Source organism: Rhodoligotrophos defluvii (assembly GCF_005281615.1).
Classification (GTDB): Bacteria; Pseudomonadota; Alphaproteobacteria; order Rhizobiales; family Im1; genus Rhodoligotrophos; species Rhodoligotrophos defluvii.
Genome location: NZ_SZZM01000005.1, coordinates 168848 through 225204, shown reverse-complemented (window position 1 = coordinate 225204; position 56357 = coordinate 168848). Strand labels below are relative to the sequence as shown.

Annotated in this window: 55 protein-coding genes and 2 tRNA genes (2 of these 57 running past the window's edge); 13 read left to right on the top strand and 44 right to left on the bottom strand. The window is 65.4% G+C overall.

Translation table 11 applies throughout. From position 1 onward, the window contains the following. The 10 genes from E4P09_RS20185 to E4P09_RS20140 form a co-directional block, all read right to left on the bottom strand. Window positions 1-4, bottom strand: partial view of a hypothetical protein gene (locus E4P09_RS20185; protein WP_137391434.1) — the start only. 230 nt of this gene lie to the left of the window's left edge; only the first 4 of its 234 coding nucleotides appear in the window; its start codon is at window positions 2-4; the stop codon falls past the left edge of the window. 260 nt (window positions 5-264) lie between these two features. Continuing rightward, window positions 265-789 (bottom strand): hypothetical protein, encoded by a 525-nt coding sequence (locus tag E4P09_RS20180; RefSeq protein ID WP_137391433.1) that lies wholly within the window; start codon window positions 787-789, stop codon window positions 265-267. Then, complete coding sequence (locus E4P09_RS20175) at window positions 786-1442, bottom strand: hypothetical protein (protein WP_137391432.1); 657 nt, start codon at window positions 1440-1442, stop codon at window positions 786-788. Before E4P09_RS20175 ends, E4P09_RS20180 begins: the two co-directional genes overlap by 4 nt. Window positions 1443-1521: 79 nt before the next feature. Next, entirely contained in the window at window positions 1522-2745 is a 1224-nt protein-coding gene (locus E4P09_RS20170) for an AAA family ATPase (protein ID WP_137391431.1), read from the bottom strand. A gap of 6 nt (window positions 2746-2751) precedes the next feature. After that, on the bottom strand, window positions 2752-3321 hold the full coding sequence (locus tag E4P09_RS20165; protein WP_137391430.1) for a hypothetical protein: 570 nt from the start codon (window positions 3319-3321) through the stop codon (window positions 2752-2754). Window positions 3322-3410: 89 nt separating this feature from the next. After that, entirely contained in the window at window positions 3411-3638 is a 228-nt protein-coding gene (locus E4P09_RS20160) for a hypothetical protein (protein WP_137391429.1), read from the bottom strand. Window positions 3639-3708: 70 nt separating this feature from the next. Beyond that, window positions 3709-4443 carry a hypothetical protein gene (locus tag E4P09_RS20155; protein WP_137391428.1) on the bottom strand — a complete coding sequence of 245 codons (735 nt, stop codon included), beginning with the start codon at window positions 4441-4443 and terminating at the stop codon, window positions 3709-3711. Next, complete coding sequence (locus E4P09_RS20150) at window positions 4440-5723, bottom strand: tyrosine-type recombinase/integrase (protein ID WP_137391427.1); 1284 nt, start codon at window positions 5721-5723, stop codon at window positions 4440-4442. Before E4P09_RS20150 ends, E4P09_RS20155 begins: the two co-directional genes overlap by 4 nt. Before the next feature lie 252 nt (window positions 5724-5975). Further along, the gene (locus tag E4P09_RS20145) at window positions 5976-7196 is read right to left on the bottom strand and encodes a CaiB/BaiF CoA transferase family protein (RefSeq protein ID WP_137391426.1); all 1221 of its coding nucleotides are present in this window, start codon (window positions 7194-7196) and stop codon (window positions 5976-5978) included. Between the two features lie 28 nt (window positions 7197-7224). After that, complete coding sequence (locus tag E4P09_RS20140; protein ID WP_137391425.1) at window positions 7225-8004, bottom strand: enoyl-CoA hydratase/isomerase family protein; 780 nt, start codon at window positions 8002-8004, stop codon at window positions 7225-7227. Between the two features lie 118 nt (window positions 8005-8122). Here E4P09_RS20140 and E4P09_RS20135 point away from each other — a divergent pair, with 118 nt between their 5' ends. After that, entirely contained in the window at window positions 8123-8335 is a 213-nt protein-coding gene (locus E4P09_RS20135) for a hypothetical protein (RefSeq protein WP_137391424.1), read from the top strand. A gap of 27 nt (window positions 8336-8362) precedes the next feature. On the opposite strand, the gene tgt is transcribed toward E4P09_RS20135, so the two are convergent. The 7 genes from tgt to E4P09_RS20100 all read right to left on the bottom strand — a co-directional run bounded on the left by tgt (window position 8363) and on the right by E4P09_RS20100 (window position 15569). Then, window positions 8363-9496, bottom strand: a complete 1134-nt coding sequence (gene tgt / locus E4P09_RS20130) for a tRNA guanosine(34) transglycosylase Tgt (protein WP_137391423.1) — start codon at window positions 9494-9496, stop codon at window positions 8363-8365. Further along, complete coding sequence (queA, locus tag E4P09_RS20125; protein WP_137391422.1) at window positions 9493-10599, bottom strand: tRNA preQ1(34) S-adenosylmethionine ribosyltransferase-isomerase QueA; 1107 nt, start codon at window positions 10597-10599, stop codon at window positions 9493-9495. The genes tgt and queA overlap by 4 nt, the downstream gene beginning before the upstream one ends. 18 nt (window positions 10600-10617) lie before the next feature. Beyond that, window positions 10618-11175: a peptidylprolyl isomerase gene (locus E4P09_RS20120; protein ID WP_170984525.1), complete on the bottom strand. Its 558-nt coding sequence runs from the start codon at window positions 11173-11175 to the stop codon at window positions 10618-10620. Window positions 11176-11225: 50 nt separating this feature from the next. Then, window positions 11226-11720 (bottom strand): pantetheine-phosphate adenylyltransferase, encoded by a 495-nt coding sequence (gene coaD, locus E4P09_RS20115; RefSeq protein ID WP_137391421.1) that lies wholly within the window; start codon window positions 11718-11720, stop codon window positions 11226-11228. A 15-nt stretch (window positions 11721-11735) separates the two neighbouring features. Continuing rightward, window positions 11736-12350 carry a LysE family translocator gene (locus tag E4P09_RS20110; protein WP_137391420.1) on the bottom strand — a complete coding sequence of 205 codons (615 nt, stop codon included), beginning with the start codon at window positions 12348-12350 and terminating at the stop codon, window positions 11736-11738. Between the two features lie 121 nt (window positions 12351-12471). Further along, complete coding sequence (gene gyrA, locus E4P09_RS20105; protein WP_205042212.1) at window positions 12472-15270, bottom strand: DNA gyrase subunit A; 2799 nt, start codon at window positions 15268-15270, stop codon at window positions 12472-12474. A gap of 212 nt (window positions 15271-15482) precedes the next feature. Further along, window positions 15483-15569: transfer RNA gene (locus tag E4P09_RS20100), tRNA-Leu, on the bottom strand. 101 nt (window positions 15570-15670) lie between these two features. Here E4P09_RS20100 and lipB point away from each other — a divergent pair. After that, complete coding sequence (gene lipB, locus E4P09_RS20095; protein ID WP_137391419.1) at window positions 15671-16375, top strand: lipoyl(octanoyl) transferase LipB; 705 nt, start codon at window positions 15671-15673, stop codon at window positions 16373-16375. 7 nt (window positions 16376-16382) lie between these two features. Here the strand turns inward: lipB and E4P09_RS20090 are convergent, their stop codons facing one another. From E4P09_RS20090 to yajC, 5 genes are read right to left on the bottom strand one after another with little or no spacing between them, the layout of a single operon-like run. Further along, complete coding sequence (locus E4P09_RS20090; RefSeq protein WP_137391418.1) at window positions 16383-17240, bottom strand: phytoene/squalene synthase family protein; 858 nt, start codon at window positions 17238-17240, stop codon at window positions 16383-16385. Then, entirely contained in the window at window positions 17237-17641 is a 405-nt protein-coding gene (locus E4P09_RS20085; protein WP_137391417.1) for an Mth938-like domain-containing protein, read from the bottom strand. The genes E4P09_RS20090 and E4P09_RS20085 overlap by 4 nt, the downstream gene beginning before the upstream one ends. 27 nt (window positions 17642-17668) lie before the next feature. Next, window positions 17669-18673 (bottom strand): protein translocase subunit SecF, encoded by a 1005-nt coding sequence (gene secF, locus E4P09_RS20080; RefSeq protein WP_137391416.1) that lies wholly within the window; start codon window positions 18671-18673, stop codon window positions 17669-17671. A 22-nt stretch (window positions 18674-18695) separates the two neighbouring features. Next, window positions 18696-20303 (bottom strand): protein translocase subunit SecD, encoded by a 1608-nt coding sequence (gene secD / locus E4P09_RS20075; protein ID WP_137391415.1) that lies wholly within the window; start codon window positions 20301-20303, stop codon window positions 18696-18698. Window positions 20304-20357: 54 nt separating this feature from the next. Then, window positions 20358-20699, bottom strand: coding sequence for a preprotein translocase subunit YajC (gene yajC / locus E4P09_RS20070; protein ID WP_137391414.1), 342 nt, complete (start codon window positions 20697-20699; stop codon window positions 20358-20360). A 219-nt stretch (window positions 20700-20918) separates the two neighbouring features. Between yajC and E4P09_RS20065 the strand changes: the two genes are divergently transcribed. The 3 genes from E4P09_RS20065 to E4P09_RS20040 all read left to right on the top strand — a co-directional run bounded on the left by E4P09_RS20065 (window position 20919) and on the right by E4P09_RS20040 (window position 26605). Then, window positions 20919-21794, top strand: coding sequence for an ATP-binding protein (locus E4P09_RS20065; protein ID WP_137391413.1), 876 nt, complete (start codon window positions 20919-20921; stop codon window positions 21792-21794). A 182-nt stretch (window positions 21795-21976) separates the two neighbouring features. Then, window positions 21977-25741, top strand: a complete 3765-nt coding sequence (locus E4P09_RS20045; RefSeq protein WP_170984524.1) for an autotransporter outer membrane beta-barrel domain-containing protein — start codon at window positions 21977-21979, stop codon at window positions 25739-25741. A gap of 87 nt (window positions 25742-25828) precedes the next feature. Then, on the top strand, window positions 25829-26605 hold the full coding sequence (locus E4P09_RS20040) for an SDR family oxidoreductase (protein ID WP_137391410.1): 777 nt from the start codon (window positions 25829-25831) through the stop codon (window positions 26603-26605). 39 nt (window positions 26606-26644) lie between these two features. On the opposite strand, the gene E4P09_RS20035 is transcribed toward E4P09_RS20040, so the two are convergent. Continuing rightward, window positions 26645-26731, bottom strand: a tRNA-Leu gene (locus E4P09_RS20035). Window positions 26732-26772: 41 nt separating this feature from the next. Beyond that, window positions 26773-27534, bottom strand: a complete 762-nt coding sequence (locus tag E4P09_RS20030) for a competence/damage-inducible protein A (RefSeq protein ID WP_137391409.1) — start codon at window positions 27532-27534, stop codon at window positions 26773-26775. A gap of 118 nt (window positions 27535-27652) precedes the next feature. On the opposite strand from E4P09_RS20030, the gene sfsA reads away from it, so the two are divergent. Genes sfsA through radC form a run of 3 tightly spaced genes read left to right on the top strand, consistent with a single transcriptional unit; the run spans window position 27653 to window position 30055 of the window. Then, window positions 27653-28447, top strand: a complete 795-nt coding sequence (gene sfsA / locus E4P09_RS20025) for a DNA/RNA nuclease SfsA (RefSeq protein WP_137391408.1) — start codon at window positions 27653-27655, stop codon at window positions 28445-28447. A 34-nt stretch (window positions 28448-28481) separates the two neighbouring features. Further along, complete coding sequence (gene map / locus E4P09_RS20020) at window positions 28482-29315, top strand: type I methionyl aminopeptidase (RefSeq protein WP_137391407.1); 834 nt, start codon at window positions 28482-28484, stop codon at window positions 29313-29315. 44 nt (window positions 29316-29359) lie between these two features. After that, complete coding sequence (gene radC / locus E4P09_RS20015; RefSeq protein WP_137391406.1) at window positions 29360-30055, top strand: RadC family protein; 696 nt, start codon at window positions 29360-29362, stop codon at window positions 30053-30055. Here the strand turns inward: radC and E4P09_RS20010 are convergent. The 9 genes from E4P09_RS20010 to E4P09_RS19970 form a co-directional block, all read right to left on the bottom strand. Next, window positions 30052-31725, bottom strand: coding sequence for an NTP transferase domain-containing protein (locus tag E4P09_RS20010; protein ID WP_137391405.1), 1674 nt, complete (start codon window positions 31723-31725; stop codon window positions 30052-30054). The genes radC and E4P09_RS20010 overlap by 4 nt on opposite strands. Next, a complete protein-coding gene (locus E4P09_RS20005; RefSeq protein WP_137391404.1) occupies window positions 31722-32426 on the bottom strand; it encodes an XdhC family protein in 705 nt (234 codons plus the stop codon). The genes E4P09_RS20010 and E4P09_RS20005 overlap by 4 nt, the downstream gene beginning before the upstream one ends. Next, window positions 32426-32749, bottom strand: a complete 324-nt coding sequence (locus tag E4P09_RS20000; RefSeq protein ID WP_137391403.1) for an XdhC family protein — start codon at window positions 32747-32749, stop codon at window positions 32426-32428. The genes E4P09_RS20005 and E4P09_RS20000 overlap by 1 nt, the downstream gene beginning before the upstream one ends. Before the next feature lie 39 nt (window positions 32750-32788). Then, on the bottom strand, window positions 32789-34042 hold the full coding sequence (locus E4P09_RS19995; protein WP_239025284.1) for a vWA domain-containing protein: 1254 nt from the start codon (window positions 34040-34042) through the stop codon (window positions 32789-32791). After that, window positions 34039-34959 (bottom strand): AAA family ATPase, encoded by a 921-nt coding sequence (locus tag E4P09_RS19990; protein WP_137391607.1) that lies wholly within the window; start codon window positions 34957-34959, stop codon window positions 34039-34041. The genes E4P09_RS19995 and E4P09_RS19990 overlap by 4 nt, the downstream gene beginning before the upstream one ends. Before the next feature lie 61 nt (window positions 34960-35020). Further along, on the bottom strand, window positions 35021-35815 hold the full coding sequence (locus E4P09_RS19985) for an FAD binding domain-containing protein (RefSeq protein WP_137391402.1): 795 nt from the start codon (window positions 35813-35815) through the stop codon (window positions 35021-35023). Between the two features lie 14 nt (window positions 35816-35829). Then, window positions 35830-38199, bottom strand: coding sequence for a xanthine dehydrogenase family protein molybdopterin-binding subunit (locus E4P09_RS19980; RefSeq protein WP_137391401.1), 2370 nt, complete (start codon window positions 38197-38199; stop codon window positions 35830-35832). Window positions 38200-38222: 23 nt separating this feature from the next. Continuing rightward, window positions 38223-38702 (bottom strand): (2Fe-2S)-binding protein, encoded by a 480-nt coding sequence (locus E4P09_RS19975; RefSeq protein ID WP_137391400.1) that lies wholly within the window; start codon window positions 38700-38702, stop codon window positions 38223-38225. A 148-nt stretch (window positions 38703-38850) separates the two neighbouring features. Then, complete coding sequence (locus E4P09_RS19970; RefSeq protein ID WP_275406487.1) at window positions 38851-39789, bottom strand: UdgX family uracil-DNA binding protein; 939 nt, start codon at window positions 39787-39789, stop codon at window positions 38851-38853. On the opposite strand from E4P09_RS19970, the gene E4P09_RS19965 reads away from it, so the two are divergent. Further along, on the top strand, window positions 39722-40483 hold the full coding sequence (locus tag E4P09_RS19965) for an SDR family NAD(P)-dependent oxidoreductase (RefSeq protein WP_137391398.1): 762 nt from the start codon (window positions 39722-39724) through the stop codon (window positions 40481-40483). The genes E4P09_RS19970 and E4P09_RS19965 overlap by 68 nt on opposite strands. A gap of 28 nt (window positions 40484-40511) precedes the next feature. On the opposite strand, the gene queF is transcribed toward E4P09_RS19965, so the two are convergent. The 8 genes from queF to E4P09_RS19925 form a co-directional block, all read right to left on the bottom strand. Next, entirely contained in the window at window positions 40512-40973 is a 462-nt protein-coding gene (queF, locus tag E4P09_RS19960) for a preQ(1) synthase (RefSeq protein WP_137391397.1), read from the bottom strand. Beyond that, window positions 40970-41563, bottom strand: coding sequence for a VUT family protein (locus E4P09_RS19955; RefSeq protein WP_137391396.1), 594 nt, complete (start codon window positions 41561-41563; stop codon window positions 40970-40972). Before E4P09_RS19955 ends, queF begins: the two co-directional genes overlap by 4 nt. A 361-nt stretch (window positions 41564-41924) precedes the next feature. Further along, window positions 41925-42773, bottom strand: a complete 849-nt coding sequence (locus tag E4P09_RS19950; RefSeq protein WP_137391395.1) for an acetoacetate decarboxylase family protein — start codon at window positions 42771-42773, stop codon at window positions 41925-41927. After that, window positions 42770-43561 (bottom strand): FadR/GntR family transcriptional regulator, encoded by a 792-nt coding sequence (locus tag E4P09_RS19945; protein ID WP_170984523.1) that lies wholly within the window; start codon window positions 43559-43561, stop codon window positions 42770-42772. The genes E4P09_RS19950 and E4P09_RS19945 overlap by 4 nt, the downstream gene beginning before the upstream one ends. 62 nt (window positions 43562-43623) lie before the next feature. Then, window positions 43624-44580, bottom strand: coding sequence for a C-terminal binding protein (locus E4P09_RS19940; protein ID WP_137391393.1), 957 nt, complete (start codon window positions 44578-44580; stop codon window positions 43624-43626). A 58-nt stretch (window positions 44581-44638) separates the two neighbouring features. Beyond that, window positions 44639-45418 (bottom strand): SDR family NAD(P)-dependent oxidoreductase, encoded by a 780-nt coding sequence (locus E4P09_RS19935; protein WP_137391392.1) that lies wholly within the window; start codon window positions 45416-45418, stop codon window positions 44639-44641. A 5-nt stretch (window positions 45419-45423) separates the two neighbouring features. Next, the gene (locus E4P09_RS19930; protein WP_137391391.1) at window positions 45424-46059 is read right to left on the bottom strand and encodes a mandelate racemase/muconate lactonizing enzyme family protein; all 636 of its coding nucleotides are present in this window, start codon (window positions 46057-46059) and stop codon (window positions 45424-45426) included. A 10-nt stretch (window positions 46060-46069) separates the two neighbouring features. Continuing rightward, on the bottom strand, window positions 46070-46561 hold the full coding sequence (locus E4P09_RS19925; RefSeq protein WP_137391390.1) for an enolase-like domain-containing protein: 492 nt from the start codon (window positions 46559-46561) through the stop codon (window positions 46070-46072). A 164-nt stretch (window positions 46562-46725) separates the two neighbouring features. Between E4P09_RS19925 and E4P09_RS19920 the strand changes: the two genes are divergently transcribed. From E4P09_RS19920 to E4P09_RS19910, 3 genes are all read left to right on the top strand, one after another. After that, complete coding sequence (locus tag E4P09_RS19920; RefSeq protein ID WP_137391389.1) at window positions 46726-47589, top strand: transporter substrate-binding domain-containing protein; 864 nt, start codon at window positions 46726-46728, stop codon at window positions 47587-47589. Between the two features lie 102 nt (window positions 47590-47691). Next, window positions 47692-48411: an amino acid ABC transporter permease gene (locus E4P09_RS19915; RefSeq protein ID WP_137391388.1), complete on the top strand. Its 720-nt coding sequence runs from the start codon at window positions 47692-47694 to the stop codon at window positions 48409-48411. 112 nt (window positions 48412-48523) lie between these two features. Further along, entirely contained in the window at window positions 48524-50737 is a 2214-nt protein-coding gene (locus E4P09_RS19910) for a malate synthase G (protein ID WP_137391387.1), read from the top strand. Here the strand turns inward: E4P09_RS19910 and recJ are convergent. Genes recJ through E4P09_RS19895 form a run of 3 tightly spaced genes read right to left on the bottom strand, consistent with a single transcriptional unit; the run spans window position 50698 to window position 54904 of the window. Next, complete coding sequence (gene recJ / locus E4P09_RS19905) at window positions 50698-52485, bottom strand: single-stranded-DNA-specific exonuclease RecJ (RefSeq protein WP_137391386.1); 1788 nt, start codon at window positions 52483-52485, stop codon at window positions 50698-50700. The genes E4P09_RS19910 and recJ overlap by 40 nt on opposite strands. Window positions 52486-52527: 42 nt before the next feature. Then, window positions 52528-53511 carry a class II fructose-bisphosphatase gene (gene glpX / locus E4P09_RS19900; protein ID WP_239025283.1) on the bottom strand — a complete coding sequence of 328 codons (984 nt, stop codon included), beginning with the start codon at window positions 53509-53511 and terminating at the stop codon, window positions 52528-52530. A gap of 52 nt (window positions 53512-53563) precedes the next feature. After that, the gene (locus tag E4P09_RS19895; protein WP_137391384.1) at window positions 53564-54904 is read right to left on the bottom strand and encodes a homoserine dehydrogenase; all 1341 of its coding nucleotides are present in this window, start codon (window positions 54902-54904) and stop codon (window positions 53564-53566) included. 281 nt (window positions 54905-55185) lie between these two features. Here E4P09_RS19895 and E4P09_RS19890 point away from each other — a divergent pair, with 281 nt between their 5' ends. Continuing rightward, a protein-coding gene (locus E4P09_RS19890; RefSeq protein WP_137391383.1) for a PHA/PHB synthase family protein crosses the window boundary here: on the top strand, window positions 55186-56357 show its 5' portion. 628 nt of this gene lie beyond the right edge of the window; the window shows 1172 of its 1800 coding nt (coding positions 1-1172); it begins with the start codon at window positions 55186-55188; its stop codon lies beyond the right edge, outside the window.

Here is a 56357-nt window from a genome sequence, read left to right as displayed (position 1 = left end):
TCATTGCCCTGCCGCCTCTTCAAGTGCCGCCAAGCGCTCTTCCAAGGGGCCTGCTTCAATCGTGCCACGGATCGCCTGCAGCATGTAGACAAGCCGAGAAGCTTTCGACGTCTCAAGCGATCCGCGCCTCGCCTCTCTGTAGACCCGCCCCATTTCTTGAACTATGTCGCCGGTGGTTTGCAGCCTTCCGACCCGTACCCCCGACCTGGATTTTCGATTTTGGGTCATAAGTTTATCTCTCGATGCTTATGGTCCGGAACAGCCTTAACGGCCCTTCTTCGCCCGCTGAATTCGTTCGAGATGAGCGGCAGATGCGAGTGCCCACGGGCTGCATAGGAGCGCGTCAACAGCGCCTGTCATCGATGCGTGTCTGCCGAGCCGGTCGAAGTAAGCCAATGCGTCTTTGATGACTTCTGGTGCCCTCTGGCCGAATTGCGCATCGAGATCGAAGCGGCATTTCTGAACGGCCAGTTCGAATGAAGCGTCGTCCTGGATTGCAGGCGCGATCCTGGAGATTTCCTGGCGGGCCATAGTGGCGAAGCCTGCCGGAACGCCCTCGGAGTGAAGTGCTTGGCCCACCTCCAGGAGCACCTTGGGATCAGCATCTCGGAGATCGGAAAAATCGTACCCAGAGGGGGTCGACGGCGGCGCGAATGCATCGGCTGCCATTTGGGCGAACTCCTCGGACTGCAACTCAGGCGCCAGAGGTGCCTCGGGACCCGGCTGGGACGGCTCCTGTGCGGGCGCCGGGGCTGGCGCAGCCGGTCCGCCAATCGCTTCATCAGTCATTTGATTTCCCTCCGGATGGCAGTTTTCGCCTGGTGGATGAGATGGGACGCGGTCTCTTCGGCCAACTCGCGCATGGACCGGACCGGAATGCTCATGTCGAACCGCCGATCGGGGACCACATGGTTCGCGCCAAGGATCGCTGTTACGGCTCCTTGCACGCCTGTTTTTGAAGCAGCCGGGCACAGGCTGAAATCGAGATGGATCCGATAGGATTTCGTCTGGGCCAGCCGTGCGAGATGCAGGAGGTGCTGCTCGCTCTCCTGGAGGGCCTTCGCCAGTTGGTTCAGCGCGCGGTCGGCAGCTTCTGCAGCGCGGATGCGCTCGGCCATGATCTGCTCGATCATCTTGATGGTGTCAGCGCCCTCCGCCCGCCGCCCCGCCGCCTGCTCAGCCTCTAGCTCTGCTTCCAGCCGGTTGATCGCCTGATGCAGCCGGTCGATCTCCTCGCACGCATCTCGCCGCCCAGTTTGAGCCTTGCTGAGACGCTTCACCGCGCCGGCATCACCATCGATCTCGGCGTCCGTTGCGGCAGCGATCTCGGCGTCGAGCTGCTCCAACTGAGCTTGCGCTGCTTCGAGCTTCTTTTTGGCCTTCTCCAGCCGGTCGGCGGTTGAGTTTCGAAAAATGTCTGTCAACTGCATGGTCTTCTCCATCGGTCCTGCTGCACCACCACCACCTGCCACCCCCAAAAGGGGTGGTGCAGGTGCTGCAGTGGTGCAGTGCTACGGTGCATCACCACTGCTCCACCTCCTGGTGCTGCGGTGCTGCACTACTGGCAAACACACGCTCTCCAACGACCACGAACGGGCGCGTCTGCCGGTTCTTGTCTGGTCGGTGCACCGTCTTCAGCACTCCATTCGCGGTCCAGGTGTTGAGGAGTGATTTGATCCGGCTCCTGTCAGCAGGATTTTCGGCGTCGAGCCCGAGAACGTCGGCAACCGCGCAGCCCACCCATTCCGGTGACTGATCAGATTTGCGAAACTCGCCACCGGCTATTCGCTCTTGGACGCGTGCGAGGTCTGAGACATCCAGACCGTCGAGCGGGCTTGGCGGTACCCATCGCTCCGTCACACCGACGAGGTCGGATGGTTCGCCGTCCGGGCCGTGGTTGCCGAGATCGATGCTGGCCAACCGGAACCAGGTGCTCCGGTCTGCCGGCGGCGAGAAGTTCGCCTTCCCGTCGGCGACACGGAAATGTCGCCAATGCTCCTGGACACCGAACTTCTCGCTTTCCTCAGCGGTCATACGGGTGAGGACACGGGCGCTTCGCACAGCACCGATGATGGCGGAGCCACCGCGAACGGCGTCTATCGAGGCTTCGACATTGTTCAGCTTTCGAGTGTGATGAACGATCTCGATTGCACAATCCGCAGACCGAGCAATCCGGCTCAGTTCCTTGACCACCATGTCGGTTGCCATGTTGTCGTTCTCCGCCACTCTGTGCAGCGAGACGAACGGATCGAAGATCGCAACATCGATGAAGTTGTCTCGAATTATCTGCTCTAAAATCGTGGATCCTGTCGTGATTATCGGGCCGTCACGGCTTTGTTCGGCGATGACGATCGGTTCATTGCTTTCTGAGACCAGGAACAATCGATCGCCTATATCTTCTTCGCCTATTCCGTAATGCAGGCACGCAGCGGCTATTCGGCGCTCGACTTCCTCAAGCGGATCTTCGAGGTTCGCGACCAGCACCCGCAGCGGTTCGGCTGGGCGTTCTCCCAGGAGGGCGCGGCCGGTCACCATGGCCAAGGCCTCCGCAATTGAAAGGCTGCTTTTTCCGAGGCCCGGGGGAGCCGCCGTCGCAGAGACAGCGGCTCTGATGAGATGTCGGCCATAGAGCCACCGCCGCCGCGGCAGTTCGGCCGGCGGCCGCCACTGATATGGTTCGACGGCAGCGACCGGTCGCGAGGCCGTATGAACGAGAATTTCTTCATCGTCATTCCGAGCCAGCATCGGCCATCACCGCGCTCGCACATGCCGCTCGACCAACGCTTGCAGCGCTTCATCGAGCGAAACGTCATGGATAGCGGCGAACGCGGATACTAAGCCCGAGCCGCCGTGATAGAGGCCGCCACCGCTGATATCCCAGCCGCCAAAGGGCCCGAATGTGAACCGCTTGCCGCATCGGGTGCGGCCGACCAGATAACCGCCGCGAGACGGCCGAACCTCACGTAGCCACGCTCTGAGAAGCTTCTCGCGATGTGGCCAAAGTGCCTCGTCGATTTCGGAGGTCCGATGCCGAGCACGGTTCAGCCGCGCGGCCTCGGTGACCGACCAATTTCGGCAGCGATCGATAGCCTCATACACGGTGCTGAGATTTTCGAGGAGCGCGTCTAGGTGATCAGTCAGGGCTACGCGGTCCCCACTGTGGTGGGCTCCATATGCCGAGTGATTTTGACCGATGGCCCCCCTGATTTCCTCGACAGCCGTCGCCAGCGCGGACGCGGCTGAGCCGGGAATTTCCTCTGGTTCAGTCGGGTGATGAGGAACAAGGGTGTTGCGATTTTCGCAAGCGGTCGCTATAGTCACGGTCGCTATCCTTTGACATTGGAGCGCTGCCAGGCGCTTCGTTGAAACGACAAAAACGCCCCGGCCTGCCAGCCAGGGCGTTTCGCTTTTCAAGTATTTCCGCGCAGCTTGTCCGGGTCGATTTCGTTGGCTAATGCTTTAGAGATAATTTTACTGCGCCGGTAATGCACCTTCGCCCCGAGCTTGCAATAAGGTGGTCCGCGTCGACGCGAGCGCATGGTCTGAAGCGTCTTTTTCGACCAGTGGCCGAACTCTTCCACAACCTCATCCTCGGTGAGGAGGACATCTCCGTCGTCTAAGATAATCATCCGCAGCATGCTCCGCTTCTTTAAGCATGCTGCGATTGTTCGCGATTATTTGATTTCCCCACATGGTAAAAATTCGCCCCTAGCCGCTCGACTTGCGCTTAGCCTCCTGAATTCGCTTGTAAAGGGCATCCATGTCGACGGACGGCACCAGGCCGTGTCGCCGCACGTCTGGGTGCTCGCGAAGGGCTTCGTCTATAGCGCGCAGGAGGCGGATCAGAGGCCCGCTCGGCCCTTGCGCATTTTGAGAAGCGGCAACACGTAGACGTTGCTTCTCCTCGCCTAGATTTACGGCATCGACGAGAAGGCGAATGAAACCTGAGTGATGGCCAAAGCTAGTCGCGCGAGCGGTGTCCCTTTCGGTGCGCTCTCGCGCTTGGCGTACCTTCTGATAAATGTCCATCGCCACGCGGTCAGGCGCGCCATGCCAAATCTTGTCATCCCGGTATGGGAGACCCAAGGCGACATGGGCAGCATACGAGCGGTTATCGAGCCATGAAATAAGCTCTCTCACACCCTGCTCGGTAGGATTGGACAAGACTTCGGCCGCTCTGTTTTCCACGCCCTCCAGCTCCTTAAGAAGGTCCGATCTTTTAGGGAATTTCGTTTTCCAGAGCAGCCCATAGCAAAGACCGGATGCGGCATCCTCAATTGCCAGGCGCTGCTCAGGCGTGAGCACGAACCGCTTATGCGGGCGGCTTATGGCATCCTCGAAGCGCCAATAATCCTCTTCGGTGAAAAGCGGTCGATTGATTTCGTACCTGACCTGCCCCTCCTCCATTCGGAACGGCGGTATCTGCTTTGGCAGCGACATCATCGCACCGCGCCGCTGGCGCCCGATACGAGCTGTCCCACGCGGTTGGCGGCCTCGCGCATCGGATCGTCGAACAGATGGGAATAACGCTTTGTCGTCTGCGCCTGAGTATGTCCGAGCAGCTCGCCGATCAAGAGCAGCGAGGCTCCTGACGATGCGAGCAGCGAAGCAAAACTATGCCGCAGATCGTGGATACGCACGTCGGGCCGCCACTCCGTCACGGGCTCGCCTCTCTTGTTTAGGACCGCCCTGCCCTCCCGCGTCCGCTTCTCTACCCACTGGCCTAGCCCGGCAGCCTTGCAGACTGAGCGCCAAAATTTCTTGAGATGTCCCTGCGCGCCCTCCCGTGAGGAAGACGGAAACAGGAACGTCGGCGCCTCGATGCGGCCGTTCCGGGCCGCTTCCCGAGCCTCCGCGTCGGCTTTGGCCTTCATCTCCTTAAGCAGCTCGAGCGCCAGACCAGACAGCGGCACCCGGTGCTCTCGCTTGGCTTTAGTGTGGGAGCTTGGCTTGGTCCAAATGCCAGTCTGCAAATCGAATTGGCTCCAGGTCGCATTCAAAACTTCAGACCGGCGCGCACCAGTGAGGAGCAGCAACCTGACAGCATTGGCGCTCTGCTGGTTCCGATGCCTCGTCATAGCCGTCATGAGCCTCTGCAGCTCATCTGGCTTGAGGTACCGCTGACGCCTGTCCTCTGGGTACCGTTCCACGCCCCGGCACGGATTATCGCTACGCCACTTCCATTTTTCGGACGCCAAGTTGAACATTTTAGAGAGCAACGACAGGACACGGTTCGCTGCGTATGGCGTGGTCTTGAGTGAGCGGTGCAGCTCGTCGATGTCATCGTGGCTGATCTCTGCGACCTTCCGATTGCCGAGCTTGGGTTTGATAATGCGGCTGATCATCGATTGATCGTTCATCAGCGATGAAGGCCGCTTCCGCGGCTTCGCGTGCTTTTTGATATATTGGTCGCACAGATCGTCCACTGTCGGTGCGGATCGTTGTCCTTCACGGTCCTGCATCGGATCTGCTCCGAGCAGGACCTTTTGCCGAAGCGCTGCGGCGTTCTTGCGCGCCTCAGCCGCCGGCAAATGGGGGTAGTGGCCAAATGTGTAACGTCGTTCTCGGCCGTGAATTGTGTAGTTCACGATGAAGGCGATAGCGCCGGCGGCGGTGATCCGTGCGCCGAAGCCCCTCACCTCGGTGTCCCAGACTATGATATTCCCGGTTGCCGGTGGCTTGAGGCGTTTCAGGGTGTCGTTGGTGATCCGCTCTTTCGGCATTCTGGAGTCCGTGTCAGGCCTGTGTCAGGCTAGAGTAGCGTACAGACTCAAAGGACGTCAAACCAAAGCATTAGAAATCGTATTTTATTGCAGAGGCTTACCGGCTTGATTGAGAAAGCGGCAGCTTTATCAATGGGCCAATTTTCTGATTTGTAATCAGGGGGTCGCGGGTTCGAGCCCTGCTGCCGGCACCAATAATGCCCTTCCACGACGGCGCCCGCTCGGTTGGCCCGCGATGATCCGCTTTCCGGATCAGGACGCGCGCACGGCGCCATTTTCCTCGAAGCGCGCGATATCGGCGGCAGCGAAGCCGTATTCCTCGAGCACCTCCCGGGTGTGCTCGCCCAGGCAAGGCGCCGCCCGCGAAATCTTCACCGGGGTATCGGAAAACTTGACGGGAAAGCCGATGGTCTTGACCTCGCCGCGCTTGGAATGCTGCACCGTCGGGACGAGGTCCCGGGCAATCACCTGCGGATCCCTATGCATGTCGGGCACGCGCAGGATGGGACCTGCCGGCACCCCCGCCGCTTCGAACGCCGCCAGCCATTCGGCCGCGGGCTTCTGCTTGAACAGGGGCTCGAGCACCGCGTCCAAAGCCTCCTTGTTGGCCATGCGGTCCGTGTTCTCGCGGAAGCGCGGATCCTCCGCCAGCTCGGGCGCGCCGAGGATCTTCACCATGCGCAGCCAGTTGGGCTGGCTCGCCGCGCCGACATTGATCCACTCGTCAGCGGCTTGATAGGCCTGGTATGGCGCGCTCAGCGGATGGGCGGAGCCCAGGGCGCCGGGGCAATCGCCGGTGGCGAAGGTGATCGCCGAGTGCCAGTAGGTGAAGATCACCCCGGCTTCCAGCAGCGAGGTGTCCACGAATTGGCCCTTGCCCGTGTTCTGGCGGGCATAGAGGGCCGCCACCACGCCCATCGCCGCCAGGATCCCGGCGGTGATATCGGTGACCGGCGGGCCCACCTTCACCGGTGGCCGCCCGGGACCCTCGCCGGTGATGCTCATGAGCCCGCTGATCCCCTGGGCGATGAGGTCGAACCCGCCGCGATGGGCATAAGGCCCGGTGCGGCCGAAGCCCGACACCGCGCAGTAGATCAGCCGCGGGAATTCCTGGCTCAGGGTCTCCCAGCCCAGCCCCAGGCGGCTCATCGTGTCGTGCCGATAGTTCTCCACCAGCACGTCCGCCCTGGCCAGCAAGCGCCGCAGGATGGCACGGCCGTCCTCGGTCTTGAGGTCGAGCGCGATGCCTCGCTTGTTGCGGTTCATCATCATGAAGGCGTGGCTGTCGGGATTGCCCGCCTCGTTCGGCATGGTGTCGCGCCTTGTATCGTCGCCATGGGGAATGCGCTCCACCTTGATCACATCGGCACCCATGTCGGCGAGCATCCGGCCGCAGGTCGGCCCGGCCATCACATGGGCGAGCTCGATCACGGTCACCCCCTTGAGCGGGCCGGTGGAAATATGCTGTGTCACTCACTGTCTCCGAAATCGTTTCCTGCCGTCACCGGCCTTTGAACGCGGGTTTGCGCTTCTCGTTGAAAGCCGCCGTCCCCTCGCGATAATCCTCGGTCTCGTAGCAGAGATAGGGCTCGTCCCGCTCCTCAGCCGACAGCGGCCGCGGGTCGGCCAGCCGCCGGACGAATGCCTTGTGCCACCGGTTCGACAGCGGCGCTGCATTGACGATGCGGCTGACCGTGCGCTCGATCTCCGCATCCAATTCTTCCGGTGCGACGACCCGGGTGACCAACCCCAGATGATGGGCCTCCTCCGCCCCGAAGATCCGCCCTTCCAGCAGCACCTCAAGCGCCCGGCGGCGGCCGATCAGTTCGCAGAGCGGCTCCAGCTCGTCATAATCGAGCGTGAGGCCCAAGCGGTTGGGCGGGATGCCGAATCGGCTGTCGGAGGAGCAGATGCGGATATCGCACACCGCCGCCAGCTCCAGCCCGCCGCCCACGCACACCCCGCGTATCTTGGCGACCGTGGGATGGCGGCATTCGCGCAGATGGACCATCGCGCCATTGGTGTCGCGCGCATATTGCCGGGCCTGCGCCGACCCGAGCCGGTCGTCATTGAAGCCGCCGATATCGCTGCCTGAGCAGAACGCGCGCTCGCCCGCCCCCTGGATGAGAACGCAGCGCACATCATCGCGCGCCGAAAGATTGCGCAGCGCCTCCCCGAGCTGCTGGTACATCGGCACCGTGAGCGCATTCATTTTCTCGGGCCGGTTCATGGTCACGGTGGCCACGCTCCCAGCGTGCTCGACGAGAATGGCGCTGGTCATGCGAACTCCTGGAAAAATAAGGAAAAACGGCGCACACAGTCATTCGTAGTTCTATAATTATATAACTTCGATTCAGTCGATGACGCAAGCTTCAAGCAGATCTCGATCGGCGTGCGCTATGACCCGCGGCTTCGCCCTGCTGCGGAACGTTTCGCCCGAACCCTTCCGCTATGTCGGCGCCCGTCATCATCACCTGGCCCAGCGGCTGGCCAAGCTCAAGGTGCCGAAACGGGTGCTGATCATCAACGCGCTGCCGCGCAACACCATGGGCAAAGGACAGAAGGCCGAGCTGCGCAAACACTATGGCGATCTGTTCAAGATTGAGACCTGAGCAGGCTCACCGCCGCGAACGTTGCCGCTACAACGCAGGAACATCCCCGCGTTGCCAGCCTTCCATGGTCTTGGCGGCAAAGTCCGAGAAACGCCCCTCGGCGATCGCCGCGCGCATGCCAGCCATCAGACCCTGGTAATAGGCGATATTCGCCCAGGACAAGAGCATCTGGCCCAACAGCTCCTCGGCCTTGAACAGGTGGTGCAGATAGGCCCGGCTATACCGGCTCGCCGCGGGACACGGGCTTTCCTCGTCGAGCGGCCGTGGGTCGTCCGCATGACGGGCATTCTTGAGATTGATCGCCCCGAAGCGGGTGAAGGCCTTGCCATGGCGTCCGGAGCGGGTGGGCATCACGCAGTCGAACATGTCGATCCCGCGCTCAACCGCCTTCAAGAGATCCTCGGGCGTGCCCACGCCCATGAGATAGCGCGGCCGGTCCTGCGGCAGCATCGGCACGGTGTAATCCAGCGTGGCGAGCATCCGCGCCTGCCCTTCGCCCACTGCCAGCCCGCCTATCGCATAGCCATCGAAGCCGATATCCACGAGCCCTCGTGCCGAGATCTCACGCAGGTGCCGGAAGGTGCTGCCCTGCACGATGCCGAACAGCGCCTGGTCGGGTGGTGCGCCAAAAGCCGCCTTCGACCGCTCGGCCCAACGCAGCGACAGCAACATCGCCCGCTCCGCCTCGGCCTCGGTGCATGGCCAAGCCACGCATTCGTCCAGCACCATGCGGATGTCCGAGCCGATCTGCGCCTGGATCTCCATGGCCCGTTCCGGCGTGAGCAGGTGGGTCGAGCCGTCGATATGGGACTGGAAGGTGACGCCCTTCTCCGTAACCTTGCGCAGCTTGGAGAGGGACATGACCTGAAAGCCGCCGGAATCGGTGAGGATCGGCCGCTCCCAGCCCATGAAGCGGTGCAAGCCGCCCAGCCGCTCGAGCCGCCCTGCGCCGGGCCGCAACATCAGGTGATAGGTGTTGCCCAGCACGATATCGCTGCCGGCCGCGCGCACCTGATCCATATAGAGCGCTTTCACCGAGCCCGCCGTGCCCACCGGCATGAAGGCGGGCGTGCGGATTTCCCCACGCGGCGTGTCGATCCGCCCCAGGCGCGCCGCCCCATCCTGCGCCAGCAGGGCGAAGGTGATGTTGCGCGGGATCATAGGACCGGTCTGACCCACAGGCTGCGATCGGGAAACAACAGGCAGGCATCGCCATAGGAATAGAAGCGATAGCCGGCGGCTACGGCATGGGCATAGGCACGCTTCATGCGGTCAAGGCCGCAGAAAGCCGACACCAGCATGAACAGGGTCGAGCGCGGCAGGTGGAAATTGGTCATCAGGACGTCGACCACCCTGAAGCGATAGCCCGGCGTGACGAACAGGTCCGTCGCACCGGAAAACGGCCGGATGGTGCCGTCCACATCGGCCGCGCTCTCCAGCAGGCGCAGCGAGGTGGTGCCGACCGCCACGATCCGGTGGCCGGCGGCACGCGCGCCGTTCAACCGCTCGGCCGTCGCAGCATCGATCTCGCCGCGTTCGCTGTGCATGCGGTGTTCGGCGGTATCCTCGGCCTTCACCGGCAGGAACGTCCCTGCCCCTACCTCCAGCGTCACGAAGGCGCGGCCAATGCCACGCTCATCGAGCTTGGCAAACAGCGTATCAGTAAAGTGCAGCCCCGCCGTCGGCGCGGCCACCGCCCCTTCCCTCCGCGCGAAGACCGTCTGATAATCGAGGTGATCGCGCTCGTCCACCGGCCGCCGCGCGGCGATATAGGGCGGCAGCGGCATCACCCCGAACAGCTTGAGCCGCTCGTCCAGGAACGGGCCGGCCACGTCGAAGGCGAGCGTCACCTCGCCGTTGTCGCCTTTCGCTTCGACGGTCGCATCGAGCGTTTCCGCCTCGCACACCGTCGGATCCGCCCCGAAGCGCAGGCGGTCGCCGGGCTGCAGCTTGCGTCCGGGCTTGGCCAGCGCGATCCAGCTTGCCTCATCCCGCCGCTCGATGAGGGTGGCCTCGACAACGGGCTCGTAACCGCCGCGACCAAGCCGCCGCCCGGTCAACCGCGCCGGAATGACACGGGTGTCGTTGAACACCAGGACGTCCCCCGGCGCGAGGTGCTCGCCGAGCGCGCTCACCTGCGCATCGACAAGCTCGACTCCCGCGTCCGGCCGCACCACCAGCAGGCGGGCCGCATCGCGCGGCACTGCCGGCCGAAGCGCGATGCGCTCTTCCGGCAGATCGAAGTCGAATTCGTCGACGCGCATGTCTCGCGCTCGTGCCGGTTACTGCTTCACGTCGGCAGCAACCTGCATCTTGACGATCACGTCGGGGTTGCTGACCATGCCGCTGCTGCCCGCGCCCTTCTTGATCTTGTCCACGAATTCCATGCCCTCGACCACCTGGCCGAACACCGTGTACTGGCCGTTGAGGAAGCTCGCATCATCGAAGCAGATGAAGAACTGGCTGTTGGCGCTGTTCGGATCCTGGGTGCGCGCCATGCCGACGGTGCCGCGGCGGAACGGCTCCTTGCTGAACTCAGCCTTGAGGTCCGGCTCACTGGAGCCGCCGGTGCCGGTGCCGGTGGGATCGCCGGTCTGTGCCATGAAGCCGTCGATCACCCGGTGGAACTTCACCCCGTCATAGAAGCCGTCGCGGGCAAGCTTCTTGATGCGCGCCACGTGTTGCGGGGCCAGGTCCGGCCGCAGGCGGATCACCACCCGGCCGTCCTTGAGATCGAGATAGATGGTGTTTTCGGGGTCGAGCGGCTGGGCGGAATGGGCAACGCCGGGCACCATGGCGAACAGCACGACGGCGGACAACAGCTTGACAATATCGATCATGTGAACCTTGGACCTTTCCTGTGGTCTCGTTATCGAAGGGAAGCTCAGCGCTACCGCTTCATCGCGGCATCTATGCGGCGCCGGGCGATATCGGGCACGAAGGGCGAGATGTCGCCCCCCATGCGCGCAATCTGCTTGACTAACGAGGAGGCGATCATGCGCGTGCTGGCGCTGGCGGCAAAGAAAATGGTCTCCACGTCGCGGTTCATGCCGGCATTCATCTGTGCCATCTGAACCTCGTAGTCAAAGTCGCTGGAATCACGCAAGCCCCGCACCATCACGGTGGCGCCGTTGGCACTGGCCGCCTCCACCGCCAGGTTGTCGAAGGTGATGACCTTGATCTCGCAATTGAGATCGGCGCCGATCGGCACGCATACCTCCTCCATCAGCTCGACCCTGACATCGGCCGAGAGCAGCGGCGTCTTGCCGTGATGGACGCCCACCGCCAGGATCAGCCTGTCGAAAATGCGTGCCGCGCGGGTGATGATGTCCACATGGCCATTGGTGATGGGATCGAAGCTTCCCGGATAGAACCCGACGAGCATACTCCTGCCTCTTCCTCAGCTTCGCCGCGCCAGGGCGAGCCACACGCCGCCGCACACCATGCACAGGCCCGAGAGCCGGTTGACCAGAGCGATGCGCTGGCGCGACAGCATTTCCCGCAGCCGGCCGGCGAGCAGCGCATACATACCGTCTGAAACGGTGGCGAGCACCATGAAAGTGGCCCCGGCCAGCAGCAGCTGCCAGACATAGTCGCCGCTGGGATCGATGAACTGGGGAAAGAAGGCGCCGAAGAACAGCAAGGCTTTCGGGTTGCTGAGGATCACCACCAGCCCCTGGAAGACAAAGCCGCCGCGCGGGGTCGGCGGCAATTCGCCGCTCGTTTCCCGGCCGGCCGCGCGGATCGTCTTGAAGCCGATCCACACGAGATAGGCCGCGCCGACCAGCCTGATCCACTCGAACCAATGGCCCACCACCTCGATGACCGAGGCAAGCCCCACCACCAGCACCGCCAGCATGAGGGCGAGCCCGATCTGGGTCCCGAGCACGTTGAGCAGCCCGGCGCGGCTGCCATAGCGCAGCGAATTGGCGAGAATGACGGTGACCGTCGGCCCCGGAATGATGATCACGACGATCGTGGCCACCACGAGGGCGGCATAGGCTTCAAGCGACATGGGTCATGCCTCCGCAAGGAGCCGAAATCCAGCCCTGCCGCGGAGAAAAGGTCAAGCGCGCCGCAAAATCGCCCCGCAGGTCGGAGCCGCCATGGCGCTCGCCGGCGGCCCTCTCCGGCCTCTATTCCGTGGATTCGGCCTCGTCCGGGCCCTCGTCGACCTCTGGCTGGCCCTCTTCCTCGGCCAGATGCGCCACCGACACCACCCGCTCGTTCTCGGCCATGCTGAAGATGGTCACCCCTTGCGTGGCGCGGCCCGCCACGCGGATGTCGTGCACGGGGCAGCGGATGAGCTTGCCGGCCCCGGTCACCAGCATGATCTGGTCATTGTCCTCCACCGGGAACGACGCCACCAGGTGCCCGTTGCGCTTGTTCACCGCCATGGCGATGATGCCCTTGCCGCCGCGGCCGGTGACCCGGTACTCGTATGAGGACGTGCGCTTGCCGTAGCCGTTCTCCGAGACAGTGAGCACCGTCTGCTCGAGGGCGGACAGCGCGGCATAGCGCTCGGGACTGAGGGAGACCTCGTCGCCCGCCGCCTCCTCCTCGCCATTCTCGGCGTCACCGTTCGGCTCGGCCGCAAGCTCGCCGGCGAGCTCGCTATCCTCGCCGCGCATGGCCCGGCGCAGCCGAAGATAGGCGCGGGCTTCCGGTGGGGTCGCATCGCTGTGCCGCAGCACCGACATGCCGATCACCGTATCGGGCCCGAGCTCGCTGTCGCTGCCGAGCTTGATGCCGCGCACCCCTGTCGAGGTGCGGCCGGCGAAGACACGCACATCGTCCACCGGGAAGCGGATGCAGCGGCCATTCGCGGTGGTCAGCAGGATGTCGTCATCGGGCGTCGCGATCACCACGCCGACGATGGCATCCCCCTCCTCTTCCAGCTTCATGGCGATCTTGCCGGCCCGGTTGATGTTCACGAAATCGGCCAAGGCGTTGCGGCGGACGGTGCCGAACCGGGTGGCGAAGACCAGGTTCAGCCGTTCGTTCTGCGCCTCGTCGTCGGGCATGAACAGAATGGTCGAGATGCGCTCGCCCGGCTTGAGCGGCAAGAGGTTCACCAACGCCTTGCCGCGCGATTGCGGCGTGCCGATCGGCAGGCGCCACACCTTCATGCGGTAGACCATGCCGGTGGAGGAGAAGAACAGGACCGGCGTATGGGTGTTGGCCACGAAGAGCTGGGACACGAAATCCTCGTCCTTCATGGAAACGCCGAAGCGGCCCTTGCCGCCGCGCCGCTGCGCCCGGTAGGTCGAGAGCGGCACGCGCTTGATGTAGCCGGCATGCGACACGGTGATCACCATGTCCTCCCGCGCGATCAGGTCCTCGTCCTCGACCTCGAAGCCTTCCTCGGTGATCTCGGTGCGCCGCGGCGTCGCGAACTCGGCTTTGGCGGCCTCCAGCTCGTCGCGCACGATCTGCTGCACCCGGGCGCGCGATCGCAGGATATCGAGATAATCGGCGATCTTCTCGCCCAGCTCCTTCAGCTCGTCGCCGATCTCGTCGCGGCCGAGGGCGGTCAGGCGCTGCAGGCGCAGGTCGAGAATGGCCCGGGCCTGCTCGTCCGAAAGCCGCAGCGTGCCGGCCTCGCTCACCACGTGGCGCGGATCGGCAATCAGCCTGACCAGCGGCTCCATGTCCTTCGCCGGCCAGTCCCGCCCCATCAGCTCCGCCCTGGCAGCCGCCGGATCGGGGCTTTCGCGGATCACACGGATGACCTCGTCGATATTGGCGACGGCAATGGCCAGGCCCACCAGGATATGGGCCCGGTCGCGCGCCTTGTTCAGCAGGAACTTGGTGCGCCGCGTGACCACGTCCTCGCGGAAGGTCACGAACGCCTGCAGCATGTCCTTGAGGGTCAGGAGCTCGGGTCGGCCGCCGGATAGCGCCACCATGTTGCAGCCGAAGCTCGTCTGCAGCGGCGAAAAACGATAAAGCTGGTTCAGCACAACGTCCGCCACCGCCTCGCGGCGCAGCTCGATCACCACGCGCAGGCCCTGGCGCGAGGACTCGTCCCTGATGTCGGCGATCCCCTCGATTCGCTTCTCGCGCACCAGCTCGGCGATCTTCTCGACCATCGTCGCCTTGTTCACCTGGTAGGGGATCTCGGTGACGATGAGCGCCTCGCGTTCCTTGCGCACCGTCTCGACTTCGACACGGGCGCGCATGATGATCGAGCCGCGCCCCGTAGCATAGGCCGAGCGGATCCCGGCACGGCCGAGGATGAGCGCCCCGGTCGGGAAATCCGGGCCGGGCATGATCTCGGTGATTTCCTCGATGCTGATTCCCGGATTGGTCATCACCGCGATGCAGGCATCCACCACCTCCCCGAGATTGTGCGGTGGGATGTTGGTGGCCATGCCGACGGCGATGCCGCCGGCCCCGTTCACCAGCAGGTTCGGAAACTTGGCCGGCAGCACCACCGGCTCGTGCTCGGAATTGTCATAGTTGGGCTGGAAGTCGACCGTGTCCTTGTCCAGGTCGTCCAGCAGGTGATGGGCCGGCTTGGCCAGCCTCACCTCGGTGTAGCGCATGGCCGCCGGCGGATCGCCGTCGAGCGAGCCGAAATTGCCCTGCCCGTCGAGCAGCGGCAGGCGCATGGAAAAGTCCTGCGCCAAGCGGACGAGCGCGTCATAGATCGACTGGTCGCCATGCGGGTGGTACTTACCGATGACATCGCCCACCACGCGGGCCGCCTTGCGGTAAGGCTTGTTCCAGTCGTAGCCATTCTCGTGCATCGAGAACAGAACGCGGCGATGGACAGGCTTCAGCCCGTCGCGAACGTCCGGCAGCGCCCGGCTCACGATCACGCTCATCGCGTAATCGAGATAGGAGCGCTTCATTTCCTCGACGATAGAAACCGGATTTACGTCGAAGGGGGTCGGATCAGACCCGGTCGGTCCACGATCGCTTTCAGCCAAACTCGAACGCCTTTTGTGATTTTAACGACGCATCAGCGCGAATGCGCACCGGGAGGGGCGCGCCCAATCGAGGAATCGCTTGCGCGCCCCCGACTCGGTGTCCCTTATGTAGCAACCGCAGGGCGCAGAAGCAATGCGCGCAACAGGACTCGCTGCTGGCGGCCCGATCGCATTTTCGGCAAAGGTTCTGAGGGGCCCGCAAGGGCAAGGAATGGTGCGGTCGGGGAGACTCGAACTCCCACGGGGGTTAACCCGCTAGCCCCTCAAGCTAGTGCGTCTACCAATTCCGCCACGACCGCGTATTGAGGTCCCGAAGGGTCGCGCTCATCTAACAATCCGTTCGGCGCAACGCAAGTGTTTCCGATTGTCTCAACCCACGCCGTCGGTTTAACCAAGGCCCATGCTCGACCCCGTGAGATCCCAATCCGCGCGAAAAAGCCTGTACCGGGCGGCTCCGGCCGTGACCTGGACGGTGGCGGACCATCTTGTTGAATATGAGCATGCGGTTCAGCAAATGGAAGCCCGCGCCGCGGCCATCGCCGCAGGCGAGGCGCCCGAGCAGGTCTGGCTGGTGCAGCACCCTCCCCTTTATACAGCCGGCACCAGCGCGGTTGCGAGCGATCTGCTGACGCCCGATCGCTTCCCCGTCTATCGCACCGGCCGCGGTGGCCAATTCACCTATCACGGCCCCGGCCAGCGGGTGGCCTATGTCATGCTCGACCTCACCCGCCGTGGGCAGGATCTGCGCCTGTTCGTGCATGGCCTCGAAACATGGCTCATCGACACCTTGAGCCATTTCGGCATCGCTGGCGAAACCCGCAACGAGCGCGTGGGCGTATGGGTCCGCCGGCCGGAGCGCTCTCCCACGGCGGAGGACAAGATCGCCGCGATCGGCATTCGCGTCCGGCGCTGGGTCTCGTTCCACGGCATTGCACTCAATGTCGCGCCGGACCTCGACCATTTCTCCGGAATCGTGCCTTGCGGCGTGCGCGGGCACGGCGTGACCAGCCTCACCGATCTCGGCTGCACCGCCTCGATGGCCGCGGTGGACGAGGCCTTGCGCCTAAATTTCGAGCGGCAGTTCGGACCAACCAGGACGGAATGAGGGACGCTCAAAAACGCCCGCGCCGGGCAGCCCGCCACAAGCTCCATTGACGGCGCAGCTGCGAGAGTTCCGTCACCTGCTTCAGCGGATTGCGACCGCGGCGCGTCACCGCGTCCAGCGCTAGCCCGGTGAGAGAGGCCGGTAAGAAGGCTGGGAGCGCCGCTGCGGGGATGGTTCCAGACAACGCCCTCGCCTCCTCGAGGCGCTGGCGGCCGAGGCTCACCATATCGGACAGCGCCGCCCGCATCGGCTCGTCCCATCGTCCGGACAGCACGTGGGCCGGCTTTAGCCCGTGGCGCGCAAGCACGTCCTCGGGCAGGAAGCATTGCCCACGCGCCCGGTGCATCGGCAGCAACCGCAACAGGCCCGACATTCCATAGGCAACACCCGCAAGCCCGGCGGCCTCGGCGCAAACCTGGGCCTGCCGACCAGCGAGGATCAGCGCTGCCATCTGGATGAGCGCCGATGAGGTCTCGCCGAGATAGCCTTCGAGATCGTTCAGGCTCGGCATCGGATCGTCATAAAGATCGAACCGGCGGGCCTCGACGAGATTGGCCAGGGCCATTTCAGGAATGATGCGCTCGCCGATCGCCGGCATCAGTTCGGCCATCACAGGATGCTCCGGCCCCTGGCCGCCATAGGCGCGGCTGACCGCATCCGCCCACCATTGCAGGCGGATCTCGCCGAGCATCGGCTCGCGCACCACCTCGCGAATGCGCGAAACCTCGACATTGAAGGCGTAGAGGGCAAGAAGCAGCCGCCGCTTGTCGTCCGGCGCGAACAGCGCGGCCAAGAACCGGTCCTTGTCGGCCTCGCGCACGAGGTCGAAGCAATAGCCCGCGCCATCAGCGGCTGGCGCGCTCATCGGCGCGCACTGGGATCATCAACCGCGATCAGCGCCGCCGCCACGGCGCGATCCTCGGCCAGCAGCACGTTATATGTGCGCGCCGCAGCCCCGGTCGTCATCAGTTCGAGCCCGATCTGATGGCGCTGGAAGGCCTCGCGCACCGAAGGCCCCGGCCGCCGCATCTCCATGCCGCAGCCCAGCAGCAGGAACTCGATGGTCGCGGCCTCCGCGAACACACGGGCGAAGCTTGCAGGCTCGAGCTGCTCGATGGAGCTGATCGGCCAGCCATAGATGCCGCTGGGCAGGAGCAGGATCGATCCGCGGTGGGACATCTCGGCAAAGCGGAAGCCGCCGTTGCCATAGGCATCGATCGGTGCCCGGCCGGGATAATGAGCCTGATCGTCGGGTCGTTCCGTCATGGCGCGGCGAGCTCCTCGCCGGATCGGTCAGGACCGCTGGGCGCTCGTGCCGCTGGTACCGGCGGCGGTGCCGCGTTTGCCGGCCGCGGCGGCGGTTGCGCCGGTCCTCACATTCACCGAGCCCTTTTCCGCAACGGCGCTCCAGTCGCGCTTGACGCCAACCAGAAGCAGGATGGGCGCGGCCACGAAGATCGAGGAATACGTTCCGATGATGACGCCCCACAGCATGGCGAAGGTGAAGCCACGCAGCACCTCTCCGCCGAAGACATAGAGCGACAGCATCGCCAGGAACGCGGTTACCGACGTCAAGATGGTGCGGGAAAGGGTACTGTTCAACGATAGGTCGATGAGATCGATCAGCTTCATTGACTTGTATTTCCGGAGATATTCCCGGATGCGGTCGAACACCACCACCGTGTCGTTCAGCGAATAGCCGACGATCGTCAGCACGGCGGCGATGATCGTCAGGTTGAACTGAATGCCGAGCAGGCAGAACAGGCCGATGGTCAGCACCACGTCGTGCACGAGCGACAGGATTGCCCCCAAGGCGAACTGCCATTCGAAGCGGAACCAGATGTAGATCAGAATGCCGATCATCGAGATCAGCACCGCGATCGTGCCCATCTGCGCGAGTTCCCCCGACACTTTCGGCCCAACCACCTCGGTGCGGAGATAGGTGACGTCCGGTCCCAGCGCGTTACGGACCTTGGCCAGCGTATCCTGCTGGGCCTGCTCGCCCTCCTGCTTGCCGACGCGGATCATCACCTGGTCGGGCTGGCCGAGGCCTTGCACTTCCACTTCTCCAAGGCCAAGCCCGCCCACAGTGCTGCGCAGCTGCGCAAGATCAGCCGGCTGTGGCGTTTGGATCTCGATGACCGTGCCGCCTTCGAAGTCGATGCCGTAGTTGAGGCCCACGGTCAGGAACAGGAGGACCGACGCGATCATGCACAGGCCGGACAGCGCGTAGCCAAAGCGGGCAAATCGCATGAAGCGGTAATCGGTGTCGTCGCGGATGAAGCGGATCGGCCGCATGAACGGGTGCCTCGCTGAAAACCTAAAGCGGAATCGTCCGCGGGCGTGCGCTGTGGAACCACCAAGCCACCATCATCCGTGTCAGCGTGAACGCGGTGAACATGGAGATCGCGATGCCGAGCGTCATGGTGACAGCGAAGCCGCGCACCGGGCCTGACCCCATGCCGAACAGCACGATAGCGGCAATGAGGCCGGTGACATTGGAATCGATGATGGTGGCCAGTGCTCGATCGAAACCGGCCTGCAGTGAAGCGATCACCGAGCGGCCGTTGCGCTGCTCCTCCCGGATGCGCTCGTAGATCAGCACGTTGGCGTCCACCGCCATGCCGATGGTCAGCACGATGCCCGCAATGCCCGGCAGCGTCAGCGTCGCCTGCAGCACCGACAGAGCCGCAAAGAGCAGGATGAGGTTCACGATCAGCGCGATGTTGGCGAACACGCCGAACAGGCCGTAGCCCACGACCATGAAGGCAAACACCGCCAGCACGGCAACCACCGACGCGATCGTGCCGGCGCGGATCGAGTCGGCCCCGAGGCTCGGCCCCACGCTGCTCTCCTGGACGATTTGCAGCTTGGCCGGCAATGCGCCTGAGCGCAGCACGATGGCGAGGTCATTGGCATCCTCCACGGTGAACCGGCCGCTGATCTGCCCAGTGCCGCCGAGGATCGGCTCATTGATGACCGGCGCGCTGATCACCTCATTGTCGAGCACGATGGCAAAGGGCTTGCCCACATTGCGCTGGGTCAGCTCGCCGAACCGCTGGGCGCCGCGCTGGTTGAAGCGGAAGGAGACGATCGGCTCGCCATTGCGCTGATCAAAACCCGGCTGGGCGTCGGTGAGATCTTCGCCCTCCACGGTCGCGCGGCTCGACGTCTGGACGAAATAGGGAATCCGCGGCTCGTCGCGCGAATAGAGCAGATCGCAGCCGGGCGGAGCGCTGGCCGGCTGGGCCGTTTCCGGCTGCTCGTCGCACAATAGCCGGAACTGCAGCTGGGCGGTGGTCGCCAACAGATCCTTGAGCCGTGCCGGATCCTGCAGTCCAGGCACCTGCACCTCGATCCGGTCCAAACCCTGGCGGGTGATGGACGGCTCCGTCGTCCCGAGCGCGTCCACCCGCCGGCGCACGATTTCGATGGACTGCTGCACCGCGCGCGATATGCGCGCCTCCAGGCCCGCTTCGGTGAAGCTGAGGATGATCCGGTCACCATCGCGCGTCACCTCCGCCGAGGCGACACTCTGGCCGTCCATGAACAGGCCGGTCTGGATGGGCTGGGCAAGCTGGCGGATTCGCTCGAGGGCCCGGTCCACGTCCTGCGGATTGCGGATGCGGACGGTCACCTGGGTGCCGGACCGGCCGAGGCCCGTATACCCGATCCGTTCATCGCGCAGGACCTGCCTGATGTCGCCGACCATCTGGCCGGTGAGGTGGTTGACGAGGTCATTGCGGTCGACCTCCAGCAGCACCTGCGAGCCACCCTGAAGGTCGAGGCCGAGATGGACCGTCTTGGCCGGCAGCCAGGACGGCAGCTCGGCGCGGATCCGCTCGGGCAGGACGTTCGGAAGCGCCAGCAGGATGCCCATCAGCACCACGGCAAGGGTGGCAACGACCTTCCATCTGGCGAAATACATGCTATGCGTCTTTCAACCTGCGATGTCGCCGCGGCAGCGCGTCCAAAGCGACAATCAGCTCGCGGTGGCCTCGTCCTTCACCGGCTCGCCCTTGGCGCGGACCTCGGCCACCATGCTCTTCACCACCCGGACGCGCACGTTCTCCGCGAGCTCGACCTGGATTTCCCGCTCGTCGATCACCTTCGACACTTTGCCGACCAATCCGCCGGAGGTCACGACCGTGTCGCCGCGGCGGATATTGGCGATCATCTCCTGGTGCTGCTTCGCCCGACGCTGCTGCGGCCGGATCAGCAGGAAATAGAAGATCACGAAGATCGCGATGAGCGGCAGCATCGACACCAGGAAGTCGCTTGCGGGCGCTCCGGTGCTCTGCGCAAAGGCCGGTGTGATGAACATCCTCGTGGCGCTCCTTGTCAATGGCCTGGGGCCGGGGCTGCCTGCAGTGGGCCCGTCCGCGACTTGCGGCGGAATATAACGGCCGGTCGCGGCATTGCAATACAAGCCTTGCTGGTTGCGGCACGGTGTCCCCAGCCCGGGCCGCGCACAGGCCGAAAAGATTTCCTCTTAACGCATCATGGGCTAAACAGCCCGACGATTTTTTCCAAGGGCGAGCTCATGACCACGACTTTGACGGACCGCCAATTGCTCCAGGTGTTGGAGCGCATCGCGAAAGCGTTGGAGCGTCTGGCGCCGCCGGCCCGAGAGGAGCCTGATCTCGGGGCCGCTCCGGCCTTCATCTGGCATCCGGCGACGGGCCTTGCGCCGGTGGCGCGGGTGAACAGAGTGGAAATGGGCCTTCTGCGTGGCATCGATCGCCTGCGCGATATCCTGCTTGATAACACCAGCCGCTTTGCCCGGGGCTTGCCCGCCAACAACGCTTTGCTGTGGGGGGCTCGCGGCATGGGCAAGAGTTCGCTGGTCAAGGCGGTGCATGCGGCGGTGGATACCGAGGCCGGCGGGCGGCTGAAGCTGGTCGAGATCCACCGGGAGGACATCGAGAGCCTGCCGGACCTCATGGGGCTCATCCGCCATCACCCGGATTACCGCTTCATCGTCTTCTGCGATGACCTCTCCTTCGATGCGGACGACACCTCTTACAAGTCGCTCAAGGCGGCGCTCGACGGCGGCATCGAAGGCCGGCCGGACAACATGGTGTTCTATGCCACCTCGAACCGCCGCCATCTTCTGCCGCGGGACATGATGGAGAACGAACGGTCGACGGCCATCAACCCGTCCGAAGCGGTGCAGGAGAAGGTGTCTCTGTCCGACCGATTCGGGCTGTGGCTTGGCTTTCACAATTGCTCCCAGGCCGAGTTTCTCGAGATGGTTGCCGGTTATGCCCGTCATTTGAACCTCAATATCAGCCCGGATCAGCTGCGGGCCGAAGCGATCGAGTGGGCTGCGACCCGTGGCGCGCGGTCCGGCCGCGTGGCGTGGCAGTTTATTCAGGATCTTGCTGGCCGGCTCGGGGTCGTGATCACCGCAAGCTGAGCGTGCCTGGAAGCTGCCGATCCTCACTACTGTAAGTAAGTTGTTAACGATTTTACAACCATTAGGAGTATTTTCTTAGACGACATCCTACGCGGGGCATTCCGCACGAGAGTGAAATGTCGTCACGTCGTTCTCGACAGCCAGTCCTTCGCGCCAGTGCTGGCCTTGTCGCCATGGCTTGTATGGCCGGACCGGCGCTGGCTGCGACCTTCACGGTGAGTGATCCGACGACCGGTGACCCGACGAAGCCAAATACCCTTGATTGGGCGATAGCTCAATCGAACGCCAGCGGCGGCGCCGATACCATCAAGTTCGCTCCGAGCCTGGCCGGACAGACGATCACCCTCGCCAAGCAGCTGCCGATCATTACTGGCTCGGTGACCATCGATGGCGAGGGAAACGACATTAAAATCAGCGGCGGCAACGCCCACAATATCTTTTTCGCGCGCGCTGATGGATCCGATAGCCCTGCATCCATCAATGTCAGCATTGCCAATCTCACGCTGGAAGAAGGGGCGGCGCGCGGCGGCAATGGCGGATCCGTGGGCTATGGCGGCGGTGGCGGCATGGGTGCAGGCGGCGCCATCTTTGTCGGCAAGAATGCCCATGTGACCGTGGAAAATGTCGACTTCAGCGACAACTCCGCGACCGGTGGCCAAGGCGGCGGCCACACCAGCGCGTATCCCGGAAGTGGCGGCGGTGGTCTAAACGGTGGCAACGGTGGAAACGGCAGATCGGGCAGCAGCGGCACCGGCGGCGGTGGCGGTGGCGGATATGGCGCCCATGGCGCCCCGGGCCCCAGCGGCACTGGTGGAAGTGGCGGAGGCCCGAATGCCGGAGCAGGCGGTACATCCACCACAAATGCTCAGAATGGTGGCGATTTTTCCGGTGGCGGGGGCGGCGGAAGCAACAGCTCTGGTGGCAATCAGGGCAAAGGTGGCGACGGAGGTTTCGGCGGTGGCGGTGGCGGCGGCGGCACGGGCGGCGGCAATGCATCGACCCTCAAGGGTGGCCACGGTGGATTTGGCGGCGGTGGCGGGGGTGCAGCCAATTACGGCGGAGGGGGCACCTATTCCGTCGGCGGCAGCGGTGGTTTTGGCGGCGGTGGCGGGGGGACGAATGCCTCTACGCCCGGCGGCTTCGGCGGCGGCAATGGCGGCCGATTCGGCGGCGGCGGAGGCGCTGGTTTTGGAGGCGCCGTTTTTGTTGAGAGCGGCGGCACCATTAGCTTCTCCGGCGATGGCGAGATGGCGGGCGGCAGCGCGAGGCATGGCGAAGGCCGAAATGGCGGCACCAACGGTCTAGGCCTTGGTAGCGGGTTTTACCTGCACGGAACGACGGGCCTGACCTTCACCCCCGGCACGGGGCAGACCATCACCATTGCCGATGACATCGCCAGCGATGCCTATGCGCCGGGCCATTCCAGCGATGACGATCCAGCCGGCGACGGCAAGGACACCGGTGTGACCAAGACCGGCGCCGGCAGGCTCGTGCTCGGCGGCAACAACACCTATGTCGGCGGCACCCGCATCCAGCAGGGCACGCTCGGCATTACGCGGGATGCCGCCTTGGGACATGCGACCTCGGCCGTCACCATCAGCAACAATGCCGAGCTTTTGGCCCTTGGCACCTTCACCACAGATCGCACCCTCACCTTGAGCGGCGGCGGTACCCTGTCGGCCGAGGCCGGCCATGTCTTCACCATCGCCGGCCAGGTCACCGGCACAGGCGGGGTCACCAAGGCCGGCGCAGGCACCGTGGTATTCGGCAATGACACCAATAATTACAGCGGCACCACCACCGTCAGCGAGGGCACATTGCGCCTCGGCACCGACAACGCCCTGCCGCAGGGTCCCCTGCATGTCGATGCCGCAGGCACGTTCGACCTGGCCGGCTTCGACCAGACCCTCGCCGCGCTTTCCGGCGATGCGGGCAGCCGCATCCTGCTCGGCAGCGGCGATCTCGTCGTCAACCAGAGCACCAGCACCACCTTTTCGGGCACCGTCTCAGGCGCCGGCACCTTCACCAAGTCCGGCAGCGGCACCCTCACCATCGCCGGTGCCCTCGACAATACCGGCGGCATCTTCATGGACGGCGGCACCCTTGCCGCCGGGGCCGCCAACGTGTTTGGCGATGGCATTCTGACCATCACCTCGGGCACCGTCGCCCTCAATGGCCATGACCAGACCGTCATCGGCCTCCAGGGCACTGGCGGCACCCTCGGTCTGGGCGGCGCCACCTTCACGCTCGCTCAGAATATCAACACCACCTATGCCGGCGCGATCGCCGGCTCGGGCAGCTTCGTCAAGGCAGGCAGCGGCACCTTCACCTATACCGGCACCGGTTCAACCTCCGGCACGATCGACGTCGCGCAGGGCAAGTTTCACCTTGCCGGCAGCCTCGCCAACGCCGCCGGCATGATTGAGAGCGGCGCCGAGCTCTATGGTACCGGCACGATCGGCAGCCTCCACGTCAAGGGCCGCCTAGCCGCCGGCACGCTCTCGCCCGAGCAGATCGAGATCAACAATGACGGGCCGCCCACCGCCGGCACCCTCACCGTCAACGGCAATCTGGTCTTCGATCCCGGGTCCATGCTGTTCGGCGACATGGCGCTGGACGGCAACCTCAACCTGATCAAGGTCAACGGCACCACCACCATCAACGGCGGCACCGTCCATATCCTCGACGACGACTCGGTTTTCGACGAGACCGCCACATATGTGCTCATCGACTCCAGCGGCGGCATCACCGGAACCTTCAATGACCTGGTCACCGATTTCGCCTTTCTGGAACCCCACTTGTCCTACACGGCAACCCAGGTGCGGATCAGCTTCACGCCCGATTTCGAACCTGAGTTCTACACCAGGAATGCTGCGAGTATCGGAACCGTCGTGGCTGACCTGATGCAGTCGAACGCGGCCGACGGCACCCTCGCCCTGCTCATCGAGAAGCTGGCCGAGACCAACCGAGCCGAGGCCGAACATGCGCTTTCGGCCATGAACGCCGAGATCTACAGCGACGTCTCCGCAGTGGCGCGGCGGCTGCTCACCGGAGGCGACCGTCTGGTCACCAACCGCTTCCTGCGTGATCCCGGCCCACGTCTTCAGTTCTGGACCGAGCATCAGTACCGGGCGGTCGACCTGTCCTTCGACGGCAATGCCAGCGGCGGGCTCTCCCAGGAGCACCATCAGCTGTTCGGCGCGGATATGGCCGTCGCCCAAGGGGCCGGTCGCGGCCTGATCGGCCTCTATGGCGGCATTGCCTGGGCCAATCTCGCGCTCGACGACATCGCTCACCGCGCCGCCATCGCAGGGCCCATTGCCGGGCTCTACGGCCAATGGACTCTCGGCAGCCTCAGGCTGTATGGCCGCGGGAGTGTCGCCCTGCCGCGGGTCGACGCCAAGCGCCACTTCGGCGCAGGCGGCATTCATCTGACTGCGACGGGCGACTACCGGATGACGGCGGGTGGCGGCAATCTCGGTGTGAGCTATGATACCGAGACCCGCGGCGTCAAGGTCACGCCTTTCGCCGAATTCGGCCTGCAATATCTGAGCCGGCCGGCCATCACCGAGCAGCGCGCGGACAATGCCGGCCTTCTGCTGGATGGCGCGAAGCTTACCACAGGCGATGCCCGGCTCGGCGCCAAGGTGGCCCTCAAGCCGGTCGCGCTCGACGAGGCCTGGCAGCTCAAGCCGTTTTTGGCTGCAGCCTATATCCGGACCTTCGGCGATGCCGTCGATACCACCCATGCCGCATTCATCGGCGCCCCCGAGCAGCCCTTCACCGCCAAGGGCGTCCAGATCGGCAAGGATGCCGGCGACTTCGCCGCCAGCCTCGAGCTCGTTCGCCTCGACGGGTTCGCCAATATCCGCCTCGGCTACGGCCTGGGTCTTGCCAATCACCAGATCTCGCACACGTTCGGCTTAGCCGGCAGCGTCTTCTGGTAGCCAGCGCTCCTCTCCTGCGCAGGGGATGACGAGAGATCCGCCCTTCGCTATCACTGTCACCATTTGACACCTGTTCAGGAGGGCGGGATGGATCTCGGAATCAGGGGAAAACGGGCGATTGTGTGCGCATCAAGCCGCGGCCTGGGCCGCGGCTGCGCCTTGGGGCTCGCGGAAGCCGGCGTCGACCTGGTCATCAATGGCCGCGATCCGGCTGCCCTGGAGGAGACGGCTTCGTTCCTGCGCGACCGCACCGGCGTGCAGGTGGTGCCTGTGGCGGCAGACGTCGGCACGCCGGAGGGCCAAGCGGCGCTGCTGGCCGCCTGCCCCGACCCGGATATCCTCGTGAACAACAATGGCGGCCCGCCGCTCAGGGATTTCAGGGAGCTCGATCGCGACAAGATGCTGGCCGGCCTCGTTCAGAACATGGTGGCGCCCGTCGAACTCATTCAGAAGGTGATCGGGCCGATGATGGAGCGCGGCTTTGGGCGCATCGTCAATATCACCTCCTCCTCGGTCAAGGCGCCGATCGCCGGTCTCGACCTGTCGAGCGGCGCGCGCGCCGGGCTCTCCGCGTTCCTCGCCGGCGTTGCCCGCAAGGTCGCTCACCGCAACGTGACGATCAATGCCATCATGCCAGGCTCGTTCGATACCGACCGTTTGCGCGTGACGTTCAAGCGCTTCGAGGCCGAGGGACGCTCGGAGGAGGAGATACGCCAGGAACGGGCCCGGGCCATTCCCGCCGGCCGCTTCGGCACGCCGGAGGAGTTCGGCCGGCTCTGCGCCTTCCTCTGCAGCGCGCACGCGGGCTATATCGTCGGCCAGAACATCCTGATCGACGGGGGCGTAGTCAACAGTACGTTCTAGACTAGGCTAGCCTGGCTGTGGATCTCGGCACGCCAGGTCTGGTGCGGACGGGGGGACTCGAACCCCCACCCTCTTGCGAGGAACGGATTTTAAGTCCGGTGCGTCTACCGATTCCGCCACGTCCGCACAGTCTTGCGCGCGATCATTTTCGGGCCTCACGTCGCGCGTTAACCCGCCTTATGGGGTGCTTCGCGTGCTGCTGCAAGAGAGGAAGCCATCGCGTTCACCGCATCCGCCGCCCGCCTGACCTCCATCGCATCGCGGCCGCGCACCACGATGCGCGTGCCGTAGACCCCATCCTCGAAGAAGGGATAGGAGCCGATCTGCACGCTAAGGAATGCCTCCTGGATCCGGCGCAAGGGCGCTGCCACGTCGCCCTCCTTCTCGCGCACCTCGATCATCTCGGAAATGATCGGCACGCCGGTATCGAGCGTGGGGGCCACTTGATCGAGCATGGCCTGCATGATCGCCGGCACCCCCGCCATCACGAAGACATTGCCGATGCGGAAGCCCGGCGCCTTGCTGACCGGGTTCGGAATGAGACTGGCGCCATGGGGAATGCGCGCCATACGCAGGCGCGCCTCGTTCAGCTCGTCCCGCGGGATCCGCTCGAGCAGCATCGAGACCGCCTCCTCGTTGATGGAAATGCCGGTGCCGAAGGCGCGCGCCACCGCATCCGCGGTGATGTCGTCATGGGTCGGACCGATCCCGCCTGTGGTGAAGACATAAGTATAACGGGCACGCAAGGCATCGAGCGCGGCCACGATCTCATCCTCGATGTCGGGCACGACCCGTGCTTCGCAAAGATCGATGCCGATGCGCGTCAGGTATTCCGCGATGTAGCCGAGATTCTTGTCCTTGGTGCGCCCGGACAGGATTTCGTCACCGATCACCAGAACCGCCGCGGTCACCCTCTCTGGCGTGCTCATGCGCTAAAGCCTCCATCCACCGCCCCATCGGAAGCAGATCGCACCGACTTGAGCAAGTACCCGATGCGCAGATCGGACATGTTGCGGCGTCGGTGCAAGCACCTTACGGTGCGGCGTCATGAAACTTCCCACGCCCCTCTATCGCGGCCGCCTGATCCGCCGCTACAAGCGCTTCCTTGCCGACGTCGTTCTCGACACCGGCGAGGTGGTCACCGCCCATTGCGCCAATCCAGGCTCGATGATGGGCCTGATCGCACCGGATACGGTGGTCTGGCTGACACGGTCTGGCGATCCCAGGCGCAAGCTCGCCTATTCCTGGCAGCTGCTTGAGCTCGCCTCACCTTTTACCGGCCGGGTGGGGATCAATACGGCAAATCCCAACCAGATTGCCGCGGAGGCGATTGCCGCAGGACTGATCCCCGAGCTTGCGGGCTATGACCGCATCCGGCGCGAGGTGCGCTACGGACGCAACAGCCGCATCGATCTCCTGTTGACATCTGGGCAACGGAAGCCGTGCTATGTGGAGGTGAAGAACGTGCACCTGTCACGCATGCCGGGACTGGCGGAGTTTCCCGACTGCGTGACGTCGCGGGGCGCGAAGCATCTGGTCGAGCTCGCGGACAGGGTGGCAGCCGGCGACAGGGCCGTCATGCTGTTTGTGGTGCAGCGGAACGATTGTCAGGCCTTCGCCCTGGCGGCCGATCTCGATCCGGCCTATGCGCGCGGGTTTTCAGAAGCGCGCAGCGCCGGCGTGGAATGCCTCGTCTATGACTGCAGGGTTGCGCTCGATGAAATTGTGATCAATCGCCGGTTGCCTTTTGAGGAACGAACCATCATTTCTGCAAGGGCCGAGGCTCCGCGCCAGGCTCAGGCTAGGCTTCGAGCCGCTCCGCGGGCCCGGGTTCCGACCTAGGTTCAAGTTGCGGCCTCGCACCAGGGTAAGCTCTATGGTCAGCTACGTCGACGCCACTATCGCGCCTGCCGTGAACACGGGCGAGATCAAGCTTTACCGCCCGGAGGATTTTGCCGGCATGCGCAAGGCTGGCCGGCTCGCGGCCGAAGCGCTCGACATGCTCACCGAATATGTGCAGCCGGGCGTCACGACGGCTTATCTCGACCGGCTGGCGCTTGAATTCACCCTGGACAACAATGCGGTCTCCGCCTCGCTGCAATATCGCGGCTTCACTAAGTCGATCTGCACCTCCATCAACCACGTGGTCTGCCATGGCATTCCCGGCGAGCGGCCGCTGCGGGAGGGCGACATCGTCAATATCGACGTGACGCTGATCGTCGATGGCTGGCATGGGGATACCAGCCGCATGTACGGGGTGGGCGAGGTTTCCCGCAAGGCCGAGCGGCTGATGGAGGTCACGCACAACGCGCTGATGAGAGGTGTCGCCGCGGTGCGTCCCGGGGCCACCACCGGGGATATCGGCCATGCCATCCAGACCTATGCGGAGGCCGAGCGCTGCAGCGTGGTGCGTGATTTCTGCGGTCATGGCCTCGGCCGCGTCTTCCATGACACGCCGAATATTCTGCATTATGGCCGCCCCGGCGAGGGCGTCCTATTGAAGCCCGGCATGTTCTTCACCATCGAGCCGATGATCAATCTCGGCCGGCCGCATGTAAAGATCCTTGCGGACGGCTGGACAGCGGTCACCCGCGACCGCTCGCTCTCCGCCCAGTTCGAGCACGCGGTGGGCGTGACCGAAACCGGCTGCGAGATCTTTACACTCTCCCCTAAAGGCTTGCATTGTCCCCCCTACACGGCCGGGAATTGAGCGGGTAGTCTTCCCCGGCCGCGACGGCAACGGGGGCTGGAGGCATGGCCGAGGAGCTGCAGGACGGGCAGCCACATTATGTGGGCCATCGCGAGCGGCTGCGGGAGCGGTTCCGCACGCGGGGCCCGGACAGCTTGGCCGATTACGAGCTCCTGGAACTCATTCTGTTCCGCTCCATGCCCCGGCGCGACACCAAGCCGGTGGCCAAGGCGCTCATCGACAAGTTCGGCACCTTTGCGGAAGTGTTCAGCGCCAAGCCCGAACGGCTCATGGAGGTGCCGGGGGTGGGCGAGAGCGTGGCCTTCGACATCAAGGTGCTGCAGGCGGCGGCGCTGCGTATGTCGCTGGGCGATGCACGCCAGCGCCCGGTGCTGTCGGCCTGGTCGGCCGTCATCAATTATTGCCGCGCGGCCATGGCGTTCGATGACCAGGAGCAGTTCCGTATCCTGTTTCTCGACAAAAAGAACCGGCTGATCGCCGACGAGGTGCAGCAGCGCGGCACCGTCGACCACACGCCGGTCTATCCGCGCGAGGTGATCAAGCGCGCCCTGCAGCTGGGCGCCAGCGGCTTGATTCTCGTGCATAACCATCCCTCGGGCGATCCGACGCCGTCGCGCGCGGATATCGACATGACCAGGTTCATTGTGGATGCGGGCGCGAAGCTGGGGCTGGTGGTGCACGACCACATCATCGTGGGCCGCGATGGCCATGCGAGCTTTCGCGGGCTGGGGCTGCTTTAGGACCGCTGTTGCGAGCCCCATCGGCCGGCGAGCGCGGCGATCGCCTCGGGCGTGTCGAGATCGGTCAGCACGGCGTCGTCCTCCATGGCCACCTCGCAGACCGCTTCGCCATACTCGGCCATGAGGTGCTTGGCGCCCACATCGCCGGTAAGGGCGCGCATGGCGGGCAGGAATTCCGCCGCCCAGAGCACGGGATTGCCGCGCTTGCCGCCATAGGTGGCGACGCAGATCGCCCGGCCTTCCGTGGGGTTGAAGGCGGCGATCAGCCGGTCGATATGGCGCGGCGCGATCAAGGGCATGTCGCCGAGGCAGACGAGAACGCCGTCGCTTGCCGGCGCGATGGCCGCAAGCCCGGCCTTGAGCGAGGATGCCAGGCCCGACGCATAATCCGGATTGTGGATGAAGCGCAGGTCGAGCCCGGCAAGGGCGGCGCGCACCGCCTCGGATTGGTGGCCGCTCACCACCACCACCTCGTCGAGCCGGCTGGCCTTGGCGGCTTCCGCCACATGGCGCACCATCGGCTTGCCCTTGATCTCCACCAGCAGCTTGTTATCGCCGCCCATGCGGGTCGACCGTCCGGCCGCCAGGATGAGGCCGGCCACCCGGGGCGCCTTCATTGCCTGGGCGGATGGAGCCCTCTCTTTCGCCGCGGCCTGATCGCGCGGCCTGCGCTCCCTTGGGGCCGGCCGGGTCGGGATCTCGGTCAGAAGCCCGCCCGCTCCCATGTCCATGATATCCTGCGCCGTGACATTCATGCCGGCTAGCAGTCTTTGCAGCACCCAGTCGAAGCCGTTGAGCTTGGGCGAGCGGGCGCAGCTCGGCACGCCGAGCACCGGCGTTCCGCGCAAGCGTCCCAGCATCATGAGATTGCCGGGATCGACCGGCATGCCGAGATGGGTGACCTCGCCGCCCGCATTCACCAGGCCCATGGGGATGACATCGCCCCGGTCGACGATGGCGGAGGCGCCGAACAGCAGGATCGGACTTGCCCCGGCAGCGGAAAGCCGGCGCACCGCCTCGGCCACCGCGCCGATCTCATGGGCCACCACTTCGGTGTGCTTGAGCGCCGAGCCCAAGGCGGCCAGCCGTTCGCCGATCGCCTCGATGCTCTTGCTCACGATGCTGGGCTTGGTCTGGGAAAGGGTGGTCACCACCAGCCCGACCTCGCGGGACTGGAACGGCGCGAGGCTCACCAGCGGTCCGTCCTCATCGACGATGGCCAGGGCCGCTTCGAGGGTGAAGCGGGGCACGGCGAAAGGAATGACCTTGACGGTTGCCACCATCTGCCGTGGTTCGACCAGGCTGAAATCCGCAACGGTTGCCACGGTGAGGCTTTCATGCAGATGGTTGATGCGGCGGACGCGCTCCGCATCGATGCGCACGAGCCCTGCCCCGCCCGCATAGAGATTGGCCCGGCCGGTGAAGGCTTCCGAGACCGTCACATGGCCGCCGGCGAGCGCCTGCGCCAGCCGACCGGCGGCCGCATCCTCGTGCACGTCGTCGGCTTCGAGCCTAGCCGCGAAAACCTTCTCGACGCCGCTGGCCCGTAGGGCGGCTACGTCGCCGGCGCTCAGCACGCGCCCCTTCTTGAACACGCCCTCCTGGTGGCGCACGGAATGGGCGAGGATGGCGCCCTCGGCCTCGGCAACGGGTATTTCGCCAAAGATCATCGATCAATATGCCCGGGCCGCGCGGTCCCGAGCCTCAGGGTCTTGGTGATCTCGGCCATGATCGACACGGCGATTTCCGGTGCGCCGCGCGCGCCGATATCGAGGCCGATCGGCGCATGAATGCGCTCCAGCACTTCCGGGGAATGGCCGGCCGCCTCCAGTCGTTCCAGGCGGCTCGCATGGGTTTTGCGCGACCCGAGCGCGCCGATATAGAAGCAGGGGCTGGCCAGGGCCGCCTGGAGGGCGGGATCGTCGATCTTCGGGTCATGGGTGAGCGCGATGAGCGCGGTGCGGCTGTCGAGCCCGAAATCGGCGAGCGCCTCGTCTGGCCATTCATGGCGCAGGGCAACAGCCGGAAAGCGCTCCGCCGTGGCGAAGGCCTCGCGCGGGTCGATGACCGTGACGTCGTAACCGAGGCTTTGGGCGATCGGAATGACGTGCTGGGCCACGTGCACCGCCCCGATGATGACCAGCCGCAAAGGCGGGTTGTAGATATTGATGAAAATCTCGCTTTCCGCGCCGGCGGTGATGCCGGAGCGGTCGAAGCGGAATCCGTGCTCCAGCTCGCCGGCCAACGGGTGATGCTCGGCCTCATCGCGGCTCACCAGCTCCTGCCGGCCCGAACGCAGATAGGTGATCAGCGCCACCGGCTTGCGCGCCTCGCGCGCGGCCAGGATGGCATCGAGCGTGGCCCGCTCCATCAAGCCACCTGCAGGGGCTCGACGGAAATCCGGATACGGCCGCCGCAGGCAAGTCCCACCTGCCAGGCGGTTTCGTCCGCCACGCCGAATTCGAGCACGCGCAGGCCGCCATTCTCGATCACGTCGAGCGCCTCGGTGATCACCTCACCTTCGACGCAGCCGCCGGAGACGGAGCCCGAGAAATTCCCCTGCTGGTCGACGATCAGCTGGCTGCCCACCGGCTGGGGCGCCGAGCCCCAGGTCTCGATCACCGTGGCGATGGCCACCTTACGGCCCTCGTCGGCCCAGCGGGCCGCTTCCCTCAACAGGCTTGCATCCGACATCTCGGCCTCTTCCTCAACTCATCCTGCGCCGCATAGGGCCTAAGCCGCGCGAGCGACCTCGCCCTTGAGCCAGCGCCGGGGATCATGCGCCCCGGATGCCGGCTTGAAAAGAGCCTCCGCCAAATCCTCGAGGCTCGCCAGATTATGCGCCGGGCGGAACTCGTCCACATGAGGCAGCATGGCGCGAATGCCGCCGGCGCGCGCCTCGAAGCCCTCGAAGCGCAACAGCGGGTTGAGCCAGATCACCCGCTTGGCGCTGCGCTTGAGGCGCGCCATTTCGGCGGCGACCAGGCTTGCATCCTCCCGGTCGAGGCCATCGGTGATCAGCACCACATTGGCTCCCTGGCCCAATACCCGGCGCGCCCACTGGAAATTGAACGCGTGCAGCGCCGCGCCGATCCGGGTTCCGCCGGACCAATCGGATACGGCGCCAGACACCCGATCCAGCGCCTCGTCCACGTCCCGGCGCTTGAGCTCGCGGGTGATATGCGACAAGCGCGTGCCGAACAGAAAAACCTGCACCCGGTCGCGGTCGGTCATCAGCGCGTGCAGGAAATGCAGAAACATTCGGCTATAGCCGGACATGGAGCCGGAAATGTCGCACAGAACCACCAGGGGCGGCAGCCGCTCGGCTCTACGCCGCCAGGCGAAATCCATGAAATGGCCGCCCGCGCGCAGGCTCTTGCGCATGGTCCGGCGCGGGTCCAGCCGCGTTCCCGCATGCGACGGCTGAAAGCGGCGGCTGGTCACCGTGCGGCGGAGAAAACGCATGCGGGCGATGGCGGCGCGCGCCTCGGCCTGCTCCTCCCGGCTCATCTGCTCGAAGTCCTTGCGGCGCAACACCTCGTCGAGAGAGGCTGAGAATTGCGCCTCGACTTCGATCTCGGGGCTCGTCTCCGGCGGCTTGAGCCTGCCGTCCTCGTCATCGAACATGGCTTCGGCCAGGCGGCGGGCGGCGGCGCGCTTTTCCTCTCGCGGTGCGCTGCGGGCAATTTCCGCAAGCAGCAGGGCCAGCAGCTGCTCGCGCATCTTGGGCGCACGCCAGAACGCTTCGAAGGCCTGGTCGAACAGGGCGTGGTGCTCGCGCCGGCTCACGAACAGGGCATGCAGGGTCCAGTAGAAGTCCTCGCGCCGGGTCATGCAGCCCAAGTGCAGGGCATCAAGGGCGGCGATCACCCGGCCCGGGCCCACCGGCACGCCCGCCGCCCGGAGCAGGCGGGCGAAATGCATGACATTCTCGGCGAGCAGACCGCCTTCCGTGAGGGCCTCCTCGTCGCGCGATGCCGCGCTCACAGGCGGCCCCGCGCGGCTAGATCGGCCTGCACCTCGGCGAGCAGGCGCTGGGCGGCCGGCCCCTCCATGCGGGCGATATCGTCCTGGTATTTCAGCAGCACGCCCAGGGTGTCGTTCACGGTTTGCGGGTCCAAGGCGGTGCGATCCAGGGCATGCAGGGCGGTGACCCAGTCGATGGTTTCGGCAATGCCGGGCCGCTTGTAGAGCTCTTCGCGGCGCAGGGCCTGCACGAAGGCGACCACTTCCTCGGCCAGGGTGGCCGCCGCCTGGGGCGCCCGCACGGCAATGATCGCCCGCTCGCGCTCCGCATCGGGATAATCCACCCAATGGTAGAGGCAGCGGCGCTTGAGCGCGTCGTGGATCTCACGGGTGCGGTTGGAGGTGATGACCACGATGGGCGGTTCGGCAGCCTGGATGGTGCCGAGCTCGGGGATGGTGACCTGGAAGTCCGACAGGATCTCCAGGAGATAGGCTTCGAAGGCCTCGTCGGTCCGGTCCAGCTCGTCGATGAGCAGCACCGGTGCTGAACCGTCGCTGGCATCGAGGGCCTGAAGCAATGGCCGCCGGATCAGGAACCGCTCGGCGAAAATATCGGTGGCGAGGCGCTTGCGATCCACCTTGCCCTCCGCCTCGGCCAGGCGGATCTCGATCATCTGGGCAGGGTAGTTCCACTCATAAACGGCGGCAGCGGCGTCGAGCCCCTCGTAGCACTGCAGGCGGATCAGCCGGCGGCCGAGCATGGCCGAGAGCACCTTGGCGATCTCGGTCTTGCCGACACCCGCCTCCCCTTCGAGGAAAAGCGGCCGGCCCATGCGCAGGGCCAGATAGAGCACGGTGGCAAAGGGCCGGTCGGCGATATAGCCGGACGCAGCCAGCTGCTCGAGAGTGGCGTCAATCGAGGGAGGCAGCGGGGTCATCATCAGCCCCTGTCTAGCACGCTGCCTCCCAGGAATGGAAGCCGGTCCCGCCAAGCGGCGCTTACCGGTTCGCCTGCTCCGTGGCCCGCCTTGCCATCACGCCCACCAGATGCGCGCGGTATTCGGCGCTGGCGTGGATGTCGGAATTGAGCCCGTCGGCGGAAATGGCGATGCCCTCCAGCGCCTTGGGCGAGAAATTGCCCGCCAGCGCCTGCTCCATCTCCGGCACGCGGAACACGCAAGCGCCGGCGCCCGTCACCGCCACGCGCGGACCGGCCGCGGTCTGCGCGACGAACACGCCGACCATGGCATAGCGCGAAGCCGGGTTGCGGAACTTGGCATAGCCCGCCTTTTGCGGGACGGGGAAGCTCACCGAGGTGATGATCTCGTCCGGCTCCAGCGCCGTCTCGAACAGGCCGGTGAAGAAGTCGTCCGCCGGGATCTCGCGCCGGTTGGTGCGGATGGTGGCGGCAAGGCCCACGCAGGCGGCCGGGTAGTCCGCCGCCGGATCGTTGTTGGCGATGGAGCCGCCAATGGTGCCGCGATGGCGCACATGCGGGTCGCCGATGATCGAGGCGAGATAGGCGAGCGCCGGGATGGCGCGGGCCACCTCCGCCGACATGGCCACCGTCTCATGGGTGGTGCCGGCGCGGATGGTGACGGTATTCCCGGTCACCTCGATGCCGCTGTTGCGCAGCGCGCCCAGGTCGATCACGTCCGAGGGCTGCGCCAGCCGCTGCTTCAGCGTCGGGATCAGCGTCATGCCGCCGGACATGTATTTCCCGTCCTCGGCGCTGCCCATCAGCCGCACGGCGTCGTCCAGGCTGGCGGGCCGGTGATAGTTGAAGTCGTACATGGTTCCTCGTCCCCCTACTCTGCCGCCATCGGCCGCGCCCGTTCCTGCGCCGCGCGCCAGACCACTTCCGGTGTCGCCGGCATGGGAATGTCGACCACGCCCAGCGCATCGGTGATGGCATTGATCACCGCTGCCGGCGCGGCAATGGCGCCGGCTTCGCCGCACCCCTTTATGCCCAGCGGGTTCGAGGGTGCCGGCGTGGTGGTATAGTCGAGCCGGAAGTCCGGCAGATCCTCGGCTCTGGGCATGCAATAGTCCATATAGGAGCCGGTGAGCAGCTGGCCGGTTTCCGCATCATAGCGGCAGCCCTCGGTCAGCGCCTGGCCAACCCCCTGTGCGATGCCGCCATGGACCTGACCCTCGACGATCATCGGGTTGATGATGGTGCCGAAGTCATCCACCGCCACCCAGTTCGCGATTTTCGTCTGGCCGGTGGTCGGATCGATCTCCACCTCGCAGATATGGCAGCCGGCCGGGAAAGTGAAGTTTGTCGGGTCGTAGAAGGCGCTTTCCTTGAGGCCCGGCTCGATTTCGCTGGTCGGGAATTTGTGGGCGACATAGGCCGCCAGCGCCACCTCGGCGAAGGCCATTTTCTTGTCGGTGCCCTTCACGGTGAAGGCGCCGTCCTCGAAGGCGATGTCCGTTTCCGCCGCCTCCATGACGTGGGCCGCCACCTTGCGCGCCTTGGCCTCCACCTTGTCGAGCGCCTTGACGATGGCGGACATGCCGACCGCGCCGGAGCGGGAGCCATAGGTGCCCATGCCGAACTGCACCTTGTCGGTGTCGCCATGGACGATCGACACCTGGTCGATGGGAATTCCCAAGCGCTCCGATACCAGCTGGGCGAAGGTGGTCTCATGGCCCTGGCCGTGCGCGTGGGAGCCGGTCAGCACCTCCACATTGCCGGTGGGATTGACCCGAACCTCCGCCGATTCCCACAGGCCCACACCGGCACCCAGCGAGCCGACGGCGGCCGACGGCGCGATGCCGCAGGCCTCGATATAGGCGGAGAAGCCGATGCCGCGCAGGCGGCCCTTTGATTCCGACATGGCCCGGCGCTGCGGGAAGTTGCGATAGTCGATCAGCTCCAGCGCACGGTCGAGGGAGGCTTCGTAATTGCCGGCGTCATACATCATGATGACCGGCGTCTGGTGCGGGAAGCTCTTCACGAAGTTGCGCCGGCGCAGCTCGGCCGGGTCGATGTTCATCTCGCGCGCCGCCGTCTCGACCAGCCGCTCGACCACGTAGGTTGCCTCGGGCCTTCCGGCGCCGCGATAGGCATCGACCGGCGCGGTGTTGGTGTAGACGCCGTCAACCTCCGCGTAGATGGCGGGAATGTCGTATTGGCCCGAGAGCAGCGGCGCATAGAGATAGGTCGGCACGCAGGACGAGAAGGTGGAGAGATAGGCGCCGAGATTGGCCGTGGTCTTCACCCTGAGCGCCAGGAAGCGGCCGTTCTCATCCAGCGCCAGCTCCGCACGGGTGACATGGTCGCGGCCATGGGCATCCGCGAGGAACGCTTCGGAACGGTCGCCCGTCCATTTGACCGGGCGGCCCACTTTCTTGGCGGCCCAGACGCACACGGTCTCCTCGGGATAGATGAAGATCTTCGAGCCGAAGCCGCCGCCCACGTCCGGCGCGATGACCCGCAGCCTGTGCTCCGGCGCAATGCCGATGAAGGCGGAGAGCACCAGCCGCGCCACATGCGGGTTCTGGCTGGTGGTATAGAGGGTGAAGCTGTCGGAGCCCGAGTCGTAATCACCGATCGCCGCGCGGGTCTCGATCGCATTGGGCGCGAGCCGGTTGTTGACCAGATCGAGCTTGGTGACGTGGCGGGCGCGGGCAAAGGCCTGCTCCACGGCCTGGGCATCGCCCAGCGACCACTCGAACACCGTATTGTCGGGTGCGATCTCATGCACCGGCTGCCCCGAGGACGTGCGCGCCTTGGCTGTGTCCACCACCGCCGGCAGCGGCTCGTAGTCGACAGCGATCAGCTCGGCAGCCGCCTTGGCCTGGTTGAGGCTTTCGGCGACGACCACGGCCACGTGGTCGCCCACATAGCGCACCTTGTCCTGGGCCAGCGCCGGGTGCGGCCCGGCCTTCATGGGCGTGCCGTCCTTGGAATGGATCATCCAGCCGCAGATCAGGTTGCCCACCTTGTCGGCGGCGAGATCGGCGCCGGTGAGCACATCCAGCACGCCGGGCGCTGCCTTGGCGGCCGCCGTGTCGATGCCGCGGATGCGGGCGTGCGCGTGCGGCGACCTCAGGAAATAAGCATAGGTCTGGCGCGGCAGGTTGATATCGTCGGTATATTTGCCCTTGCCGGTAATGAAGCGGCGGTCCTCCTTCCGGAGCACCCGCTGGCCGATGCCGGTGACAGTCATCAACGTCCTCCCTGGATGCCCGTTCAGGCGGCTTGGGCCGCTTTCTTGTTGGCGACGGAACTGATGGCCTTCACGATGTTATGGTAGCCGGTGCAACGGCAGAGGTTGCCCTCCAGCTCGTGGCGGATCGCCTGCTCGTCGATGCCGTTGGGGTGGCGGTTGACGATGTCGATGGCCGCCATGATCATGCCCGGCGTGCAGAAGCCGCATTGCAGGGCGTGATGCTCGCGGAAGGCCTCCTGCATCGGGTGCAGCACGCCGTCCCTGGCGATGCCCTCGATGGTGGTGACTTCGGCGCCTTCGCATTGCAGCGCCAGCATGGTGCAGGACTTCACCGACGTCCCATCCACATGCACCACGCAGGCGCCGCACTGGCTGGTGTCGCAGCCGACGTGGGTGCCGGTGAGCCCGAGACTGCCCCGCAGGAAGTCGACCAGCAGCGTGCGGCCTTCGACCTCGCCCGAGACCTGCTTGCCATTGACGGTCATGGAAACTTTGGGCACGCGAACCTCCCCCAGAACGCTGGATGGCGCCCGCGCAGCGGAACTCGTTCGCGCCGCTGCCGCGAGCCGCTTTAGACTTGTTCCAGTGTGGAGCCGTTGCGGTGGCCTGGTCAAGGGCGAACGCGCGGGTGGGTTCGGCGCGTGCGGTTCAGGTTCCGATATGGGCGGCGATCTTGCGGAGGTCCTCGAGGAAGCGCTGGTATTCACGCGCTCTCGCCTCGCGGTCGGGCAAGCGCAGGAGGTAGGAGGGGTGCACCGTCACGAACAGATCGGTTGGCGGATCCACATCCCGCACCCCCTGCGGAATGACGGCGCCGCGCAGCTTGGTGATGGAGGTGGCCTTGCCGGCGAGGCTCTGCAGGGCGGTTGCGCCGAGTGCCACTGCGAGCTTGGGCCTGATGGTGCCGATTTCTTGGGCGAGCCACCAGCGGCAGGCCTTGATCTCGCCCGCATTGGGTTTCTGGTGCAGGCGGCGCTTGCCACGCGGGGCGAACTTGAAGTGCTTCACCGCATTGGTGACATAGGTGCGCTCGCGCTCGATGCCGGCCTCGATCAGCGCCTTGTCCAGCATGGCCCCCGCCGGCCCGACGAAAGGCCGGCCGGCAATGTCTTCCTGATCACCCGGCTGCTCACCGACGAAGATCACGTCGGCTTTCAGCGGCCCCTCGCCGAACACCGTCTGCGTAGCGGGCCGCCAGAGGTCGCAGGCGCGGCAGCTGGCCGCCTCGTCCCTGAGGATGGACCAGGCTTCCGCCGCCGAGCGCGCGCGGGGCATGGCGCGCCGTGCGGGCCGGTCAATGCTGCGTGCGTGAATGGTCACCATGGTGTCGTCTCGCTCGCCTAAGCTAGAGTCGACTCGTCCAACCCGCAGCTTTCGCCTTTTGTTCCCAGCGCTGCCGCGATCCGGGGAGCCGCCAGATGTCGAGCGGCCTCGACCGCGGCAAGGTCGCGCGGTATACCGTCGACTTGAGATCGCTATTTGAGCGATATTGGCCAGACCAATCTGAGGAGCGGGATCGATGCTGGAGGGACTGGCGGAACAAGTGATCGTGGTCACCGGTTCGGGCAAGGGGTTGGGCCGGGCCATTGCGGACGACATCGCGGCCAATGGCGGCCGCGTGGTGCATGTGGTGCGCTCGGAAGAAGCCGCCGCCGAGCTTCAAGATGCGTTCGGGGACGAGGCCGCGATCATCCTCGGCGATGTGAACGATACCCCGGTGCCGGACCTTGCCATGGAAACTGCCTTGAACCGCTGGGGGCGCCTCGACGGGCTCGTGAACAATGCCGGGGTGATTTCACCGATCGGCCGCATCGCCGATGTGGATCCGGACGAGTGGGGCTATTCGATCGCGACCAATCTCGTCGCCCCCTATCGCCTGGTGGCCAGCTTCATCCGCGCGGCGGGCGACGGCGGCACTCGGCGGATCGTGAACGTGTCGAGTGGAGCGGCGCACCGCCCGATCGAAGGCTGGAGCGCCTATTGTGCAGGCAAAGCGGGACTTGCCATGCTCACCCGCCAGACCCAGCTCGAATATGGCAGTGCCGGCATCCTGAGTTTTGGCCTCATTCCGGGGCTGGTCGACACGGACATGCAGGGTGCGATCCGAGCCTCCGGCATCAACGAGGTGAGCCAGCTGCCGCGCGAGGCGCTGCGCCCGGCATCGGAGCCGGCGCGGGTCGCAACCTTCCTGCTCTCCGGGGCGGGCGATGCGCTGGCCGGCCGCGAGATCGATATCCGCGATGCGAGCTTGCGCCAGCGCCTCGAGCTGCCGCCGCTGTGATCCGGCTGCTGCGGCCTGCGAGGGCGGCCTACCCTCGGCCGCGATAGGGCGGCACGCCCTGGTCCGGCAGCCAAGCCTGTTTCGGCAACTCGCCCCACTGCCAGAACACGTCGATGGGAATGCCGCCGCGCGGATACCAATAGCCGCCGATGCGCAGCCATTTCGGTTCCAGCGCTTCCACTAGCCGCCTGCCGATATAAACCGTGCAATCCTCGTGAAAGGCGCCGTGGTTGCGGAACGCCGTCATGAACAGCTTGAGCGATTTGGACTCGACCAGCCAGGCGTCAGGCACGTAATCGATGACCAGATGCGCGAAGTCGGGCTGGCCGGTCACCGGGCAGATCGAGGTGAATTCCGGCACGGTGAAGCGGGTGACGTAGACGGTGTTGGCATGCGGGTTGGGTACCCGCTCCAGCACCGCCTCCGCAGGCGTGCGCGCCGGCGCGGCGGCGTGGCCGAGCTGGGTCAGTGGAGAGATTTCATCACTCATGAGGCCGCTCCATCAGGGAGGGTGCCGAGCGGTGCAAGGCCGATCCTGCGGTCGCGCTGCCTCAGCCAGGCGATGAAGGGCAGCGCCAACAGCACCATCCAAGCCTTGCCGACCGCCTGGCCCCAGAAGAACGAGATATCGCCGAACGCGAGATAGAGGAACAACAGCGTGTCGACCACGATGCCGACCGCGCCGGAGACCACCACCGCCAGGATGAGGCCGCGCTTCTGCAGCGGGGTGTAGACGAGGAGATCCGCGAGCTCGGAGAGCATGAAGGCCGCGACCGAGGCGAACACCAGCGCTGGCGGGGAGACCAGCCCGGATATGGCGCCGCCAATGGCGATGGCGGCGAGCGCCCAGGTAAGCCCAAGGCGCCGCTGCACGAGGTCGCGCAGCACCAGGGCAAGGCCGATCATGACGACGCCGCTCGGCGCCATCAGACCGGGGGCGACAGGGATCAGGCAGAGGCCTTCCGGGGTGCAGACGGTGCCGACATGGCCGATGAGCCAGTTGGCGACGGGAATACAGGCGGCGAAGGCGGCAAGGAATGCCAAGCCCTCCCGCCGCCGCAAGACGGGTACAGGAGCCATCACGGGTCTCTCCTCATGCATTCAGGCAGAACAGGCCTGCGCAAGCAAGGTCGGTAGCGCAGCCGCTGGCCAAGAGCAACCCGTTCCGCGCGGGGGCGCTATTTCCCTCTCGTTCGGATAGGTTGGGTGTAGCAGTTCCGCGAGCGGGGAAGATGCTTTGGTATCTGCAACTGGTCCCCGTGGCCCTGGATGCCGGCTCAGCGCCTAGGCGCGGCCGGCATGACGGATTTGTTTCAACCGTTCCCGTCATTGCCGCGCTTGACGCGGCAATCCAGAGGCCGCAAGGGAAAGTGCACGCCGTGTGCTGCTGCCCCTCGCCACATCCCGGCGTGGACGGCGAGGAATGGCGAGTTCGGGCGGCTCAGCGAACGGTCAGATAATCGTGGAGGATGCGGCCGGGCACCAGCGTGAAGTCCGCCCGCCACCAGAAGCCCTCGAGCATGTCGCGTACCGGCAGCCGGTAGATCGGTGCCTGCACATTGGGCCTGAGCTCAACGGTGCAGGGGCCCGACCAGCATTCGTGCACCGTAAGCGCACCCAGTCGGCGCGCCGTGAGTTGGCGGATGGCCGGTCGGCCATCGATATGGTCGATGGCCTTGAGGTTGATGTTCAGGGCGAAATCGAAATAGCCGGACAGGCGGGCGATCTCGGCCGGCTGCTGCTTATAGGCCATCGTTCCCGTCAGCACATCGATGCCGTTGCGCGAAACCGTGCCGACCCACGCATCGCCGCGCACCTCGAGGTGTGGAGTGCCGAGCTTCTTCGGCTGGCCATGCACCTCGCGACCCTGGATCACGCCGCCGTCGGAAGAGAGGAACAGGTATGGCGAAAAGCCGCCGGCCTCCCCTGTGGCCGGCAGGCGGCAGGCCACCATGACGTTGCTTTCGTAATAGGGTCCGAGCCATTCCGTGTCGTTCATCTTGTAGATATGGGCCAAGACCACATCGGACGCCGCCTCCAGCGGTGGTGGCAGCACACGCGCGACCGCGTCCTGATCCGTGCGCCAGGCGAGCGTCATCACCTCCACGTTGCGGAACGTGAACGGGAACGGCGGCGCCGGTGGCGCGTCCCACGGGGTGGAGAAGCCGGGCTTGAGGATATCATCGATGGTGAGTCGGCTTGCCGCCTGGTTGCGCCAGTCGACCGGATCCGCCGCACCATCGGGTGCGCCCGCGTCAGCGTCGCGCTTCCCTGGCCCGTTCGTTGTCACGTGACTCTCCCGGTGCCTGCCGCCATGGCGCTCATGGCGGCGCGGGTCGTCTCGTGCACGCTGCGCATATGGCGGACCATGGCCGCTTCCACCCTGGCGCCATCGCGGGTCTCCAGCGCGTCGATGATCTGCTGGTGATCCGCAACCGAGCGGGCGAGCACGCCCGGCGTCTCCCAGGCGATCTTGCGATATTCCATGCCAAGCACATACAGCGCTTCGGAAATCCGCTCCAGGAACGGGTTGTTCAGCACGGCGCCCAAGGTGCGGTGGAACTCCATGTCGGATACGCGGAACGCCACCGCGTTGGTCAGGAGCTCCTTTTGGATCTCCACCATCTTACGGAGCCGGACGATGGTCGAGGTATCGATGCGCTGGGCAATGAGCCTGCCCATGGCCCCTTCAACCGCCACCCGCGATTCATGCAGCGCCTCGAAATTCTCCTCGGTCAGGGTGATGAGCATCTGCAGGGGCTGCAGGATCTCCGCCGCTTCAAGCGAGGTCACGAACAGGCCGCCACCCTGCCGCGCCTTCACCACCCCGAGAATCTGCAGGCCGCGCAGCGCCTCGCGCACGGAGGGCCGCGATACCTGGAGGGTGGCGGCGAGCTCCCGTTCCGTGGGCAATTGCTGTCCTGGCCGCACGCTGCCGCTCCGGATGAGATCCAGGAGATTGCGCGCAACCTGCTCGGCCACGGACAAGCGCTCGATCGGCGCGAAGGCCTCGATCGGCGGGTCGGCATCCGCCGGCCCGCTGCCGGGCGGGCCGGCGCTCTCCTCGGCAGCACCCATGGCGCCTTTCCCTATTCTGCTTCTCCGTCCTCTCGCGAGCGTTGCCATGACCCGTTGTCTCGTCAGGTCGGCACCGGCGAGCGCGGCGGTCTTCCGCTCAGCGCCCGGTCGACCTCATCCGCCGCCAAATATTGCAGCCTGTCAATGGCGGCGTCGGAATACCAGGCCGCATGGGGGCTGAAGAGAACGTTGGGCGCCGAGCGCAGTGGCGCGTCCGCCGGCACCGGCTCAGCCTCGAACACATCAAGCGCCGCACCAGCAAGCCGCCCGCCGGCGAGGCTTTCGGCAAGTGCCACCTCATCGATCAGGGCCCCCCGCGAGCAGTTGATGACGACGGCGGACGGCTTGAGCAGCGCCAGGCTCTGCTGGTTGATGATATGGCGACTCACCTCGGTTACCGGCGCATGCAGCAGCAGGGCGTCGACTTGCGGCAGCATTTTCTCGAGCGGACATAGGGTTAGCTCGAGTTCTGCAGCCGTGGCCTCACCGAGCGCCGGGTCGGTGGCCATGACGCGAAAGCCGAAGGGCTCGAGCCGGGCCAGCACTGCGCGGCCGATGCGGCCGAGCCCTAAGAAGCCAACCACCGTCTCGGCTGCCGGCCTGAGCGGCCGCATCGCGTCGACTGGGTTCCACCGCCCCGCGCGAACTTGGGCATCGAGTTGCGGCAGCTTGCGATAGAGTGCGAGCAGCATGGCCACCGTGTGGTCGGCCACCTCGTTGACGCAGTAATCCGGCACATAGGCCACCGGATGGCCCAGCCGTCGTGCAGCGGCAATATCGACGTTGTCGTAGCCCACCCCATAGCGGACCACGGTGGCGCCAGGGGCGAGCCGCGCCAGCGCGTCGGCGCCGAATGGTGCAAATTGCACCAGCACCGCGTCGGCACCGGCCACCGCCTCGGCGACCTCGCTGGCCGTGTGGCATTGGCACGCCTTCAGCTGGGCGCCATGGCGGGCCGCCACGGCCCGTTCGTGACGCAGGTCGGCAAAGTTGCTGTCGGTCACGACGATGGTGGCCATTACATCTCCCGCCACACAATTATTGGTCAGGCCAATTAAGCCTCGCGCAAAGAAGCCGTCAAGCCTGCTGTTTGGGCGGGAAGAAGGGCACCCCGTAATCCGCCTCGAAGCCGCCATCCACATGCAGCACGTGGCCGCTGATATAGCTCGCCTCGTCCGAGCAGAGGAAACGGATGGCCTTGGCGATCTCCTCGGGTCGCGCCAGGCGCCGGGCCGGGGTGCGGGCGACCATGGGCGCCGTCTCCAGCTGGCCCGACTTCACCATGACGGTGACCAGATCGGTCTCCACATAACCGGGGGCCACCGCATTGACCCGGATGCCGCGCGCCGTCCATTCCACCGCCGCCGTCTTGGTGAGGGACGAGATGGCGGCCTTGGACGCGGCGTAAGGTGCGCGGCCAGGCGCGCCGCGGGTAGCGGCGATGGACGAGAGGTTGACGATCGCGCCCGAGCCTTGCGCCAGCATGTGGCGGCCCGCCACCTGCAGGCAGTGGAAGGCGCCGTGCAGGTTGACATCGAGCACCGCATTCCAGTTCTCGAAGGTGAGCTCTTCGAGCGGCGCGTGGCGCTGGATGCCGGCATTGTTGACCAGTGCATCGAGCCGCCCCCAATGCGTCAGAGACCTGGCAAAGGCCGCCTCCACCGCGGCACGGTCGCGCACATCGAGCGGCACGGCCAGCATGCGGCCGCCCTGTTGCGCCGCCTGCGCCTCCGCCTGGGCGAGATCCACATCGCCTATGGTCACAGTCCAGCCGCAGCGGATGAATTCGGCTGCAGTCGCAAGGCCGATGCCGCGCGCCCCGCCGGTGATCAGCGCAACCCTTCCCTCTTCAGCCATGGGGCCTACTCCTGGTGCAGCGCGTGCCGATAGGCGTAGCGGGTCAAAGCGGCATCATTCAGCTTGAGGCCGGTACCGGGGGCGCTCGGCGGCGCAAGCCGCGCCTTCCGGATATCCGAATAGGCGGGCTGCTCGATCAGCACATGGGAGCAGTCGAACGGCCGGTCGGCGGGGAAAATCTCGATATGGTCGGCCGCCTCATCCGCGAACACGCAGTGGCGGTGCACCTCCGGATTGACATGATAGGAGACGCGGAAACCGCGTGCCATCGCCGCAGCTGCCAGCTTCAATGCCGGCCCGAACCCGCCCACGGTGGTGGCATCGATCCTCACCACGTCCACCGCCTCGTGGTCCATGAGCTGCTCGAGATCGAGGGCGCGGGTGGTCTCGTCACCAACGCCGATCGGCACCCGGGAGTGCCGGCGCAGGAAGGCGATTTCGCTCAGCCGGGTGCGCGGCATGGGATCCTCGATCCAGGCGATGCCGAGATCTTGCCACAGATCGGCGCTGCGCAGCCCTTCGCGTGCGGTACGCCACGACCAGGCGAGGTCGCAAGTGAACTCTGCGTCCGGCGCGCTGGCGCGCACCTCGCTGAGAATCCGCCGGATCGGCTCCGGCGCGCCGTAATGGGCGGCTTCCATCTTGAAGAAGTCATAGCCCTCCTCCGCCCGGCCGAGCCAGCCGCGCGGCGATGTCCCGCTCGCTCTCGCCCTCGATCTCGTAGCCTTCGACCAGCGCCACGCGCACGTCGCGCATATGACCGCCAAGCAGCTGCCAGACGGGCACGCCGAGGGCCTGTGCCTTGAGGTCCCACAGGCAGATGTCGACCATGGAGCGAGCCCGGCCGATCACCCCGTCATCCTCGATGGCCAGGATCGCCCGTCTGATATCGGCGAGCCTTGCACCGGTCTGCAGCGCATCGCGTCCGATCAGTTGCGGCGCCAACAGGTCGGCAATGGCCACGTCGACCGGCGAGCGCCGGGTGTGACTGAGGCAATCGGCGACCAGCCCGCCGCGGGTGACGATGCGCACCGCCGCATAAGCGCGGGCTGCCACCGTGAAGTTGCCGAAGGACAAGGGCTTGGCCAGTGGAATGCTGCAAGCCCAGGTCTCCACCCGGGCGATGGTCGTATCCTTGCTCATGTCCTTCCCTGCCTGCGTCTCCGCGATGAATCCTCTTGCAGACCATCTGACAACCTGCTGAATTGGTCAGGCCATTGCACGCTAGCGGCTTCAAAGTCGTCTCGCAAGCCGCAACTGCTCTCGGCGGAGTTAACCGGACTGACAGAGACAGGGGAGACGAAACAATGATAGGGAGAGTTTCCGTTGCGGTCTTGGGGTTGCTGGCGGCCATGGGAACAGGGGCCGCCTATGCACAGGCGTTCCAGCACGAGGCCACGCCGCTGATCGAGAATTGCGGCGATCCGTCCTATGAGAAGGCCAAGAGCGAAGGTATCATCGTCGGTATCTCGCCGTCGCCGCCCTTCACCTCGCTCAACCCCGACACGCAAAAGGCCGAGGGCCTCGAAGTGGAGATCGACGAGGCGGCGCTCAAATGGGCTGGTATCGGCAATATCAAATACGAGGTGATGCCGTTCGGCCAGCTGATCCCGGCGCTGATTGCCAAGCGTATCGACATGGTGGCAGCGCTGCACATTACGCCCGACCGGAGCAAGGTGGTCTCGTTCTCGGGCCCGGCTTATTGGTATGGCCCAGCCATTCTGGTGCAGAAGGGCAATCCAGATGGGATCAAGTCCTATGACGATCTCAAGGGCAAGCCGGTCGGGGCGATCGCCGGCTCGGCGGCAGACGAATATCTGCGCAAGATCGGCGCCGAGATCGTGCCGTTCCAGACGGACGCCGAGCAGTTCAGCGCGGTGGCGACTGGCCGCGTCAGCGCGGTGGTCGATGACGACACCAAGATCAACCTGTTCCTTGCCGAGAACAAGGACTCGCCGATGGAGCTGCTGGCCGGGGTGAAAGTGCCGGATGAGCTGATCTTCCAATACGGCTATGGCTACGTGCGCCCTGGTTTCCGCAAGGAAGATTGTTCGCTCAGGGTGGCGGTGAGCCAAGGCCTTGCCGAGGTTCGCGGCAATGGCGAAGTGCTGGCGCTGCTCAAGAAATATGGCTTCTCGGCTGCAAACCTCTTTTTCTACCCGCTCGACTGAGCGGCGAGCCCGGGGCGAGTTCTCTCGCCCTCGGCAGGCACAGGCAATGGATACGGCGGCCCTTGACCGGCCGCTGCTGCGAATTTTGGGGTGCGGCGGCCGATGAGTCTTCTCAATCTCGAGGTGGTCGGCAGCTTCTGGCACGTGTTCCTGAGGGGCCTGGGGCTGACCGTATTCCTCACCCTGGTGGTGATGGTGCTGGCGACGCTTGCGGCGATTCCCTTGGCGCTGGCCCGCCTGTCCGATCACATCATTTTCCGCTGGCCAGCCAATGTGTTCGTGGAGTTCATGCGGGCAACGCCGCTGATCCTGCAGCTGATCTACATCTATTATGTGCTGCCCGGCGCCGGCATAAGGCTCAACCCGATCAGCGCGGCGATCATCGGCCTCACTCTTCACTATGCCGCCTATTTGAGCGAGGTGTTCCGCGGCGGCATCCAGTCCATCGCGCGCGGACAGATGGAGGCAGCGCTTAGCCTGGGCCTGTCGCGCTGGCTCGCCTTCCGCAAGGTGATCCTGCCGCAGGCGACCCGAACCGTGCTGCCCACGCTCGGCAACTATCTGATCTCGCTGTTCAAGGACACCTCCCTGGCCTCCGTGGTGACGGTCCAGGAGCTGATGTTCAGCGGCCAGATCATTGCCGCACGAAACTTCCAGTATTTCACCGTCTATACCATCACGGCGATCCTCTATTTCGCCGTATGCTATCCATCCGGATTGGCGGTGCGGGCGCTGGAGAATTACACGCGACGCGGCTGGGTGGCCAAGGAGGCAAAGCATGCCACCGGCCGCTCGCCGGTTCCGGTCTCGGCAAAACGCTAGCGCCGACATGAGGGGGCACGGCGCGCGCCTCAGGGCACAACCCGTCTTTCGGGGCATCAATCCTTGCTCTAAGGTGGCGCCGGGGAAAACTCCGGAAGGTTTACCAGCACTCATGACCGCTCGCCTCACCCGTCACCGGCTCCAGGTCGCCACCGAACTCGCCCGCTTCCTCGAGCGGGAGGCCCTGCCCGGGACCGGCATCGACATTGCCGCGTTCTGGCGCAGCTTCGATGCGCTTGCCCACGACTTAGCCCCGCGCAACCGCGCCCTGCTGGCGCGGCGGGATGCCTTGCAGGCCGAGATCGATGAATGGCACCGCGCGCGGCGCGGCGTCGGCGATCCGCAGGAATACCAACAGTTCCTCGAACAGATCGGCTATCTCGCCCCGCCCGTGGCCGATTTCGCCATCGAGACGAGCCATGTCGACGAAGAGGTGGCGATCCAGGCCGGGCCGCAGCTGGTGGTGCCGATCATGAACGCGCGCTATGCGCTCAATGCGGTCAATGCCCGGTGGGGCAGCCTCTATGACGCCCTCTATGGAACGGATGCCATTCCGGAGGATGGCGGGGCCGAACGCGGCGGCGGTTATAACCCGGTGCGCGGCGCGAAGGTGATCGCCTATGCCCGCGAGTTCCTGGACCGTACCTTCCCGCTGGAACACGGCAGCCATGCGGAAGCGCAGCGCTATTCCATCAGGGACGGCAAGCTGCAGGTCGAGCTCGGCAAAAGCGAGGCGGGCACGCTGCGGCGGCCAGACCAATTGGCCGGTTATGTCGGCGAGGCCGCCTCCCCATCCGCCATCCTCTTGCGCAACAACGGCCTGCATGTGGAAATCGCCATCGATCACCAGCATCCGATCGGCGCCACCGATACGGCCGGCGTGAAGGACCTCATCATCGAGGCGGCGATCAGCGTCATCATGGATTGCGAGGATTCGGTCGCCGCGGTGGACGCGGAGGACAAGGTGCTGGTCTACCGCAACTGGCTCGGCCTGATGAAGGGCGACCTGTCCGAGCAAGTGACCAAGGGGGCTGAGACCTTCACCCGGGTGATGCAGGACGACCGCGCCTATGCGGCGCCCGATGGCCGGCCGTTCACCCTGCCCGGCCGTTCGCTGATGTTCATCCGCAATGTCGGCCACCTCATGACCAACCCGGCGATCCTGCTGGAGGACGGCAGCGAGATCCCGGAAGGCATCCTGGATGCGGTCATCACCATTGCGATTGCGCGTCATGACCTCAACGGCACTGGCCGGTTCCGCAACAGCCGGGCGGGCAGCGTCTATGTGGTCAAGCCCAAGATGCACGGGCCTGATGAGGTGGCCTTTGCCGACGAGCTGTTCGCCCGCGCCGAGGACATTGCCGGGCTTGCGCGGCACACGGTCAAGATCGGCATCATGGACGAGGAGCGGCGCACCTCGCTCAATCTCAAGGCCTGCATCGCGGCGGCGCGGCACCGGGTCGCCTTCATCAACACCGGCTTCCTCGACCGCACGGGCGACGAGATCCACACCTCCATGGAGGCGGGCGCCATGTTGCGCAAGGGCGCCATGAAGACCACCCGGTGGATCACGGCCTATGAGCGGAACAATGTGCTCACCGGCCTTGCCTGCGGCCTCAAGGGCAGGGCACAGATCGGCAAGGGCATGTGGGCCATGCCGGATCTGATGGCCGACATGCTGGCCCAGAAGATCGGCCATCCGCAGGCCGGGGCCAGCACCGCCTGGGTGCCCTCGCCCACCGCTGCCACCCTGCACGCCCTGCACTATCATGCGGTCGATGTGGCGGCCGTGCAGGAAAAGCTCATGGCGCAAGTGGGCACCGACCTCAGCGCCGACCTGCTCACCATTCCGGTGGCGACTGACACGAACTGGGCGCCGGACGAGGTGGCCCAGGAGCTCGACAACAACGTGCAGGGCATCCTCGGCTATGTGGTGCGCTGGATCGACCAGGGGATCGGCTGCTCCAAGGTGCCGGACATCAACAATGTCGGCCTGATGGAGGACCGCGCCACTTTGCGCATCTCCAGCCAGCATATCGCCAATTGGCTGCGCCACGGCATCGTCACCCCCGAACAGGTGCGGGAGAGCTTCCGCCGCATGGCGGTGGTGGTAGACAAGCAGAACGCGGGCGACCCCGCTTATCGGCCCATGGCGCCGGACTATGACGGCTCCCTTGCCTTCCGCGCGGCGTGCGACCTGGTGTTCGAGGGCTTAAGCCAGCCTAACGGCTATACGGAGCCGCTCCTGCACAAATGGCGGCTGGCGGTTAAGGCAGCTACACGCCGTCAGCCGATCTCGACCGCTGCGTCCTCGATCAGCAGCTGAGCGCGGCGACCGCCGTTCCAGTCATCCACCACCAGCCGGCCGGCCACATGCGCCGGCCGGTCGCGCATGGAGAGAATCATCTCGCCCAGCGGGCTGCCGAGCGAACGGAAGGCGATGGCCTTGATCTCCGTGCCGTCGCGCGAGCGCAAGGTGCAGCGCACATGATCCTTGCCGGCGAGGTCGGCATAGGCGAAGCGATGGCCGGGAAAGGCGAAGAGCGGTGGCGGGTTGCCCGGACCATAGGGTCCGGCGCGCTCCAACAGCTCGACCAGCTCCATCTGCGCCGCACCAGCCGACAGGGCACCATCCAGCACCAGTTCCGGCGCGCTCTGGGCATGGCCTTGCCGCCGGCTTTCCCCGACCAGGAACTCGCGCAGGGCATCCACCCGATCGGCCGCGAGCGTCAGACCGGCGGCCATGGCATGGCCGCCGCCCTTCACAATCACGCCGGCGGCATGGGCCGCATGCACGAGCTTGCCCAGATCGACCCCGGCGACAGAGCGGCCGGAGCCGATGGCCAGCCCGGTTCCCGGAGCATCGCCGATGGCGATGGCCGGGCGATTGAACCGTTCCTTGAGCCGCGCCGCGATCAGACCCAGCACCCCCACATGCCAGCCCTGCCCGGCGACTACGAGCAGCGGCAGATCCGGATCGGCCTCCAGCTGCAGATCGGCGTCCATTGCGGCGGTTTCGAAGGCAGCTAGCTCCATGTCCTGGCGCTGCCGGTTGAGCGTCTCCAGCATCTGGGAGAGGTGGGCGGCCTCCACGGGATCGTCGGTCGTCAACAGTCGCAAGCCCAGCATGGACTGCCCGAGCCGGCCCGCGGCATTGATGCGCGGCCCCAGGATGAACCCGGCCGCATGCGTGTCCGGCCGCCGCTTGAGCCGCGCACAATCGGCCAGGCAGGCGAGGCCGGGGCTCACCCGGCGTGCCATCACTTTCAGGCCCTGGTTGACATAGGCGCGGTTGAGGCCCACCAGCGGCACCACGTCGCAAACGGTGCCGAGCGCCACCAGGTCGAGCCAGCGCAAGAGATCAGGCTCGGCGCATCGAGCGAAATGGCCGCTATTGCGCAGCACGCGGGCCACCGCCGCCACCAGCATCAGGGTCACGCCCACGGCCGCGAGATAGCCGAGCCCTGACAGGTCGTCCATGCGGTTGGGATTGATCACCGCCCGCACGCTCGGCAGCTCTTCGGCCGCCTGATGGTGATCCACCACCACCACGTCGAGGCCGAGGCTCGTCGCATAGGCGAGCACCTCATGAGCCATGGTGCCGCAATCGACGGTGATCAGCACCGCCGCGCCGCGGGCGCGCAGGGTTTCGACGGCCATGCGGCTGGGGCCGTATCCCTCATCGACCCGGTCCGGAATGTGCACCAGCGGCTCGGCGCCAGCGCCCCGCAGAAAACGGGTGAGCAAAGCCGTCGATGTCATGCCGTCGACGTCGTAATCGCCGATGATGGCGATCTGCTCGGCTTGACGGATGGCACGAGCGATCCGATCCGCGCCGGCCAGCATGTCCACCACCGCATCCGGCTTGGGCATCAGCTCGCGCAGGGTGGGATTGAGGAAAGCCTGCACCGCCTCGGGATCTATGCCGCGGCCCGCGAGCACTCGCGCCAGGATTTCCGGTACGCCATGGCGCTCGACAATGGCGGCGATGTTCCGGCCCTGATCATGGCGGGCGCGCCAGGTCTTGCCGGAAATCGAGCGGCTTACGCCCAGGAAATGTGCCCCGTCAATCATGAGCCCCCCTGGCGCACGGCATAGGCATCTGCTCCTTGCGCCTCAGGTGCCAGACTGCATTCTCTCCGCCACGTGATGGCCTGTGATCCAGCGGACCGTACGGCTCGAAGAGCGCATGACCACCGAGTGGGTCTCGATCGCATGGCGCTTGAAGCGCACGCCCGAAAGCATCGAGCCGTCGGTCACGCCGGTTGCCGCGAACACCACGTCGCCGGAGGCGAGCTCGTCCATGGCGAACTTGCGTGTCGGATCGCTTATGCCCATGCGCAGCATGCGCGCCCGCTGCTCCTCGTTCTTGATCACCAACCGGCCTTGCATCTGCCCGCCGATGCAGCGCAGCGCGGCGGCCGCCAGCACACCCTCCGGCGCGCCGCCCACGCCCATATAGATGTCGATCCCGGTCTCTTCCGGGTCGGTGGTGTGGATGATACCGGCCACGTCGCCATCGGTGATAAGGTGAACCGCGCAGCCGGCCTTGCGCAGGCCGGCAATGATGTCGGCGTGCCGAGGCCGGTCGAGCACGCACGCGGTAATGGCGGAGGTCGGTACGCCCTTGGCCTCGGCGAGGCGGCCCACATTCTCCTCCGGCGAGAGGTCGAGATCCACCAGGCCCGATGGAAAGCCGCCGCCGATAGCGATCTTCTCCATATAGCTGTCGGGCGCATGCAGCAGGGTGCCGCTCTCGGCCATGGCGATCACCGCGAGGGAATTGGGCATGGCCTTGGCGCAAAGGGTGGTGCCTTCGAGCGGATCAAGAGCGATATCCACCTTGGGACCCCGGCCGGTGCCGACCTGCTCGCCGATATAAAGCATCGGCGCTTCGTCGCGCTCGCCCTCGCCGATAACGACGGTGCCGTCGATGTCCATCTCGTTCAGCGCGTTGCGCATGGCATCGACCGCGGCGCGATCGGCCGCCTTCTCATCGCCGCGACCACGCAGGCGGGCCGCTGCCACGGCTGCCCGTTCAGTCACTCGCACCAGGTCCAGGGCGAGGGTCCGTGCCAAGACCGGAGTATTCGTCGTCACCACCAACTCTCCTTGCGGATGTCCTCAGTCCGGGTGGCTTCCGCTGCTGATTCTAGCGGGCCCGTTCAATGCGGATCATACGCGGGCGGTCCACGCAATGCCTATCGCTTTCGATGCGCTTGATGGCCTCGCGTGCAGCAACCTCGTCCGTCTCGTGGGTGATCAGCACCACCGGACGGGTCGGCATGCCCTGGGATGACGGCTCGGCATGATCGCCATTGCCGTTGGTCGGCAGATAGCGGCTGGGCCGCTGGATGATGCTGTCGAGAGAGATGCTGAGATCCGCCATGTGCTGCGCGACCGCCGCAATGGACCCGGGCCGGTCTTCGAGGGTCATGGTGATGTAATAGCAGCTCCTGTGCAGAGGCTCCGGCATGGGCACATAGGGCTCGAGGCTCGCGGCCGGCACGCCGAAGGGCTTGAGGATCTGGCCGCGCGCGATATCGATGATATCGGCAGCCACGCTGGAGGCGGTGGCGTGCGCGCCGGCGCCGCGGCCCGACAGCAGCAGGTCGCCCACGAAGTCGCCGGACACCGCCACCGCATTGAACACGCCATGCACGTCGGCGATGGGACTTTCCCGCGGGACCAGCGTCGGGTGCACACGTTGCTCCACCCCCGCCTCGCCGCGCACGCCCACGCCGAGGAGCTTGATGCGGAAGCCCAGCTCGCCGGCAATGGTGATGTCGTCCAGGGTGATCTCCTCGATACCCTCGATGGCAATGGCATCCACATTCACCTCGGTGCCGAAGGCAAGCGCGGTCAAGATCGCGAGCTTGTGCGCGGCATCGAAGCCGCCGACATCGAAGGTCGGGTCCGCCTCGGCATAGCCCAGCCTTTGCGCCTCCGCCAAGGCTTCGGCAAAGCTCCGCCTGTGCTGCTCCATCATGGTCAGGATGAAATTGGCGGTGCCGTTCATGATGCCGTAAACGCGGTTCACCCGATTGCCGGCGACCGACTCGCGCAGCACCTTGATAATGGGTATGCCGCCGGCCACCGCTGCCTCGAAATTGAGCGCGACGCCGTTTTCTTCGGCAAGGGCGGCCAGTGCGTTGCCGTGCCTGGCCAGCAGCGCCTTGTTGGCCGTCACCACGTGCTTGCCCGCACGCAGCGCCGTTTCGACCGCCGCCTTGGCGGGATCTCCGTCACCGCCGATCAGCTCGACGAAAATGTCGATGGTGTCGCTGGCGGCGAGTGCCACCGGGTCGTCGAACCACTCCGCCCGGGAGAGATCGACCTTACGGTTCTTGCCGCGGTTTCGCGCGCTCACCGCAACAGGCAGGATCGACCGTCCCGCGCGCTCGGCGATCGCGTGCCGGTTGGCGGAGAGGAGCTCCACCAGACCGCCACCCACCGTTCCAAGACCCGCAACCCCCAGCCTCACAGGCTCCATGTGCTTTCAGCCTTTTTACTGACATGACCACCCTGTCGTCATGCGGCTGACACCCTTGCGGTGTCTCCGTCGGTGCGCCGTTGCTGGCGCGGGGCACAACAGGCGACCGTCCTTATGGCGGGAAAGCGGCCGCATTTCAAGGAAGGCAGGAATATTGCAACGACGAAGGCGGAGAGAGCCGGTGCGAGCGACCGAGAATCGTCGCCACGAGCGATCGATGCCGTTTGCGCTCCCGTCGCGACAGCTTACATATGAGTAAAATACGAACGAAGAAGCGCCCAATGACCGACAATTCCGATACCCCGTCCCGACCGGGAGGGCTTAGTGATCCTGTGCAGTTCATGCAGAACATGGCGCAGGTGATGCAGCAGGCTGCCGAGATCATGGTCCAGCAGGCCAGCAAGAGGCCGGCTGCTGTTGACATGGCATCCGATCTCCCTGTTGTCGCCAATGCGTTCCAGGACCTGGCGCGAAGCTATCTTGCCCATCCGCAAAAGCTGGCGGAGGCGCAGCTCAAGCTGTGGCAAGGTTATTCGGAGGTCTGGCAGAGGGCCGCGCAGCAGGCTCTCGGCGCCCGAGCCGAACCGGCCGCAGACCCACTCCCGGGCGACCGCCGCTTCAGAGATGCCGAATGGGATGAAAATCCCGCCTTCAGCTTCGTGAAAAACGCCTATTTGACCACCTCGCGCTGGGCGGCGGAGGTGGTGGCCAATGCCAGCGATCTCGACGAGCCGGCACGCCGGCGGGCGGCGTTCTTCGTGGATCAGATGCTGAACGCACTGGCGCCGACCAATTTTCCGCTCACCAATCCGAAAGTGCTGCGGGCCACGCTCGAGAGCAACGGGCGCAACCTTGTGGAGGGCATGCGCCGGTTCGGCGAGGACGTCGCGGCCGGCAAGGGCGAGCTGCGCATTCGCCAGACCGATCTCGATGCCTTCGTCGTGGGGCGCAACCTCGCCACCACGCCGGGGAAGGTGATTTTTCAGAACGATATCATCCAGCTCATTCAATACGCGCCGAGCACGGATCAGGTGTTCAAGCGGCCGCTGCTGATCGTGCCGCCCTGGATCAACAAGTTCTACGTGCTCGATCTCACGGCGCAGAAGTCGTTCATACGCTGGGCCGTCGCGCAAGGGTTGACCGTGTTCGTCATCTCCTGGGTCAACCCGGACGAGCGTCTCGCCGACAAGACCTTTGCCGACTACATGCAGGAGGGGGTTCTGGCAGCGGTCGACGCGGTTCTTCACGCCACGGGCGAGGATGACCTCAACGCACTCGGCTATTGCGGCGGTGGCACCCTGCTCTCGGCAACGCTTGCCTATATGAGGGCCAAGGGCGACGAGCGCGTCCGCTCCGCCACCCTGCTGGCCACGCAGGTGGATTTCGAGAAAGCGGGCGATCTCCTGGTGTTCATCGAGGAGCAGCAGATCGCGGCGCTGGAGCGGACCATGGC

Bases quoted from the DNA above. Each gene is read 5' to 3' on its own strand.
- E4P09_RS20150 (WP_137391427.1), bottom strand. From the start codon at position 5,723: ATGCCGAAAGAGCGGATCACCAACGACACCCTGAAACGCCTCAAGCCA.
- E4P09_RS20140 (WP_137391425.1), bottom strand. From the start codon at position 8,004: ATGACCAGCGCCATTCTCGTCGAGCACGCTGGGAGCGTGGCCACCGTG.
- E4P09_RS19935 (WP_137391392.1), bottom strand. From the start codon at position 45,418: ATGGCTGAAGAGGGAAGGGTTGCGCTGATCACCGGCGGGGCGCGCGGC.
- E4P09_RS19990 (WP_137391607.1), bottom strand. From the start codon at position 34,959: ATGACCCCGCTGCCTCCCTCGATTGACGCCACTCTCGAGCAGCTGGCT.
- E4P09_RS19945 (WP_170984523.1), bottom strand. From the start codon at position 43,561: ATGGGTGCTGCCGAGGAGAGCGCCGGCCCGCCCGGCAGCGGGCCGGCG.
- E4P09_RS20160 (WP_137391429.1), bottom strand. From the start codon at position 3,638: ATGCTGCGGATGATTATCTTAGACGACGGAGATGTCCTCCTCACCGAG.
- E4P09_RS20110 (WP_137391420.1), bottom strand. From the start codon at position 12,350: ATGTCGCTTGAAGCCTATGCCGCCCTCGTGGTGGCCACGATCGTCGTG.
- recJ (WP_137391386.1), bottom strand. From the start codon at position 52,485: ATGATTGACGGGGCACATTTCCTGGGCGTAAGCCGCTCGATTTCCGGC.
- tgt (WP_137391423.1), bottom strand. From the start codon at position 9,496: ATGATCCCGCGCAACATCACCTTCGCCCTGCTGGCGCAGGATGGGGCG.
- secF (WP_137391416.1), bottom strand. From the start codon at position 18,673: ATGCGGCCGATCCGCTTCATCCGCGACGACACCGATTACCGCTTCATG.
- E4P09_RS20040 (WP_137391410.1), top strand. From the start codon at position 25,829: ATGGATCTCGGAATCAGGGGAAAACGGGCGATTGTGTGCGCATCAAGC.
- sfsA (WP_137391408.1), top strand. From the start codon at position 27,653: ATGAAACTTCCCACGCCCCTCTATCGCGGCCGCCTGATCCGCCGCTAC.
- E4P09_RS20135 (WP_137391424.1), top strand. From the start codon at position 8,123: ATGACCCGCGGCTTCGCCCTGCTGCGGAACGTTTCGCCCGAACCCTTC.
- E4P09_RS19930 (WP_137391391.1), bottom strand. From the start codon at position 46,059: ATGGAAGCCGCCCATTACGGCGCGCCGGAGCCGATCCGGCGGATTCTC.
- E4P09_RS19985 (WP_137391402.1), bottom strand. From the start codon at position 35,815: ATGTACGACTTCAACTATCACCGGCCCGCCAGCCTGGACGACGCCGTG.
- E4P09_RS20120 (WP_170984525.1), bottom strand. From the start codon at position 11,175: ATGATCGATATTGTCAAGCTGTTGTCCGCCGTCGTGCTGTTCGCCATG.
- E4P09_RS19915 (WP_137391388.1), top strand. From the start codon at position 47,692: ATGAGTCTTCTCAATCTCGAGGTGGTCGGCAGCTTCTGGCACGTGTTC.
- coaD (WP_137391421.1), bottom strand. From the start codon at position 11,720: ATGCTCGTCGGGTTCTATCCGGGAAGCTTCGATCCCATCACCAATGGC.
- E4P09_RS19910 (WP_137391387.1), top strand. From the start codon at position 48,524: ATGACCGCTCGCCTCACCCGTCACCGGCTCCAGGTCGCCACCGAACTC.
- E4P09_RS19920 (WP_137391389.1), top strand. From the start codon at position 46,726: ATGATAGGGAGAGTTTCCGTTGCGGTCTTGGGGTTGCTGGCGGCCATG.
- secD (WP_137391415.1), bottom strand. From the start codon at position 20,303: ATGTATTTCGCCAGATGGAAGGTCGTTGCCACCCTTGCCGTGGTGCTG.
- E4P09_RS20000 (WP_137391403.1), bottom strand. From the start codon at position 32,749: ATGTCGGATGCAAGCCTGTTGAGGGAAGCGGCCCGCTGGGCCGACGAG.
- E4P09_RS19980 (WP_137391401.1), bottom strand. From the start codon at position 38,199: ATGACTGTCACCGGCATCGGCCAGCGGGTGCTCCGGAAGGAGGACCGC.
- E4P09_RS19965 (WP_137391398.1), top strand. From the start codon at position 39,722: ATGCTGGAGGGACTGGCGGAACAAGTGATCGTGGTCACCGGTTCGGGC.
- map (WP_137391407.1), top strand. From the start codon at position 28,482: ATGGTCAGCTACGTCGACGCCACTATCGCGCCTGCCGTGAACACGGGC.
- E4P09_RS19955 (WP_137391396.1), bottom strand. From the start codon at position 41,563: ATGGCTCCTGTACCCGTCTTGCGGCGGCGGGAGGGCTTGGCATTCCTT.
- E4P09_RS20030 (WP_137391409.1), bottom strand. From the start codon at position 27,534: ATGAGCACGCCAGAGAGGGTGACCGCGGCGGTTCTGGTGATCGGTGAC.
- E4P09_RS20005 (WP_137391404.1), bottom strand. From the start codon at position 32,426: ATGGAGCGGGCCACGCTCGATGCCATCCTGGCCGCGCGCGAGGCGCGC.
- E4P09_RS20085 (WP_137391417.1), bottom strand. From the start codon at position 17,641: ATGACGGAACGACCCGACGATCAGGCTCATTATCCCGGCCGGGCACCG.
- E4P09_RS20010 (WP_137391405.1), bottom strand. From the start codon at position 31,725: ATGATCTTTGGCGAAATACCCGTTGCCGAGGCCGAGGGCGCCATCCTC.
- E4P09_RS20065 (WP_137391413.1), top strand. From the start codon at position 20,919: ATGACCACGACTTTGACGGACCGCCAATTGCTCCAGGTGTTGGAGCGC.
- queF (WP_137391397.1), bottom strand. From the start codon at position 40,973: ATGAGTGATGAAATCTCTCCACTGACCCAGCTCGGCCACGCCGCCGCG.
- radC (WP_137391406.1), top strand. From the start codon at position 29,360: ATGGCCGAGGAGCTGCAGGACGGGCAGCCACATTATGTGGGCCATCGC.
- E4P09_RS20180 (WP_137391433.1), bottom strand. From the start codon at position 789: ATGACTGATGAAGCGATTGGCGGACCGGCTGCGCCAGCCCCGGCGCCC.
- E4P09_RS20170 (WP_137391431.1), bottom strand. From the start codon at position 2,745: ATGCTGGCTCGGAATGACGATGAAGAAATTCTCGTTCATACGGCCTCG.
- E4P09_RS19895 (WP_137391384.1), bottom strand. From the start codon at position 54,904: ATGGAGCCTGTGAGGCTGGGGGTTGCGGGTCTTGGAACGGTGGGTGGC.
- E4P09_RS20090 (WP_137391418.1), bottom strand. From the start codon at position 17,240: ATGAGCGCGCCAGCCGCTGATGGCGCGGGCTATTGCTTCGACCTCGTG.
- yajC (WP_137391414.1), bottom strand. From the start codon at position 20,699: ATGTTCATCACACCGGCCTTTGCGCAGAGCACCGGAGCGCCCGCAAGC.
- queA (WP_137391422.1), bottom strand. From the start codon at position 10,599: ATGCGCGTCGACGAATTCGACTTCGATCTGCCGGAAGAGCGCATCGCG.
- E4P09_RS20175 (WP_137391432.1), bottom strand. From the start codon at position 1,442: ATGGAGAAGACCATGCAGTTGACAGACATTTTTCGAAACTCAACCGCC.
- E4P09_RS19925 (WP_137391390.1), bottom strand. From the start codon at position 46,561: ATGAGCAAGGATACGACCATCGCCCGGGTGGAGACCTGGGCTTGCAGC.
- E4P09_RS20045 (WP_170984524.1), top strand. From the start codon at position 21,977: ATGGCCGGACCGGCGCTGGCTGCGACCTTCACGGTGAGTGATCCGACG.
- E4P09_RS20155 (WP_137391428.1), bottom strand. From the start codon at position 4,443: ATGATGTCGCTGCCAAAGCAGATACCGCCGTTCCGAATGGAGGAGGGG.
- E4P09_RS19940 (WP_137391393.1), bottom strand. From the start codon at position 44,580: ATGGCCACCATCGTCGTGACCGACAGCAACTTTGCCGACCTGCGTCAC.
- E4P09_RS19970 (WP_275406487.1), bottom strand. From the start codon at position 39,789: ATGGCCCGGCCCAACCCCTTGCCCGAACCGGTGACCACGATCACTTGT.
- lipB (WP_137391419.1), top strand. From the start codon at position 15,671: ATGCTCGACCCCGTGAGATCCCAATCCGCGCGAAAAAGCCTGTACCGG.